The organism is Rugamonas rivuli (assembly GCF_009380165.1).
Classification (GTDB): domain Bacteria; phylum Pseudomonadota; class Gammaproteobacteria; order Burkholderiales; family Burkholderiaceae_D; genus Rugamonas; species Rugamonas rivuli.
In genome coordinates this window covers 567,687-623,322 of the sequence record NZ_WHUF01000003.1, presented here as the reverse complement: position 1 = coordinate 623,322, position 55,636 = coordinate 567,687, and the positions used below count along the sequence as shown (strand labels likewise).

The window sequence follows — 55,636 nt, the reverse complement described above, 5'->3', positions numbered from 1 at the left end:
GACGGCACCAGCGAGGAAGTCCGCTCCTGTATCACCGGTGCGCATTTCTTCGACGGTAAAAAAGTGCGCACGGTGGAAGGGCACGCCAAGTTGAACGACAAGGGCGAAGTGGTGGCGCTGTCGCCGGTGCAGCAGAAGTTCCTCGAACATTTCAGCTTCCAGTGTGGCTACTGCACGCCGGGCTTCGTGAACGCGGCCACGGTGCTGCTGGAGCGCCTGAAGCGCACACCCGTTAGCCGCGACCAGATTGATGAGACGATCATGGAAAGCCTGAATGCCCACATCTGCCGATGTACCGGTTATGTGCGCTACTTCGAAGCGGTCAAGGATGTCGTGTTGAACACGCCCGGACTGGTGAAGGAGGGGAAATGATGAGCCGCCATCTTGCTCTTCTCGCCGCAGCGCTGGTAGCGGCGACACATTCGGTCGCCGCCGAGAATGACGTGGTCAGTCGCGGGCGCTATCTGGTCAAGGCGGCCGATTGCGCCGCCTGTCACACTTCGGCCACCGGTGCGCCGTTTGCCGGCGGAGTGGAACTGAAATCGGACTTCGGGACTTTTTACGGCACCAACATCACGCCGGACAAGGAGCACGGCATCGGCAAATGGAGCGCCGACGAGTTCTATGCGGCCTTGCGCGACGGTGTGGCGCCGGACCGTCATCTGTATCCGGCCATGCCCTACACGTCCTACCGTTCGATGAGCCGCGCCGACAGCGACGCCATCTTCGCTTATCTCATGCAGATCAAGCCTGCTGCGGTGCCAAGCAAGGCGGCCGATCTCAAGTTCCCGTACAACATGCGCTTCGGTATGCGCTTCTGGAACATGCTGTTCTTGAAGGACGCGCTGCCCGACGCCTCGGCCGGCCAGTCGCCGGCCTATCTGCGCGGCCGCTACATGGTCAACACGATGGGGCATTGTGCGGAATGCCATACGCCGCGCGGCGCGCTGGGGCAGATGGATGGGGCCAAACCCTTGGGCGGCAGCGCGATGGCGCGCATCGCCGCGCCGGATATCTCGCCGCCCGGCCTGTCTGCCTCGGGATGGACGGCCGCCGACCTGGCGTCGTTCCTGGGCACCGGCGTTGCGCCGCAAGGCTCGGCGTACGGCGAGATGTTCGCAGTGGTCCACCTGAGCACCCAGCATCTGACGCCGGGCGACATGTGGGCGATGACCACCTATCTGCTGGGCGACAAGCCCCTGCCTCCGCAACCTTTGAAGCCTGCACCGGCTGGCGCGGATGCGTCCATCGACGCGGGCCGCCGTACCTATATCGCCGTCTGCGCCGGTTGCCATGGAGTCGATGGCGGCGGCAAGCCGCATGTCGCGGTTGCGATGAAGGGCAATACCACGGTGCGCAGCGCCGATCCGCGCAATCTGATCGAGGTCACGCTGGACGGCATCGAGGCCCAGCGCTTTGGTAAGAAGGAAAGCATGCAGGCCATGCCGGGCTTCGCGGCCAAGTTGAGCGACAAGGAAATCGCCGGCTTGTCCAATTTCCTGCGCGTGAGCTGGGGTGGACAGGCCGGCACGGTCAGCGAATCCCAGGTGAAGGAATTGCGGACGCCTTGATCACTTGGATTGTCAGGCGTAGCTGCGCAAGAAATCCAGCAGCACATGCGCGGCGATGTCGGCATCGTCCGCCGTCATCGTCTCCAGAGGGTTGTGGCTGATGCCGCCGTTGCCGCAGCGGGTGAACAGCATGGCCACGTCGGTGATCGCGGCCATCGCCATCGCATCGTGGCCGGCGCCGGAGAGCAGGTCGAAGCGCGGCAGGCCGGCGCGCTCGATGGCGGCGCCGAACTGCTGCATCAGGCGCGGTGCGCATGGCGCGGCCGCAGCATCGACGATCTGCTGCATGCTCACTTCCACCTGACGCCGCGCGCAGATCGCCGTGATGCCGTCCAATACATCCTTCACCGCGGCGAGCCGCACGGCGTCGTCGGCGGCGCGGATGTCCAGCGACAGCTTGCATGCGCCGGGGATCACATTGACCGAACCGCCCGGCACCTGCAACTGGCCGACCGTGCCGACCAGCGACGCGCCTTGCGCGCAGCGCCGCTCGACCAGCAGCACGATCTCCGCCGCCGCTGCCGCCGCGTCCTTGCGCATGTTCATCGGCGTGGTGCCTGCATGGCTGGCCAGGCCGGTCAGCTCGACCAGGTAGCGCGAGCTGCCGGCGATCGCCGTCACCACGCCCAGCGCCAGGTCGTGCTCCAGCAGCACCGGGCCTTGTTCGATATGGACTTCTACGAAACCGAGCAGTTGCGCCGGATCGCGCGCGATGGCGGGGATGCGCGTGACGTCGTGGCCGGCGGCCAGCAGCGCGCCGCGCATGGTGATGCCGTCGGCGTCGGTCTGGTCCAGCAGCGACAGGTCGAAGCGGCCCGTCACCGCGTTACTGCCCAGGAAGGTGCTCTTGAAGCGCACGCCTTCCTCTTCGGCGAAACCGACGATCTCGAAGTGGAAGGGCAGCTTCTCGCCGCGCTGGTGCAGGTAGCGCACGATGGCGATGGGCAGCAGGATGCCGAGGCGGCCGTCGTACTTGCCGCCGTTGCGCACGGTGTCGTAGTGGGAGCCGGTCATCAGCGTCTTCGCGCCCGGCGCGTCGGAGCAGTAGACGCCGACGACGTTGCCTACGTCATCGATGCGGGTGTCCATGCCGGCTTCGCGCATCCAGTCCATCAGCTGCGCGGCGGTCTTGCGGTGCGCGGGCGTCATGTAGGCGCAGGTCAGATCGAAGTCCGCATTGGCGCTGTTGTCGGTGTCGCTCCATGCGCCTATGGTTTCGCACCACTGCATGATGGTGGGGCCGAAGTCCAGCGTTATGCCCAGAAGGTCGTTCAGGCGCAGCTCGGCGATGCGCTTAATCTGGCGCAGGCACTCTGCGATTTCGTCGGCGCGCTGGTTCTTCAGCCGGCGTGTGAAGGTGGCGATGATGGCGCGGCGCGTCAGCCCTTGTCCATCCGGGCCTTTGACGGCGAGGATGAAGGGGAAGCCGAATTTGTCGTTGTAGTCCGCGTTCAGCTTGTGCAGCGTGGCGAATTCCTCGGCACTGCACAGGTGCAGGCCGGACTTGGCTTGCTCATTGGTGGATTCCGCCGTCAGCTGGCCGGAGACGGCTGCCTTGCCCGCCAGCTCAGGATGGGCGCGGATCAGGCCCAGTTGCTCGTCCGGCGACGCGGCGCTGACCACGGCCTGCAAGGCCAGCTTGAGCGCGGTGGCGTTGGCAAAGGGGCGCTGGGCCGCTGCCCGTTCCGGTATCCACGGCGAGTGCTCGTAGATGCCGCGCAGGCGGTCGGTGAAGGTGGCGGCGTCGCAGCCGTTTAATTCGGATAGTGTCGTCATAGCCTAGTGTAATCGCAACTGAGCCGCCCAGTTATATGCGGTATCCGCTAAGGTTTATAAGGTTTGCTATTTGCCGAGCGCCTTGGCCGCAGTGGAGACCTGCTCGCGCAGCCATTTGTGTTCTGGCGCCTGGTGCACGCGCTCGTGCCACAGCTGGTAGAAGCGCATCGACGGGAACTTGACCGGCACCGTGTAGGTCTTCAGCGGCATATTGCGCTCGTAGTAGCGCACGAACTGGCGGCCGGTGGTCAGCACCAGGTCGGTCTGCGTCAGCATGTAGGGGATCAGGCCGAAGTAGGCCGATTCCACCGCCACGTTGCGCTGCAGGCCATGGCGCTCCAGGAAGTCGTCGATGACGCCGTGGTAGCCGGGCAGGATCTGCGTCGGCGCCACGTGGGGCAGGGACAGGTAGTCGGCCAGCGTCATGTCCTCGCTGCCGGTGCGCAGCGCGTAGGGGCAGTCGGAGCGCATCACGCAGATGATCGGGTCTTCGAACAGCTTGGACATGTGCAGGTGCTCGGGCGGCTCGTCCCAGTTGGCGATGACCAGGTCCATGTCGCCGTCCGACAGCAGGCGCACGTAGTCCACGCCCGGTCCCAGGCTGTGGATCTTCACGCGGCTGTTGGGCGAACCACGGCGCAGCAGCGCCACAAGGTTGGGCAGGAACTGGCTGTCCAGGTAGTCCGGCGCGGCGATGTGGAAGGTGCGCGCTTCTTCCTGCGGCACGAAGGGCGTCTTCTTCAGGAACAGGTTCTCGGTTTCGTCGAGGATGCGCTTGGCCGGTATCAGCAGGCTTTCGCCGTGCTGGGTCGGCACCATGCCGCGCGCGCCGCGCACCAGCAGCGGATCGCCCGTCAGCTCGCGCAGCTTGCGCAGCGAGGCGGAGATGGAGGGCTGCGGCTGATTCAGTTTGAGGGCGACGCGTGAGACGTTCTTCTCAACCAGCAGCAGGTAGAGGATGCGGATCAAATGCAGATCCAGGTGTTGCGGCAGGGCGGCCATGAGAGGATTTCTGTTATACGGGATTGGATATGTTTAATATACTCTAATGTTCATGTGGTCGGCGTCAAATCCGTTTATCTTCTGTAAATTAGCCACACTCTTTACCCTGAAAGCACCCATGGACTTTTTCGCCTATCTGATCCCGTATGGCCTTGAGTGGCTGAACCTGATCGTGCGCTGGCTGCATATCATCACCGGCATCGCCTGGATCGGCGCTTCGTTCTACTTCGTCTGGCTGGATAATTCGATCCGCCCGCCCGCACCCGGCTCGGAGCTGGCGAAGAAGGGCGTGTCCGGCGAACTGTGGGCCGTGCACGGCGGCGGTTTCTACAACCCGCAAAAATACCTGGTGGCGCCGGCCGAGCTGCCGAAGGATCTGCACTGGTTTAAGTGGGAGGCATATTCCACCTGGCTGTCCGGCATCGCGCTGCTGACCATCGCCTACTACTTCAACGCGCAGGCGATGATGATCGATAAGTCGGTGGCCGATATCGGCAGCTGGCAGGCGATCGGCATCGGCGTCGGCACGCTGGTCGTCGGCTGGACCGTGTACGACCTGCTGTGCCGCTCGCCGCTGGGCCAGCGCGACCTGTGGTTCGGCGTGGTGGTGTTCGCGCTGATCGTCGGCGCCGCGTATGGCCTGACGCATGTGCTGAGCGGCCGCGCCGCCTACATCCACGTCGGTGCGCTGATCGGCACCATCATGGTCGGCAATGTGCTGATGCTGATTATCCCCGGCCAGCGCAAGATGGTGGAGGCCATGTCGGCCGGTCGCTTGCCTGACCCGATCCACGGCCAGAAGGCCAAGCAGCGCAGCGTCCACAATAACTACTTCACGCTGCCGGTGCTGTTCATCATGATCAGCAACCACTATGCGATGACCTACCGGAACGACCATGCGTGGCTGGTGCTGGCCTTCATCATGGCAGCCGGCGTCTTCATCCGCCACTTCTTCAACCTGCGCCACAAAGGGCGCGTCGAGTGGCGTTATCCGGCCATCGGCGTCGCGCTGCTGATCGGCGTGGCCGTGGCGATTGCGCCACCGCGTCCTGTGGCATCGGCCGCCGCTGCCGATCCGGCGGCGCAATTCGCCAAGGTGAAAACCGTCATCGACCAGCGCTGCGTGGCCTGCCACTCGGCGCATCCGACGCAACCCGGCTTTGCCACGGCGCCCGCCGGCGTGATGCTCGACAGCGCGGAGCAGGTGCATCAGAACGCGGAAAAAATCTACAAGCAATCGGTGCAGCTGAAAGCCATGCCGCTTGCGAACCTGACCAATATGACCGATGCAGAACGGGCGCAGATCGCGGCCTGGTTCGAATCCGGCGCCAAGTGAAAGAACAACCATGACGACGAACAAAGAACAACTGGCGCAGTGGATCGACGCGCACTTCGATGAAGAAGTAGGCGTGCTGCAGCAGCTGCTGCGCGTGCCGACCGATACCCCGCCCGGCAACAACGCGCCGCACGCGGACATGGTGGCGGACCTGGTCAAGGCCTATGGCTGGATCGCCGAGAAGCACGCCGTGCCGGCCGACGTGGTGCAGGACTACGGCATGGAGACCATCACCAATCTGATCGTGCGCCGTCCATACCAGGCCGGCGGCCCGACCGTGGCGCTCAATGCCCACGGCGACGTGGTGCCGCCGGGCGACAACTGGACCTATCCGCCGTATGGCGGCGTGGTGGAAAACGGCTATATTTACGGCCGCGCCGCCGCCGTTTCCAAGTGCGACTTCGCCACCTACATCTTCGCCACCCGCGCGCTGGAAGCGCTGGGCGTGCCGTTGAAGGGCGGGCTGGAACTGCACTTCACGTACGACGAGGAATTCGGCGGCCTGCTGGGCCCCGGCTGGCTGCTGGAACAAAAGCTGACCAAGCCGGACTTCGTCATCGCGGCGGGCTTCAGCTACAACATCGTCACCGCGCACAACGCCTGTTTGCAGCTGGAGATCACGGTGCACGGCAAGTCCGGCCACGGCGCGATGCCGGAGACCGGCCACGACGCGCTGCAGGCGGCCACCCGCATCCTGAACGCGATCTACGACCAACTGCCGGAACTGAAGAAGGTCAAATCGAAAATCCCCGGCATCGATTCGCCGACCATGCTGGTGGGCCGTATCGACGGCGGCACCAACACCAACGTCGTGCCGGGCAAAGTGGTGCTGAAGATGGACCGCCGCATGATTCCGGAAGAAGACCCGGTGGCGGTGGAAGCGCAAGTGCGCGCGCTGATCGAGAAAGCGGTGGAAGGCCAGCCTGGCATTCGCATCGAGATCAAGCGCCTGCTGCTGTCGCACGCGCTGCGTGAGCAGACGGGCACGGAGAAGCTGGTGGCCAGCCTTCAGCAGAACGCGCAGACCTTCATCGGCGAGAAGATCCCGGCCCAGGGCACGCCGCTGTACGCGGATGCGCGCCTGTACGGCGAACATGGCATTCCGGCGGTGCTGTACGGCGCCGGTCCGCGCAGCGTCCCCGAGTCCAACGCCAAGAAGGCCGACGAGCGTTTGCAGCTGGAAGACCTGCGCAAGGCGACCAAGGTGGTAGCATGCACGCTATTGGATTTCCTTGGAGAGTGAGATGTTTGAAAAGAAGATGATGGCCGGCTGGGGCGATATGGATTTCAACAGCCATATGCGCAACACGGCCTTCCTGGACAAGGCGGGCGATGTGCGCATGCTGTTCCTGTCGGAGAACGGCTTCCCGATGAGCGAATTCATGCGCCTGAAAATCGGTCCGGTGGTAATGAAGGACGAAATCGCCTACTTCAAGGAAGTGATGCTGCTTGAAGAGATCACCGTCACGCTGGGCGTGGCTGGCTTGTCGACCGATGGCAGCCGCTGGTCGCTCAGCACCGACATCATCCGCGCCGACGGCAAGCTGGCCGCGCGCGTCACCAGCACCGGCGGCTGGCTCGATCTGGCGGCCCGCAAGCTGATTGCGCCACCGGCCAATCTGCTGGCCACCTGGCAGTCGCTGGGCAAGACCGCCGACTTCCAGGAACTGAACACCAGCATCAAGTAAGCGCCGCCTCGAAGCTATCTGCCTTCGTAGAATTTGCGGTGCAGCTGCGCCGGAACGCCGCGCGCCGCCAGGCGCCTGGCGGCTTCGGACAGCGATAGCGCCAGCGCCTTGTTGTCCTTCCCGAGATAGATGTACAGCGGCAGGTCTTCCACAGATACGCTGCTGTGTCCCTGCGCCAGCAACGGCTTTGCCTCGCTGCTGATGCCGCCGTCGTCGAACACGCAGGCGTCGTCGCGCGCGGCCAGCACCATCTGCAAACAAGCCGCTTCGCTTTGCACGTCATGCGGCTGGATCGCCGGCTGCAGCGCCTCCAGCCTTTGCTGGTACAGGTAGATGCCGCGCTTGTAGCTGACCGTCTTGACCTTCTTTGCCAGCGATTCCCAGCTGGTGATGTCCTTGTCGCTGCGGGTGAAGATGCGAGTGCGCGAGATGATGAAGGGTTCGTCGAGACGAACATAGTCAGGATGCTTCTGGATATAGCCTTTGACGCGGCCTACCTCACCGACGATGGTGCCGGCGGCGAGCATCGCTTCGGAGCGCCGTCCGGGCAGGTTTTGCAGCGTGCAGCGCTGCTTGCTTTCGTCGCACAGTTGCTGGAGATAGGCGCTGGCGTACAGGAACAGCGGCGAGTTCTCGTCGTGCGTGGTGCCGAACACCAGTTCCTTCCCGGCCTGCGCATGCGCGCAGCCCGCAACGGCAAGCGTTGCGGCGATCAGGAGTGTCAACTGGCGGCGTGGCATAGATACCTTTTCAAACTTCAAAATCTTCGCTCATCATAACGGATGCGGACTGCTACGTGCATCTGCAGGATTATCGTATGATATGGTCATTATTGTCCAAACGGCCAGCCAGTGTATCGATACGATTTGATCAGCTGTCACGATTGCGGCGCGCTTCACAAGCGGCGCCCCGTGCTGCCGCGCGAGAAGGCGCGCTGCGTGCGCTGCCGTTCCATCCTCTATCGCGGCATCCATTCCGACGTCAACCGCATGGCGGCCATCACGCTGGCCGCCATCTTCACCTTCCTGATCGCCCAGCTTTGCCCCATCGTCGAACTGGATGTCGGCGGCTACACCTCCAGCGCCACCTTGCTCGGCGCCATACGCGTGCTGTGGATGGAGCAGATGCAGGTGGTGGCGGCGATCGTGTTCCTGTTCACGGTGCTGCTGCCGGCGGTGGAGCTGGGCGCGCTGCTGTACGTGACGCTGGCCTTGCGCAGCGGTGTGCGGCCGCGCGGCTTCGACCACCTGCTGCGCGCCGTCGGCGCGGCGCGGCGCTGGGGCATGACGGAAGTGCTGATGATCGGCATTCTGATCACCATCGTCAAGATGACCAGCCTGGCGCAGGTGGTGGTGCAACCGGGCCTGTTCGCCTTTGGCGCGCTAACGCTGATGCTGGCCATCGTGGTGTCTTTCGATCCGCAGATGCTGTGGAATATCGGCGAGCACCTGCCCGGACCGCGCAGGCCGGCGCAGGCCGAGTACCGCTACACGCCGCATACGCGCCTGGCGGCCTGCCACAGCTGCGGCCTGGTGGCGCAGGATCAACCGGCCGCGCATCAGCGCTGCGCGCGCTGCGGCACCGTGCTGCACCGCCGTCGTCCAGACAGCGTGGGGCGGACCTGGGCCTTCCTGCTGGCCGCGACCATCCTCTATATTCCCGCCAACCTGCTGCCGGTGATGTACACGCACTCGCTGTTCGGCAAGGAGGACGACACCATCATCAGCGGCGTGGTCTACTTCTGGACCAGCGGCTCGCCGGCGCTGGCGGCGATCATCTTCATCGCCAGCATCGTGGTGCCGGTGCTGAAGCTGGCGGCGCTGTCGCTGCTGGCGCTGACGGCGCAGCGGCGCTCGCGCTGGCGCCCGTTGCAGCGCACGATACTGTACCGGATCGTGGAGTTCGTCGGCCGCTGGTCGATGCTCGACATCTTTGTTATTACGCTGACGGTGGCGCTGGTGCGCTTCCAGTCGCTGGCAGTGATTACTGCCGGTCCCGGCGCGCTGGCGTTTTGCGCAGTGGTGGTGCTGACGATGCTGGCGTCGATGCAGTTCGACCCGCGCCTGATCTGGGATCCGATAGATTCGAATGGAGAGAACCATGCCTGAAAACGACAGCGGCGCGCCGCCGCTACCCGAGCCCCGCGTGGAGAAGGCCAATCGCTGGCTGCCTTCGCTGGTGTGGCTGATTCCGCTGCTGGCGGCGCTGATAGGTTTGGCGCTGGTGGCGAAGTCGGTGATGGACCAGGGGCCGACGGTCACGGTGAGCTTCCGCAGCGCGGACGGGCTGGAACCCGGGAAGACCAAAGTCAAATTCAAGGACGTGGATATCGGCCTGGTACGTTCGATTACGCTGTCGCGCGATTTGTCCAAGGTGCTGGTGACGATCGACATGAGCAAGGAGGCGGAGCGCTTCACCGTTGCCGATACGCGCTTCTGGGTGGTGCGTCCACGGGTGGGTGCGAGCGGCGTGTCCGGCCTGAGCACCTTGCTGTCTGGCGCCTACATCGGCGTCGATGCCGGCAAGGCCGAAGAGACCAAGCACGAATTCGTCGGACTGGAGAAGCCGCCGCAAGTGGTGGGCGACGACAAAGGCACCAAGTACACGCTGCACGGCGAGAGCCTGGGTTCGATCGATGTCGGCTCGCCGATCTTCTATCGCCGCATCCAGGTAGGGCAGGTGGTCGGCTTCGATCTGGACGAAAAAGGGCATGGCGTGAAGATGACAGTGTTCGTCAATGCGCCCTATGACCAGTACGTGGGCAAGAACACGCGCTGGTGGCATGCCAGCGGCGTCGATGTGCGGCTCGATTCGAATGGCTTCAAGGTCAACACCCAGTCGCTGGCGGCGCTGCTGGTCGGCGGCATCGCGTTCGAGACCATGAGCGGCCAGAAGCCGGACCAGTCGGCGTCGCCCGGCAGCGATTTTCCGCTGGCCTCCGACCAGGCCAGCGCGCTGCGCGAACCGGACGGCGTGCCGATTACGACGGTGCTGTATTTCGACCAGTCGCTGCGCGGCCTGTCGCCCGGTGCGCCGGTTGACTTCCGTGGCATCGTGCTGGGCGAGGTGCGCTCGGTCGGCGTGGAGTTCGATCCGGTGAAGAAGAACTTCCGCATGCCGGTGACGGTGGACATGTACCCGGCGCGGCTGGGCCGCAGCTTCCAGCAGACCGTCTCCAGCGAGCAGGATCGCAACGCCGGCCCGGTAGTGCTGGAGCGCCTGGTGGCGCGTGGCCTGCGCGGCCAGCTGCGCACGGGGAACCTGCTGACCGGCCAGCTGTATGTGGCGCTGGACTTCTTCCCGAATGCGCCGCAGGCCAAGCTGGATGTGGCGCAGTATCCGCTGGAGGTGCCGACGGTGCCGAACAGCCTGGACGAACTGCAGACGCAGATCTCCAGCATCGCGCGCAAGCTGGATCAGGTGCCGTTCGGCGAGATCGGCAACAACCTGCGCGATACGCTGAAGAGCGCCAATGTGCTGTTCAAGCAGCTCGACGCGCAGGTGGTGCCGGAGATGAAGGATACGCTGGGCGCGGCGCGCAAGACCTTCGGCGAGGCAAATCAGCTGCTGCAGAAGGATTCGCCGGTGCAGTCGGATCTGCGCGAGGCCTTGCAGCAGCTGACGCAAACGCTGCAATCGCTGAACGCATTGTCGGATTATCTGGAGCGTCATCCCGAGTCGCTGATACGCGGGAAGACCAGCAAGCAGGACACCAAGGGAGAGCCGAAATGATGCAGCATAAAACTGTGCAGGCCATGCTGGCCATGGCGGCCGCGCTGCTGCTGGCCGGCTGCGCCGCCACGCCGCCCGAGCATTTCTACAGCCTGAGTAACGGCATGGGCGTGCCCGTGCCGGCCGCCGCGCCGGCCGGCTACTACATCGAGCTGCCGGCGGTGGCGGTGCCGCAGCAGGTGGCGCGCTATCAGATGGTGGTCAGCACGGAGGCGGGGCGCATCGATCTGCTGGAGCATGAACGCTGGTCGGCGATGCCGGCGTCGGAGATCGGCCAGGCGCTGTCGCTGGCGATCACCGGCGAGCTGGGAACGGTGGACGTGTTCCGCACGCCGACCACGGACGGCGCGCCGGTCTACCGCATCAGCACCAACGTGCAGCGCTTCGAATCTGCGCCGGGCCGGTATGCGTTGATCGACGCGGTGTGGAGCGTGCGGCTGGTCGGCAGCAGCAAGGTGCTGACTTGCCGCAGCGTCGCCAACGAACCTGTCAGCGGCGGCTACGACGCGCTGGTAGCCGGCCACCGCCGCGCCGTCACCCGCATCGCCGCCGATATCTCCAAGGCCGTCCGTGGCTTGGCGTCGGGCTCCAACGCCGGCTGCTAGTCCGCAGCCTGCATGGCTTGCTTGATCTGATCCCGCAGCCACACACTGGCCGCATCGTTGTCGACGTTGGCGTGCCAGTACAGGTAGATGTCCAGCGATGGCATCTGCAGCGGGAAGGGCAGGATCTGGTTGCCGAACTGCTGGTTCACCACGCGCGCCAGCCGCTCCGGCATCGTCAGCGCCAGGTCGGTCTGGCTGACGGCGCGGCAGGCGGCGAAGTAGTGCTGGCAGCGCAGCCTTACACGCCGCTGCAATCCCAGACGGCTCAGTTCAAAATCCTCCAGCCCCGGTCCGCGCCGGCGTGAGCTGGTTTGGATATGCTCCAGCTTCAGGTAGCCATCCAGATCCAGCGTGCCGTGCACCAGCGGATGATCGCGCCGCACCAGCACCACCGTCTGGTCGGTCGCCAGCAGCGTTCGGCGGATGTCATTCGACAGCGGCAGCAGGATGTCGATCGCCGCGTCCAGCGTGCCGGCCGCCAGTTCGCTTTCCAGTTCGCGCCGGCCTACCTGCAAGGTGTTCAGGCCCACCGACGGCGCGTCCTGCGCCACGCGCGCCATCAGCGGCGGCAGCACGCTCGCTTCCAGCACGTCGCGCAAGGCCAGCGAGAAGGCGCGTTCGCTGGTGGCGGCGTCGAAGCGCTCGGCGCCGTTCAGCGTCACTTCAAAGCCGCGCAGCGATTGCCGCACCGGGTCGATGATGGAGCGGGCCAGTGGTGTCGGCACCATCACGTGGCCCTGGCGCTCGAACAGCGGATCGTCGAACAACTGCCGCAGGCGGTTCAGCGCGTGGCTGATGGCGGGCTGCGTCAGGTTCATCTTCAGGCTGGCGCGCGTGATGCTGCCTTCGGCGTAGATTGCTTCGAAGACGATGAACAGATTGAGATCGACCTTGGATATATGCATGAGATTTATGCGGCTAAATTAAAACTATTCATTTGATGAATTATAGGCCGGGCGTTAAGCTGGTGCCTGTTTTGATCTGGAGCTGGAAGCAAATGGGACAAATTTATCTGGTGCGCCACGGGCAGGCCTCGTTCGGCAGCGCCAATTACGACCAGCTGTCGACGCTGGGCTACGAGCAGGCGCGTTTGCTAGGGCAGTGGTACGCCAACAGCCGCCAGTCCTTCCAGCGCGTGGTGGTGGGCGGCATGGCGCGACATCGCCAGACCGCCGACACCTGCCTGGCCGAGCTGCCCAAGCCGCAGCTGGCCGACGCCGAATGGATCACCGACGAAGGCTTCGCCGAATTCGATCATCACGAAGTGCTGCGGCGCCATTGTCCGGAGGCGGTCGATGCCGCGGCCTTCCAGCAGCTGCTGGCGCGCCACGAGGAGCCGCAACGCGCATTGGAGCACCTGTTCCGCGCCGCCATGCAGCGATGGATGAGCGGCTGGCACGACGACGAGTACACCGAGACCTGGCCGGACTTCCGCCGCCGCTGCGTGGCCGCGCTGGAGCGGCTCGACACCGACAGCAGCAAGCAGGCCACCATCGTCTTCACGTCGGGCGGCGTGATCGCCACGCTGATGCAGCACCTGCTTGGCCTTCAGGACTATCAAGTGATGGAGTTGAGCTGGTCGCTGGCCAATTGCGCCGTCACCAAGCTGCTGCAACGCCCCGGCCAGTTCACGCTCAGCTACTTGAACAACTACGCGCATCTGGAATGGCTGGGACAACCCGGCGCCGTCACCTACCGATAAAGGACCGCATCATGGATTTCGACTACAGCCCGAAAGTAAAGCAGCTCCAGGCCAGGCTGACGGCCTTTATGGACGAGCATATCTACCCGAACGAGGCGCGCTTCCATGCCGAGATCGACGCCAACCGCGCGGCCGGCGATGCCTGGGTGCCGACCAAGGTGATGGAAGAGCTCAAGCTCAAGGCGCGCGAGGCGGGGCTGTGGAATCTGTTCCTGCCCGATTCGCAGCACGGCGCCGGCTTGACCAACCTGGAATACGCGCCGCTGTGCGAGATCATGGGCCGCGCCGTGTGGGCGCCGGAAGTATTCAACTGCTCGGCGCCGGACACCGGCAATATGGAAGTGCTGACCCGCTACGGCACCGAGGCGCAGCAGCGCGAGTGGCTGGAGCCGCTGCTCGATGGCCGCATCCGTTCCTGCTTCGGCATGACCGAGCCGGACGTGGCCTCGTCGGACGCCACCAACATCGCCAGCTCCATCGTGCGCGATGGCGACGAGTATGTGATCAATGGCCGCAAGTGGTGGTCCTCCGGCGGCAACGACCCGCGCTGCAAGGTCTTCATCTTCATGGGCAAGAGCGATCCCGATAATCCCAATCGCCACCTGCAGCAGTCGATGATACTGGTGCCGCGCGATACGCCCGGCGTGAAGGTGCTGCGCCACCTGCCGGTGTTCGGCTTCGACGACGCGCCGCACGGCCACGCCGAAATCGTGTTCGACAATGTGCGCGTGCCGGCCTCCAACCTGCTGCTGGGCGAGGGCCGTGGTTTCGAAATCGCCCAGGGCCGCCTCGGGCCGGGCCGCATCCACCACTGCATGCGTTTGATCGGCCTGGCCGAGCGCGCGCTGGAGCAGATGTGCAAGCGCAGCTTGAGCCGCGTCGCTTTCGGCAAGCCGGTGGCGGAGCAGGGCGTGACGCTGGAACGCATCGCCGAGTCGCGCATCATGATCGACCAGGCCCGCCTGCTGGTGCTGAACGCGGCCTACATGATGGACACGGTCGGCAACAAGGTCGCGGCCAAGGAGATCGCGATGATCAAGGTGGCCGCGCCGACGATGGCCTGCAAGGTGATCGACTGGGCGATCCAGGTGCAGGGCGGCGGCGGCATGGCCGATCCCTTCCTGGCTTCGGCCTATGCCGGTGCGCGTTCGCTGCGGCTGGCCGATGGTCCGGACGAAGTGCACCGCAGCCAGATCGGCAAGATGGAGCTGGCGCGCTACAAGGCGCCGCGCAGCCACTGATCCCGGTGTTAGAATCGCCGCATGGATGACACCCCGGATCACAACGCAGAGCCGCCAGTAGCGGCCCCTCCACGCCGCAGCCGCCGCAAAAGCGGCGGCACCACATTGCGCGACGTCGCCAAGCTGGCGGGCGTGGCGCCGATCACCGCATCGCGTGCGCTCAACACGCCGAACGCGGTGTCGGATGCGATACTGGAGCGGGTGCGCGCTGCCGTCGAGCAGACCGGCTACGTGCCGAATATGCTGGCCGGCGGCCTGGCCTCGCGCAAGAGCAGACTGGTGGCGGCGGTGATTCCCACCATCTCCGGCAATGTGTTCCTGGAGATGGTGCAGTCGCTGACGGCGTCGCTGGCGGCGTCGGGCTATCAGCTGATGCTGGGCCAGTCCGGCTACGAAGACTCTCGCGAGGATGAACTGCTGGAGGCCATCATCGGCCGCCGTCCCGACGGCGTGGTGCTGACCGGGATCATGCGTTCGCCGCAGGGCCGCCAGCGCCTGCTCACCAGCGGCATCCCCGTGGTGGAAACCTGGGACTTGACGCCCGACCCCATCGACATGCTGATCGGCTTCTCGCACGAAAAAGTGGGGGAGGAAGTGGCGCGCTATCTGCACGCGCGCGGCAAGCGCCGCGTCGCCACGCTGAGCGCGAACGACCAGCGCGCCATGCGCCGCATGAAGGCCTTCTCCGAGACCGCGATTGAACTGGGCATGGCGCGGCCCGGCGAGACCGAAGTGCCGGGCTGGGTGGTGCCGGCGCCGACCAACGTCGGCCTGGGCCGCTCCGGCCTGCGCGAGCTGCTGGCCCGCCATCCCGACATCGACGCGCTGTTCTGCAGCTCGGACATGGTGGCGCTGGGCGTGCTGACCGAGGCGCAGGCGCAGGGTATCGCGGTGCCGGACCAGCTGGCCGTGGTCGGCCTGGGCGACCTCAGCTTCGCCCGCGACCTGCAGCCGGCGCTGACCACGGTGCGCATCGACGGCGCCACGATAGGCAGCACAGCCGCCCGTTTCATCGTCGACCGCTCGCAGGAGCGCGAGGTGCGCGACGGCATCATCGACATCGGTTTCTCCATCATCGAGCGCGACAGCGCCTGACCAAGCCGCCCCGGCTGGCTGCTTGCACAGCCTTTCTGAAAATTATTGACATCTCCAACTGCACGGATTAACCTGAGTCATCGTACAACTGGTACCGGTACCATGGATGTGGTGCAAGTGGCAGTTTCCGGGGCAAGACCGCGTTTAGCCTCAAAAAATGGTGCGGCGCGGGAGTTGGTCGGTGTGGTTTAGTTGTTGTTAAACGCCTACACATCGTATAACTAAGCAGAGGTACGTAGCGGTTCTTATCTGTCAATTAGGGGACAACAGTGTTTAACAACAATTACAAGCAGCAAACGACCATCAAGATGACGCCGATGGCCTCGGCCCTGGCGCTGGCCCTGTTCGCCATGACGGCGCAGGCGCAGGAAGCTTCGACCGCCAAACCCGGCCAACTGGAAACCGTGGTGGTGACGGCCAACAAGCGCGTGGAAAAACTGGAAAGCGTGCCGATGGCCATCTCGGTCATGAGCGAGCAGGAAATCCTGCGCACCAACGTGCGCGAATTCGAAGACGTGGTCAACATGATGCCGTCGCTGACGCTCAACTCCGGCACCACCGCCGCCAACAACGCCATCTTCATGCGCGGCATCGGCACCGTGTCGGTCGGCATCGGCGTCGAGTCGGACGTGGCCGTCATCATCGACGACATCCCCATCGCCACCCAGTTCCAGGCCTTCAAGGATCTGGCCGACGTGTCGCGCATCGAGGTGCTGAAGGGACCGCAGAGCACGCTGTTCGGCAAGTCGGCCGTGGCCGGCGCCGTCAACATCGTCACCAAGCCGCTGGCCGGCCCGATGACCTATCGCGGCAGCACCTACCTCAGCAGCGACCACGAATGGCGCGTCAACGCATCGATGGGCGGCACCATCAACGAGCACTTCGCGATGCGCATCGCCGCCAGCAACACGCGGCTGCCGGGCACCTTCCACAACCTGACCGACGGCCGCGATGTCAACGGCTCGGGCGGCAAGACCTTCCTGGCCAAGCTGCAGTGGACGCCGCTCGACAATCTGTCTATCGACCTGTCGCCGCACTACAATTATTCGGAGAACACGCGCGGCGTCACCGCCATCAACGGCTTCTTCCTGCGCACCGGTTCTGCGGCGGCGGGCAACCTGGTGTCGACGCCGGTGGGCCTGGACGGCGTCTACTTCAACGGCAACCCGCTGCTGCCGGCGACGTCGGTGCTGGCCGGTATCAACGTCAACGATCCAAACAACCGCAATGTGCGCCGCGACTTCCCGACCGGCCTGATTTCCAGCGACCGTGGCACCGGCCTCAAGCTGACCTACACGCTGCCGAACGATGCCCAGCTGATGGCGATCAGCTCGGTGGACAAATACCTGGCCAACGACTTCCGCGACCAGGATTTCACCGACGTGCCGACCATCGCCGAAGCGGGCAAGACCGCGCTGACGCAGGGGAACAACCAGTACGGCACCTACGACATCCGCACCAAGACGCAGGAAATCCGCTACGTTTCGCCGGACCGTGGCAACTTCAAGTACGTGGCCGGTTTGTGGGCGGCGCATAACGAGATCTACCGCCACTTCATTCGCGGTTACTGCGTGTCGCCGACCCTGTGCAACGGCAACTCCAACTCCAGCCCGACCAACTACTACACCGACATCTACAACACCAACAAGGCCATCTTCGGCCAGGCCTCGTGGGAATTCGTACCGACCTGGACGCTGGAAGCCGGCCTGCGCGACAACCTGGAAACCTCGGGCTTCCACTACGCGCGCAACTACTACACCAACCAGGTCGACCGCGCCAGCTTCGTGCCGGGCCCCCCGGGCGTGGACCAGTTCCAGAGCACCGGCAACGCCGACCGCGCCTACACCGGCAAGGTCAGCCTGCAGAAGCAGGTCACGCCGGAGTTGATGGTGTATGTGATGGGCGCGACCGGCTACAAGGGCAAGGCGTATGACGTCACGTCCGGCCTGAAGGCGGTGGCGGCGTTCCCGGTGCGTCCGGAAACCAGCCAGACGATGGAGATCGGCGCCAAGGCCAACCTGTTCGACAACCGCTTGTCGGTGGCGGCCACGGTGTACAACTCGGAGTTCTTCAACTACCAGCAGAACGTCACCTACGTGCAGCCGAATGATCCGACCATCTACAGCCAGCTGAATTCGATTCCGCGCATCCGCACGCACGGCTTCGAGATCGACAGCCATCTGCTGGCGGCCAAGGACTTGACCATCAACGCGGCACTAGCCTTCACGCTGCCGACCATCGAGAAGTGGGCCAATGGTCCGTGCTTCGCCGACACCACCAACGTCGCCGTCGGCAACACCAAGCTGGCGGCCAATGGTTCGCTGGCCGGCCAGAACCCGAGCTGCTTCCCGATCACGCCGGGCTCGACCACGGGTGTGCAGAACCTGGACAACAGCATCTTCCCGGGCACGCCGAAGATCAAGCTGAACATCGGCGCCAACTACGAGTTCCCGGTGCCCCAGTTACCGGTCAATGGTTTCGTCAACGTCAACGTGCGTTACCAGAACGAGTACAACACCAACATCAACAACGATCCGCGCTCGGTCAATGCCGGCTACAGCATTACCGACCTGGGCTTTGGCGTGCGTGACCAGAAGGGGCGCTACGGCATCAGCTTCCGGGTGAACAATCTGTTCGACCGCTTCTACATCCCGAACGCCAACGCCAGCGGCCCATCGTTCCGCGCCGGCCCGACAGCCACCTCGCCGGCCCTGACGGTCAACAGCTGGGTGCCACCGCGTGATGTGTTCCGCTACTTCAGTGTCAAGCTCGATGTGAAGTACTAAGCATCCGCGTCGCTTTTAAAGTCGCATGCCGCTGTCTTGGGCATGCGTTTTTTTTTGCGGCGACGTTTGTGACGGCGCAATGATGTCCCAGTCTGTTCGGAGCAAAGTCCAGTTCTTGTATGGGAGGACCTGGACATGACTATCAATATAGAGAAGTTCGTGGAGCAGTTGAAGAAGAACGCAGGGAAGATAAGCCAGAGACGTTGTGCAAAGTATGTACGCCTGGCGTTGGAGGCTGGCGGGGCCAGGACTACCGGCCATCCGCACGATGCCAAGGCCTGGGGGCCTACTCTGTTGCGTAACGGATTTCATGTGGTTGCCTCTGACGATCCTGCGCAATTCTCCGCGGAGAAAGGGGACGTCGTTGTGATGCAGCCACCGGCCGCATCGGGCGCGGGGCATATCCAGGCATATGACGGAAAAAACTGGGTATCCGATTTCGTACAAACCGGGTTTTGGCCGGGACCAGCGTATCGAAAAGAGAGGCCAGGCTATGTCGTCTACCGTCCTTAGTCGTCTTCTTGTGCTGCTGGCCCTTCTTGCAGAAAACGCGCAAAGCGCCGCGCCTACAGCGCTGCATGAACCGGTTTTTGGATTGCGCTACGAGTTGGCCAAGACGCATTTCAATGTGCTGCCCGACGATGAGATCCGCAAGTGCCCGACGCTGGCTGATGACGAACGCATGCAGAGCCGGACATGGATCTATGCCGCCGCGCTGGATGGGAACCGGCAGTATTACGTCATCGGTGGCTATTCGATCCGCTCGGCGCCCAGGCCGCCCAACTTTCCAAAGTACGAGATCAACCGATACGGCACGGTGATTGAAATTGACGGCAGTGAATGCATCGTCTTTGGCCCGGCTCGCGAAGTGTTCGACGCCAGGTTTTTTGACGAAATTCCCCAGCCGGTGCTGGAAGCCCTGGCGGATAATTTGTCGGCCACGCTGACGCAGGCGTTTGGCGGACGGGACCGCTTGCAGCGAGAATTTCGCCGACAGAAAATCCCGTTGATGCACCTCAGCCCCGAGCTGGGCAAGGCCTTCGCAGGCGATAAATAGGTCCTTGCGTCGCCCGCTGGTAAGCTGTATGCACATACAGTATAATTCTGTCATGACGCATACTGCCCAAAACGGCTTTATCCTGACTCGCCACTGGCGAGACGCGGCCAATGGGACGGAGATCGAGTTCTGGCTGGCGACCGACGACGGCCCGAAAAAGATCCGTCTGACCGCGCAAACTTCGGTGGCTTTCGCCGAGGCGAAGCAGCGCGCGGCCATCGAGGCGCTGATCGGCGGGCAGCCCGGCTTCGAGCTGCGCGATCTCGAACTGAAAACCTTCGAGCAGGAACCGGTGGTCGGCATTTATGCCTCCCGCTACAAGCAGCTCACGGCGCTGGAGCGGACCTTGCGCGAACACGGCATCAAGATGCTGGAAGCCGATATCCGTCCGCCCGAGCGCTATCTGATGGAGCGCTTCATCACCGCCGCCGTGCAGTTCGAAGGCGGCCAGACGCAGGGCGCCACCGTCATCCACAACTGCAAGCTCAAGCCCGCTCCCGAGTACCGCCCCAAGCTGAAGATGGTTTCGCTCGATATCGAAACCAGCGCCTTCGAGGATCTGTATTCGATCGCGCTGGAGGGCTGCGGCCAGCGCCAGGTCTACATGCTGGGCGAAGCGCCGGCCGAGTCGTCGCAGCAGATCGACTTCGACCTGGAATACTGCGCCACCCCACGCCAGCTGATCGAGAAGCTCAACGCCTGGTTCGTGCGCCACGATCCCGATGTGCTGGTCGGCTGGAATGTGGTGCAGTTCGACCTGCGCGTACTGCAAAAGAACGCCGACAAGTACAAGCTCCCGCTGGCCCTGGGCCGCGAAGGCAAGACCATCGAATGGCGCGAGCATCCCGGCCAGAAGGGCTATCTGTTCGCACCGGTGGTCGGCCGCATCGTCCTCGACGGCATCGATGCGCTGAAGGCCGCGTCGTGGACCTTCCCGTCCTTCAGCCTGGAGAACGTGTCGCAAGCCATGCTGGGCGAGGGCAAGGACATCGGCGACGTCTACGACAAGATGGCTGAAATCGAACGCCGCTTCCACGAAGACAAGCCGGCGCTGGCCCACTACAACCTGAAGGACTGCGAGCTGGTCACGCGCATTTTCGACAAGGCCAACCTGCTGGCCTTCATGATCGAGCGCGCCACCGTGACGGGCTTGCAGGCCGACCATCTGGGCGGATCGATCGCCGCCTTCGGCCATCACTACCTGCCGCGCATGCATCGCGAAGGCTATGTCGCGCCCAGCGTCGGCGATGTCTCCGGCGGCGCTTCGCCGGGGGGCTTCGTCATGGATTCCAAACCCGGCCTGTACGACTCGGTCGTGGTGCTCGATTACAAAAGCCTGTATCCGTCCATCATCCGCACCTTCCTGGTCGATCCGGTCGGCCTGATCGAAGGCGAGGTAGCAGACGATCCGGCGTCCGTGGTGGAGGGCGTCAACGGCACCGTGTTCTCGCGCACCAGGCATTGCCTGCCCGAGATCACCACGCAAATCTGGAAGCAGCGTGACGCCGCCAAGCGCGCCAAGAACGAGCCGCTGTCGCAAGCGTTGAAGCTGCTGATGAACTCCTTCTGCGGCGTGCTGGGTGCGACCGAATGCCGTTTCTTCAATCCCCGCTTGGTCTCCTCGGTTACGCTGCGCGGCCACCAGATGATGAAGCAGACCCGCGAGCTGGTCGAGGCCGAAGGCTACGACGTCATCTACGGCGACACCGATTCCATCTTCATCTGGCTGAAAAAGGAATACGGCAACGCTGAGGCGCTGGCCATCGGCGAGGGCCTGGCCGTCAAGATCAACGACTGGTGGCGCACCATGCTGAAGGAAAAGCACGGTCTGGAGTGCCATCTCGAAATCGAATTCGACACGCACTACCGCAAGTTCTTCATGCCGACCATACGCGGCACCGAGACCGGCAGCAAGAAGCGCTACGCCGGCCTGGCCGTCAACGCCAAGGGCGAAGAGGAAGTGATCTACCGCGGCCTGGAGGTGGCGCGCAGCGACTGGACGCCGCTGGCGCAGCAGTTCCAGCAGGGCCTGTTCACACGCATCTTCAAGGACGAGCCCTACCAGGATTTCGTGCGCGAGTATGCGCAGAAGACGCTGTCCGGCGACTACGACGAGCTGCTGGTGTACCGCAAGCGCCTGCGCCAGCGGCTGGACGAATACAAGGTCAACGTGCCGCCGCAAGTGCGCGCCGCGCGTCTGGCCGATGAGTACAATCAGGCGCAGCACCGCCCGCTGCGCTATCAGAACGGCGGTTGGATCAGCTATGTGATGACCACCAGCGGCCCGGAGCCTACCGAGGTGGTGCGCTCGCATATCGACTACGAGCACTACCTGACCAAGCAACTGCAGCCGATCGCAGATTCGATACTGCTGCCGATGCACGACAGTTTTACCAGCCTCACAACGGCGCAAGCCAGCCTTTTCTAAAACGGAGATAGCATGAGCGATTTCAAGAAACTGCATGATGGAAGTAAACTGCTGCACCAGCCTAACGCCTGGGACGCCGGTAGCGCTAGGTTGTTTGAAAGCCTGGGCGCACCGGCCATTGCCACCACCAGCGCCGGCGTGGCCTGGGCCGCAGGCTATGCCGACGGCGGCCAGATGCCGGCCGAGGTGGCGATCAACGTCGCCGCCAGCATCGCCCGCGTGTTGACGGTGCCGCTGTCGGTGGATATTGAAAACGGTTATTCGGATGATGCCGACGCCGTCGCGCAAACCGTGCTGCGCCTGATCGATGTCGGCGTGGCCGGCATCAACCTGGAAGACGGCGGCGATGCGCCGTCGCTGCTGGCCGCGAAAATCACTGCCATCAAGAAGCTGGCGGCGCAGTCGGGCAAGGACATCTTCATCAACACCCGCACCGACGTTTATCTGAAAGGTCTGGCGCCCGAAGACGAACGCGTGGCCGAAGTGCTGAAGCGCGCCGCGCTCTACAAGGAAGCCGGCGCCGACAGCCTGTTCGTGCCGGGCATCTGCAAGGTCGACGAGATCAAGGCGGTGGTGGCTGGCGCCGGCTTGCCGGTCAACGTGATGGATTGGCCGGGCCTGCCTTCGGCCGAGGAACTGCACCAGCTGGGTGTGCGCCGACTGAGCGCGGGTTCCGGTATTTCGCAAGCCTTGTGGGCGGTGGCCGGCGACATGGCCAAGGACTTCCTGGCCACCGGCAGCGCCGGTCCGCTGGTCGCGAAAGCCATGCCGTATGGCGATCTGCAGAAGTTGTTTATCCCAGCGCGCTGACGACGAAAAACGGCACCGCGTGCGGTGCCGTTTTTTTATGACGCTTGAGCTTATGCCGGCTGACGATTGCCAGTAACGGCGCGGCGGTTGTCGAAGCTGTAGGCGCCGGCGCCGAAGGCCACCACTTGCAGCAAGCCGCCTGCCATCGCGATGTTTTTCAGCAGGTGGATCATCTGGTTCTGGTCGCCGATCGCGTGGTGGAAAGCCAGCGCGGTGACGATGGAGAACGCGGCCAGTCCGGCAGCGACCAGACGGGTCTGGATGCCGAGTGCCAGCAGCAGGCCGCCGCCCAGTTCAACCGCGATGGCGATCGCCAGGCCGGCGGTGGCGAACGGCAGGCCGGAGGAGGCGATGTAGCCTATCGTCGCGGCCGGCGCCAGCAGTTTGCCGATGCCGCTCATGACGAAGATGGCGGCCATCAGTACGCGGCCGATTGCAGGGATGATCGAAGTGTTAGCGTTGTTCATGGTCGTTCCTTTCAATGAGTTGGATTACATCAAATTTGCCGAGCGCAATTGGGTGCCGATGCGCTCGATTTCTGTTTCGCCCTGCGCCAGCGCGGCCAGGCTGGTGTGCACCGAGTAGTAGCCCGTCACCAGTTCGTGCGGATGCTTGACCGCCGAGCCCAGCACGAATTCCGTCTCGCCTTCTGCGACGAAGTCGATGGCGCCGCCGCCTTCTTCGAACACCGCCACTTCGAGGCCGATCACCGTGTCTGCCACGCGCAGCGCACCGTCGGCCACCGCCACCCATGCAACGTCGTGGCCGGCTGGCGGCTGGTAGGTCCAGCGTTCGCCGTCACGCAGTTTCACGTGCAGGTAGTTGATCGAAGCGCGCGGCTGGATCAGGCTGGCGGCATCGCCGTAGCGGCCGATGATCACGCGTGCCGGACCGCTGCTGGTCACTTGCTCCGCCGCCAGGTACTGGCTGTGCGCCGGGCCGTTTTCGTCTTCCGGCGGCAGCGCCAGCCACAACTGGAAGCCGCGCACGCCATGGCCTTCGATGGGGCCGCCGTCGTGCCAGACGCCGTTGCCGGCGCTCATCCACTCGACGCCGCCGGCGTGCAGCACGCCTTCGCTGCCGGTGGTTTCGCGGTAGGCCGTGGCGCCGTCCATCACGACGGTGACGGTGGCGATGCCGGAGTGCGGATGCATGCCCATCTTGCCGCCGCGGTTGGCTTCCATGCGGAAGCGGTCGAGGAACACGAAGGGCTTGATCATCTGGCCGACGTCGCCGGGGCTGACCAGGCGCGTGATCGGGCCGCGGGTATTGCCTTTGGTGCGGAATGCGATGTTGCGTGTTTTCATTTGCTTGCTCCTTGTTTGCAGTGCATGGAGAGCATCTTAGGTCGGGTCTATCCATCTGAATAGCCTATATAATTGGATGGATAGTATCCAAGGAGTAGATGCATGCTTGACGCCATGTCGATGGACCAGCTGCGCACCTTTATCGCCGCAGCTGACGAAGGGAGTTTTTCCGCCGCCGGCCGCAAGCTGCGCCGGGCGCAGTCGGTGGTCAGCACCACGCTGGCCAACCTGGAGTTGCAGGTGGGTTTTGCGCTGTTCGAACGCACCGGGCGCTATCCGCAGCTGACGGAGGCGGGCAGGGCGCTGCTGGAGCAGGCGCGCGCCGCCGTCGGTGGCATGGATGCGTTCAAGGCCAAGGCGCGCACGCTGGCCGAGGGGCTGGAGCCGGAGCTGGCGGTGGCGGTCGATGTGATGTTCCCGATCGCCACGCTGACGGCGGCGGTGCAGGCGTTCAAGGCGGCGTTTCCGACCACGCCGCTCAGGCTGTACGTGGAGGCGCTGGGCGCGGTGGTGCAGCCGCTGGTGGCGGGCCAGTGCAGGGTGGCGATCATCGGCTCGCTGCCGGAGATACCGCCCGGTTGCGCGTCCGAATTCCTGCTCAGCGTGACGGCGGTGTGCGTGGCCGCGCCCGGCCATCCCTTGACGGAGGTGAGGGGCGCGATCCCGCAGGCGCAGGCCGCGCAGCATGTGCAGCTGGTGTTGACGGATCGTTCGGATTTGACAGCCGGGCGCAATTTCGGCGTGGTCGCGGCGCAGACCTGGCGGCTGGCCGATCTCGGCGCCAAGCACGCTTTCCTGCGCGCCGGATTGGGCTGGGGATACATGCCGCTGCACATGGTGGAGGACGATCTGCGCACCGGCAAGCTGGTGCGCATCACGCTGGAGGCGCACGCGCCGCTGGGGCCGGGCTTTTCGATGCACGCCATCCATCTGCGCGACCATCCGCCCGGCCCGGCCGGACGCTGGTTCGTCAACCAGCTGAAGCTAGGGTAGTTCGGCGTACTCTTTGAGCAGGTTGGCATACTCCCGTATGCCCGGGGAGGCCAGCCAGGACCACATTTTTTCCACCTGGGCCGGGTGCGCGGCATAGTAGCTTTCGCTGGCCGCCAGCCAGATGTGGTCGGTGAACAGCGGCTGCGGCAGCCGGACGACGGCGCCCCTGTATTTCTGGGCGATGTAGCTGTCCATATCGTTGGGGAAGGTGACGGAGACTGCAAAACCATCGATGCGGTAGAGCCGCAGCTTCTCCAGGTTGCGCGCGATATCGACGGCGCCGCTGTCGACTTTCAGCCCGAGATTCTGCATGCGCAGCTTGTAGCTGGCGCCCAGGGTGATGCCCAGCAGGCGGTCCTGGAAATACTTGGCCGGATCGGTGGCGCGCGGTATCTGGTCGGCGCTGCGGACGAACACGACGATGTTGAGCGGCAGTGCGCGCGCGATGTCGGGCTGGTGGTTTTTATCGCGGGGGAAGACGATGCCGGCCGTGTCCCTGGCGCTGGAATCCATGGGGGCGAAGTCCAGTTCGCCGGAGATCAGCGCTGGCTTGATGCGCATGACCGGCAAGCGTTTCAAGTTCGCTTCGCAACCGGCACTGGCGGCGAAGCGCTGAACCAGTTCCGCCGATGCGCCCGGCTTGGCCGGCACCTCGGTGCCCGTGCCTAGCCAGTAGGGCGGCCGTTCCTGGTCCAGGTAGCCGATTCGTATCGGTTCGCAAGCGGCAGCGCCACCGCCATTGCCGATGGCAATGGCGAGCGCAAATGCGAAAATGCCGAATCTCATGAATCGTCCAGGCCCCATTAACAAAGAACACCCTATTATGACAGGGGGCGCCATCCATGACCGCACTACCGGCATCGGCATTTGTGGAAAATAACGTGGTTTATTGATGACTAACGCAATGAATAAAGTACTTGAAAATACTTAGCGCGCTAAGTATAGTTCTATTCAAGCGATGACCAAGACCAGAAGGCGGCATATAGGTAGTTCGCTACTTAATAGTTGGCAATATTTATCTTGATCACGTCTTTGACTCTTCAATCCACTTTAAAGGAAATCATCATGAATGCATTAGCTCTCTCCATCGTTCTGGTACACGGCGGTTTTGTCGACGGCTCCGGCTGGGAGGATGTCAACAACATCCTGAAGCAGGATGGCTACAAGGTCAGCATCGTGCAGAACCCGACCACCACACTGGCGGACGATGTCGCGTTCACCAAGCGCGTCATCAATGCGCAGCAAGGCCCCGTATTGCTGGTGGGGCATTCCTATGGCGGCGCTGTCATCACCGAGGCCGGCAATGATCCCAAGGTCAAGGGACTGGTCTATGTAGCAGCGTTTGCGCCGGAAAAGGGCGAATCGGTCGAGACCCTGATCAAGAACCCGGCCCCCGGCGCTCCCGTGCCGCCTATCCTGCCGCCCGTCGATGGTTTCCTGTTGTTGGATCAAGCCAAGTTCGCGGCGTCGTTTGCCGCCGATGTCGATCCTAAAAAAGCCAGCTTCATGGCGAACTCGCAAGTGCCATGGGGCCTGGGCGCCTTGAGTGGCGCGGTGAGCGAAGCATCGTGGAAGGTCAAGCCGAGCTACTACCTCGTGGCCAAGGACGACAAGATGATACCGCCTGCGGCCCAGCGTTTCATGGCCCAGCGCATCAAAGCCGAAACCATCGAAGTTACTGGCAGCCATGCCGTGTATGTATCGCAGCCCAGGGCAGTGGCGGCACTGATTGAAAAAGCCGCCAAGGCTCTCGATGAGAAGCAGTAAAAGCCGCACGGCGGAGGCTCTCCATCCCCCGTCCGCGCCGCCGGCGGTTTTGTTAGCGCGCTAATTATTCGACTATAATGGTCGTCACAAGCAGCTTTTAATTTTACTTTCCGGCCATTGTTTATGAACGCCAAATCCGACAATCCGCCCACGATAGCCCAGCACCTTTGCTTCAAGCTGTACTCCGCGTCGCTGCTGATGACGCAGCTTTACAAGCCGATACTCTCCGCGCTGAACCTGACTTATCCGCAATACCTGGTGATGGTCATACTGTGGGACGAGGAAGGCCTGGGGCTCAAGGAGCTGGCCGACCGGCTGGGCCAGGATTCCGGTTCGCTCACGCCCGTCGTGAAACGGCTGGAGGAGGTTGGCTATCTTGTCAGGAAGCGTCATCCCGACGATGTGCGTAGTCTGATGCTCTTGCTGACCGACGCCGGCAAGGCGTTGCGCAAGGAGGGCCTGCAAGTCAGCCGGCAGATCGTCCAGCAATGCGGCATCAATGCCGGGGATGCGGGAAATCTGATGGCGGGGCTGGACGCGCTGATCGGCAATCTGCGCCATGAAGTCACGCCTTCCTTGTAGCAAAAAACAAACGTTTTCCTAATGGACGCAAAATGCTCCGGACGAGGCTGTTTTGCTTGTCCGAACGGTCAAATTTGCTTGATGCTTAAAATATATCGTCATAGGGGAATTGCCGTTTGGCCGCGTTCCTCTTACTTTTAGTTACAAGTTTCCGTTGGGAATAGCGGTTGGTCATTGAGAAACTTGGTTACATTTTCCTTACAATTTAGTTGTGTGTGCTCTTTGACAGACGGGTTCGCCGATCACAGAATCGGCCTCACACGGGCTTAAGAAAACGATAATTTTTCCGTGTTTTCAGTCGCGTGGTGGTAGCGGTATCCCTCTAACCTGTCTGTAAAGGAAAACCCATGACTTTGAATAAAGCAATGATGGTGTTGGCGCTGTCCCTGGCTGGCGGTGCTGCCATGGCCGTGCCGCATTCGGCAACGGTTGATTTCTCCAAGGGGCAAGAAGGCTGGTGGGCCATGCAGCCCCTGAACGGTGTTGGCGGTTCCGGTATCGATCCCAATATGGGCGTCGGCGCACCGGCCCTGCGCACCGTGATCGATAACTTCGGCGTGAGCTGGGGGACCCACAGCAACCAGGCCTTCCTCGGCGACTATACCAAGCTCGCGGGCGTCACCATCGGCCTGGATATCTCGGCGCAGCAGATCGATTTCTTTGGCCAGGAGGTCTCGCGCGACCTCGTCGTCGAGCTGCGCGACTACGACAACAAGCCGGCCAACCTGCCGTACACCAGCGTGTTCTACAGCCTCGGCAGTATCGATGCGACCAAGGGTTGGCAACATCTGTCGGTGACTATCGGTGACACCAGTTCGCTGGCGCTGCCTGCCGGCTGGGGCGGCTACGGCGGTCCCGATGGGCAGGGGCCGACCTTGCCGTCCGGCCGCACCTTCGCCAGCGTGCTGGCCAGTGTGGATGAGATCGTGTTCACGACGCTGAAGCCGGGTTATGTCTTCGACTACGCCAGGTACGATGTCGCGATCGACAACCTGTCGATCACGGCCGTGCCGGAACCGTCCACCTACGGCATGCTGATCGGCGGCCTGGGACTGGTCGGCTGGATGGCACGCCGCAAATCGCGCGCTGCGGCGTAAGCCTGTTGCGTTGACCTCGGAGAGTGGGGCCCCGCCCTCCGATGCATGTGGTCCTGTCAGTCGATGGACCAGACATAGGTCAGCGTGGCCCAGGTCGGCTCGGCCTGGCTGTCGCTGCTGGCCGGTTTGAAGCGGCACTGCGACAGCGCCTTGCGCGCAGCCTTGTCCAGGTCGGAAGAGCCGCTCGACTTCTGAACTTTCGATTCGAGGACGCGGCCGTCGTTACCCACCAGCAGTGCCAGCAGTACCGAGCCGCTCTCGCCGTTGCGGTAGGCATTGATCGGGTAGGCCGGTGTGGGGCAGGCGCGCGCGTCGACAAATACGGCGGGACGCAGCCCCTGGCTGGCGGAGCTGGCGCTGATGCTGGCGACCGGCGGCGCGCTCGCCCGGCTGGTTTCAGCCACGGACTTCGCTTCGCTGCGCGCAGGAGCCGGATCTGCCGGCCGTTCCACTTCCTCGCGCGCACGGCTCGCCTCGGGCGCGGCGGCCGACTTGGCGGCCTGGACCGGAGGCGCCGGCGCCGGAGTCGGCTTGGCGGCTTCGGCAGGCTTGGCTGGCGGGGGCGGCTGTTTGGCATTGGATGCCAGGGTCGGCAAGTCCAGCTTGTGCAGGCCCAGGCCCATGCTTTTCAACATGGCGGTCAGGCGTTCATATTCCGTGGCCTTGGCTGCGGCACTTGGCGCTTTCGACGCTGCGGAAGGTTTCGCCAGTTCCGCCGCGACTGCGCCTATGCCGGACGGGGCCGCTGCTTGGGCGGCGCCGGTACTGGACGCCTTGCCTTTGGCTGCGCTGCTCGCCGCCGGCGCCTCGGTCTGCGCCTGTCCTTCGGCGGCTGGGGGGGCGGCGCTGTCGGCGGAATAAACAACCGCCTGCTCAAGGCGCAGCATCGATTGATTGTCCCGCCAGACATACCAGAGCACGGCCATGATCGCGATCGCCAGCATACCGAGCACCGCTGCGATGATGCGGGCATGCCGGCCTTTCGCATAGTGGTGGATGCCGCGGAGCAAGGCATCCGCTTTTTTCCTGACGGCAGGGCGCTGCTCGCCGAGGATCTGCAAATCGTAGAGTTCCCGCTGATCCAAATCGGACAGTACGCTGTACGCGGTGTTCAACCGCGCCATCATCTGCACTGCGGACTCGTCGCCTACGTTCTTATCTGGGTGATGTTTCTGCGATAGCGAACGATAGGCCGCGCGTATCACTTCGGGTGGCGCGTCGCGGGTGACGTTGAGGCATTCGTAATGGCTGGGAAATTTTGTCATCGGATAGAGCGAGTGTTATTGACCGCGACCTGGGCATGGAACTTGTCGACAGTGCAAGATACTATATTGAAATCAAGCCGCACGAACGCATTCTCAGCAGTTGCCGGGAAAGAATGACCAAAAAACAACAAGTGTGTTGTGCCGGCGCCGCAGGCCGATCTGGAGGACGAGGGAGAGTAGGTTTTGGTCGGGGTGAGAGGATTCGAACCTCCGGCCTCTGCGTCCCGAACGCAGCGCTCTACCAGGCTGAGCCACACCCCGATTACGTAATAATTACACCAGATTTCATCGCTGTTTTCAATCGGGCGCAAACTCCAGGCGGCCAGGCGATGTCCAGGCCGTTCGCGCCCAGAACCCGCCAATTTGTGACCAGATTCCAACGTTCAGCCCGCTAATGGCAAGTTTCTTGCTTTGCAAAAAGATCAAGATGGTTAATATGATTAATTATCTAAATATGCATCTTTTTGGGGCGTCGCCCTTACTGACATGGGAAGGTCTGGCATGAAGATACGGCAAACGATTATGTGCAGTTCCGTCGCTGCGGCGATGGCGGTGTTGTCCGCTCCGGCTTGGGCGCAGGTCAAGCCGTCCGACGAGATCGAAGTGGTCAAGGTCACGGCGCAGAAGCGCAAGGAAGATCCGGCCAAGGTGGCGATGAGCATCACCGCCGTCACCGGCGCCCAGCTCCAGGCCGAACACGTCAACGACTTCACCGACCTCACGCGGGTGGTGCCCAACATCTCCTTCACCGCCGCCAGCGGCAACGGCGGCGCCGGACCCGGCACCGAGAACATCGAGATCCGCGGCATCAGCTCGACGGCCGGCGCGGCCACGGTCGGCATTTACCTGGGTGACGTCTCCATCACGGTCGGCAACGTCTACACCATGGGCACGGTGGAGCCGAAGTTCTTCGACATCGACCGCGTCGAAGTGCTGCGCGGTCCGCAGGCCACCTTGTACGGCGCCAGTTCCATGGGCGGCACCATCAAGTTCGTGCCGAACGAGCCGGACCTGAAGGAGCGCGAATTCAGCACCTACGGCGAGCTGTCCAACACCAAGGGCGGCAGCGGCAACTACGCGGCCAATATGGTCGCCAACTTCCCGCTGATCCCGGACGAGCTGGCGCTGCGCATCGGCGTGCAGGCCCAGCACACGGGCGGCTACATCAACCAGGTCGACGGCGACGGCAAGAACCTGGCCAGCAATATCAACAAGCTCAGCGACCAGGAAATGCGCGTGGCGCTGAAGTGGAAGCCGATCCGCTCGGTGACGATCACGCCGTCGGTCTACTACCAGAAGGTCGATGCCAAGGATATCGCCGCCTTCAACCTGGACCGCCCCAACTACCAGGCGCAGAAGCAGGTGCGCGAACCGTCCAAGGATACGCTGCTGACACCCAGCGTCACCGTCAACTGGGACCTGGGCGCGATGGATCTGACCTCGGCCACCAGCTACTTCGAGCGCAAGTTCGACCGCACGCAGAACGGCTCGGCCTACAACAGCTATTCGCTGTCGACTTTCCTGACCTCGACCGACGATGGCGGCAAGGCGCCGCCGGAGTTGATCGCGGCGATCGCCGGCCTGCCGTCGGCGGTCTACCTGAACAACCAGGTGCGCCAGGTGTCGCAGGAATTCCGCCTGGCGTCGCGGCCTTACGACGCGGCGGTGTCGCCGTGGACCTGGCTGGCAGGTACTTACTTCTCCAACCAGCACACCAATATCATCGAGAACGACCCGATCTTCGGCGTCACCGATACCTTCAAGAGCTTCGGCTTCGACATCGCCGATCCGGACCTGCTGCCCGGCGCGCGGCCCGGCCAGTTCCCGAACGATAACTCGTTCGCCGGCGCCTTCCATTTCCGCGAGAAGCAGAGCTCGGTCTTCGGCGAGGTCAACTACTACTTCACGCCGACTGTGCACGCCACCGTGGGCGCACGCTACCTGAAGGCCGACTCCACGCTGGACCAGCGCAACGGCAACTACCTGGCCGGCGCCGGCAACAACAGCAGCGCCGCTTCGTCGTCGAAGGCGTTCACGCCGAAGTATGCGCTGACGTGGGAAGTCAACCCGGCCAACACCGTCTACACCAGCGTGGCCAAGGGCTTCCGCCTGGGCGGCAACAACATCTACGTGCCGCCGACCACCTGTTCGCAAGACCTGGCGGCGAACGGCCTGACCAAGGGACCGGATTCGTATTCGGCCGACAGCCTGTGGAGCTACGAGGTGGGCAGCAAGTCGCGCTTCCTCAACAACCGCCTGACGGTCAACGCCGACGTGTTCTACGTGAAGTGGAAGAATATCCAGCAGGGCGTCTACCTGCCGACCTGCGCCTACACCTACAACGCCAACGCCGGCGACGCCACCAGCAAGGGCTTCGAGTTCGACATCAAGGCCAAGCCGTTGCCGGGCCTGACGCTGACGGCCTCGGCCGGCTACGTCAAGGCCGAGCTGTCGAACGACGAGGGTTCGCGCAACGGCGTGGTGGGTGCGGTGGCCGGTGCGCAGGTGCAGGGCGTGCCGAAATATAACGCCGCCTTTAACGCCACCTACAACTTCGCGGTGTTCGGCGACAAGAGCGCGTTTGTGATGGGCGGCATGCAGTGGGTGGGTGCCAGCAAGGGCTCGCTCAATCCGGCGCAGACCGACTACCAGCGGCCGGCCTATCACACCGCCGACTTCAGCGCCGGCATGGCCTTCGACCGTTACAACGTCAGCGTGTTCGTCAAGAACGCCTTCGACAATGACACGGTGATCCAGCATCCGCAGGTGGCGTCCATCGTGCAGGGCTACCGGCTGGCGCCGCGCAGCATAGGCGTGAGCGTGGCGGCGAAGTTTTAAGCGATAATGCTGCCTTTGAATTCCACGCAAGGGCAGCATCATGAGCATCACGATTTATCACAACAACGCCTGCGGTACTTCGCGCAAGACGCTGGAGGCGATACGCGCCACCGGCGTCGAGCCGGAGATCGTCGACTACGTCAAGAACCCGCCGTCGCGCGAGGCGCTGAAGGCCATGATCGCCAAGGCCGGCTTGAGCGCGCGCGCGGCGATGCGCGACAAGGGCGATCTGTACGAACAGCTGGGCCTGGCCGACGCCTCGCTGTCGGACGACGCGCTGCTGGACGCCATGATGGCCCATCCCATCCTGATCAACCGCCCCTTCGTGGTGACGGACAAGGGCGTGCGCCTGTGCCGGCCATCCGAGCTGGTGCTGGAACTGCTGTAACGATGAAGACGCTGCGCCGGCTATGCCGCTTGATACTCGCCGCCATGATGGTGCTGGCGCCGGCCGCGCATGCGGTGCCGGTGCCGGAAGGCTGGGATCTGACGTTCAAGGCGCAGCGGGCCGAGGCGCCGCCGATCCGGCGCGGATGGAACGATACCTTCAATCTCTATCAGCAGATCGACAAGCGCGCTTGGCAGATCCGTTATCTGCTGCAGCAGGTGCCGCTGGACAAACTGGATGCCGCCGTGTTCGTGCAGGGGGAGCTGCGTCGCCAGGGGCTGTTCGTCCAGGGCGAGCGCGCGTATCTGATGCTTGAACGCGGCTACTCGTCGTTCGATGTCCGCCCGGTCAACGCGGACGATGCGCGCCGCCTGATCCGGCAATACGCGCGGCACGACGGGCCGACGACCAGGACCAACCTGGCCTCGGAAGACGCCATCCATTGCACCACCAAGGTGGCCAGCTCGGTGGTCAGCCTGGTCCTCGACGGCAAGGCCAGGCAGTATTGGCTGTCCGGCGCGGACTATTGCGAGATGCAGGTTGATCTGCTGGGGCCGCTCAAGGAAATCATGTGTGGCGGGCACTGCCACACGAGCAAGACGGTCGACCGCTGGGCCGGGGCGTTGGAGAAGGAAATTAAGAACCTGCCGGCCACCGGCCCGGTGACGGGCGCCGCGCCGGGCGATGCGCGCACCGGCCTGACGTCGCGTGGGCCGGTGCTGCGGGATGCGACCACCGTAATGCGCGAAGGCGGCACGGCCGAGGCCATGTGCTATGAGCTCAACGAGTTGCTGGACTTGCCGTCGCCCACGCAGAAGGGGCGCGGGCGCGACTACAAGGATGGCGACGATGCGGAGATCAACGCCGCCATGCTGGCGCTGCTGGGCCGGCTCGACCCAAGCTGCACCTACAAGATCGGATCGCCGTTGCTGCACACGCTGGTCCGGCGCAGTTCGCCGGCAGTGATCGAGCTGGCGTTGCAGCGCGGCTTTCCGGTGAATCAGATCGATTACCACACGCCGCTTGACGAAGCGATTTTCGAAAAGCGCGAGGACATCCAGCAAATCCTCAGACGCGCCGGCGGCGTGCAGCACACCACGGCCGGCAAGTAAGCGCGGCCACAAATAAAAACGGCGCCTGAGGCGCCGTTGTCGTTTAGTGCGTGCGGTGGACCGAGAAGTGGGCCAGTTGCAGCAGCGATTCCTTGTAGACGCTGTCGGGCAGGTCGGCAATCGCGGCGGCGGCGCGTTCGGCCGCCGTCACCGCCTGCTGGCGCGTGTAGTCCAGCGCGCCGCTGGTGGTGATCGCCGCCAGGATGGTGTCGAAGTGCTGCTCGTCGCCTTGCTCGATGCAGCTGCGCACCAGCTCGCGCTGCTCCGGCGTACCGTTTTCCATCAGGTAGATCAGCGGCAGCGTCGGCTTGCCTTCGCGCAGATCGTCGCCGACGTTCTTGCCGATTTCATTGGCGTCGCCCGCATAGTCCAGCACGTCGTCGATCAGCTGGAAGGCCGTGCCCAGCGAGCGGCCGTATTCGCCGGCCGCTTCGATTTGCTGGTCGTTGCAGCCGGAAATCAGCGCGCCCAGCTCGGCCGCCGCTTCGAACAGCTTGGCGGTCTTGGAGCGGATCACCTGCAGATAGCGTTCCTGGCTGACGTCCGGGTCGTGCATGTTCAGCAGCTGCAGCACTTCGCCTTCGGCGATGACGTTGGTGGCGTCCGACAGGATCTGCATCACGCGCATATTGTTCAGGCCGACCATCATCTGGAAGGCGCGCGAGTACAGGAAGTCGCCCACCAGCACCGAGGCGGCATTGCCGAACAGGGCGTTGGCGGTGGCGCGGCCGCGGCGCAGCGACGATTCGTCGACCACGTCGTCATGCAGCAGCGTCGCGGTATGGATGAACTCGACCACCGCCGCCAGCTCGTGGTGCGCGGTGCCCTTGTAGGAATAGGCGTTGGCCACCAGCAGCACCAGCACCGGGCGGATGCGTTTGCCGCCCGCGCTGATGATGTACTCAGCAATCTGGTTGACGAGGCTGACCTCGGAATGCAGTTTCTGGCGGATCACCGTGTTGACCGCGTCCATGTCGGCGGCGATCGTGTGGGCGATATTGTTTTGGGTGGCGTTTTGGGTAGCGGCAGACAAGGCGAACCTGTGCGGTAGACTATTGGTGCCGAGATTATACGTCATGCCCCCGTCTACAGGGGCTGCCTGCCCCATCCGAAGCAACATGTTTGCCAAATATGTAAGATGAAGGCGACAGCAAGATAGCCGACATACCACGCCCGCCGGCATTTGTGAATAGTTTTTGACGCGAAATCCCATCCCATGTATAATCAGCGGTTCCCCGGTTTCCATGCCTGCCTCTCAAGGGCGTTGCAAGGACATCGGACGAAATTTTCTTAAACATTTGATGAGGTTTCAAATCATGTACGCGGTCATAAAAACCGGTGGCAAACAATACAAAGTTGTCGCTGGCGAAAAACTTAAAGTAGAACAGATACCGGCAGACATTGGTTCCGAACTCACCATCGATCAGGTCCTCGCCGTTGGCGAAGGCGAGAGCATCAAATTTGGTGCTCCTCTGGTTGAGGGTGCAAAGGTACTGGTTACTGTTGTGGCACACGGTCGTCACGATAAAGTGAAGATTTTCAAGATGCGTCGTCGTAAGCACTACCAGAAGCATCAAGGCCATCGCCAAAATTACACCGAAATCCAAATCGTATCGATCAACGGCTAATCGCCGTTTGCCCGAGAATTAGTATCCAAGGAGTCTTAAATGGCACACAAAAAAGGCGGCGGCACAACGCGAAATGGTCGTGACTCAGAATCAAAACGCCTGGGCGTTAAGGTTTACGGCGGTCAATCGATCAATGCTGGTGGCATCATCATTCGTCAACGCGGCACGCCAGTGCGCGCCGGCGAAGGTGTTGGCATGGGCAAAGACCACACCCTGTTCGCTCTGGTGGACGGCAAGGTCAAGTTCGTAGTCAAGGGCGAAGGTTCGAAGCAATTCGTTACCGTTGTTCCAGCGTAAATAACGCTACCCGGCCCGGTGCGCTAGCCGCACGGGTCGTTTTGTAAGGCGCAAGCCTTCAATCGAAAGGCTCTGCCCACGGTAGGGCCTTTTTAGTTTTATGGCGGTACATCATGAAGTTTATCGACGAAGCAAAAATTGAAGTGATCGGTGGTGACGGCGGCAATGGTTGCGCCTCGTTTTGCCGTGAAAAATTCCGCCCGTTCGGCGGCCCTGACGGCGGCGACGGCGGCAAGGGTGGCTCGATCTGGGCTGTAGCGGACCGTAACATCAATACCTTGGTCGATTTCCGCTTCTCCAAGGTGCACCGCGGTAAAGACGGCGAATCCGGCCGCGGCGCCGATTGCTACGGCAAGGGCGCTGACGACATCCATCTGCGCATGCCGGTCGGCACGCTGATCATCGACGATCTGTCCGGCGAAATCCTGGCCGATCTGACCGAACACGGCCAGATGGAACTGCTGGCCAAGGGCGGCGAGGGCGGCTGGGGCAACATCCACTTCAAGACCTCGACCAACCGCGCCCCGCGTCAAAAGACCGAAGGCAAGGAAGGCGAACGCCGCGACATCCGTCTGGAACTGAAGGTGCTGGCCGACGTCGGCCTGCTGGGCATGCCGAACGCCGGCAAGTCGACCTTTATTTCGGCCGTGTCGAATGCGCGTCCCAAGATTGCCGACTACCCGTTCACGACGCTGCACCCTAACCTGGGCGTGGTCCGCGTGTCGCACGAGAAGAGCTTTGTGATCGCCGATATTCCCGGCTTGATCGAAGGCGCTTCCGAAGGCGCCGGCCTGGGCCACCAGTTCCTGCGTCACCTGCAGCGTACCGGTCTGCTGCTGCACATCGTCGACCTGGCGCCGTTCGAGACGGACGTCGATCCGGTCAAGGAAGCCAAGGCCTTGGTCAACGAACTGAAAAAGTACGACGAGGCATTGGTCGACAAGCCGCGCTGGCTGGTGTTGAACAAGCTGGACATGGTACCGGAAGCCGAGCGCGTCAAGCGTGTCAAGGACTTCATCAAGAAGTTCGGCTTCAAGGGCCCGGTGTTCGAGATCTCCGCGCTGAGCCATGACGGCACGCAGGAGCTGGTCAACGCCATCCAGAAGCACCTGGAAGAGAAGCGCCACACCGAGCAGCGCTCGGAAGAAACCCAGATGACGGAAGAGGCGCGCGGCATCTCGTCCATCGATCCGGACGATCCGCGTTTCAAAATCCTCGACTAATCCTCTGCATCACCGGCATAATCAGTTATCAGCTGATTATGCCTTTCCATCTCGGCGCCCGTCCTGCCACAGCAGGGCCGGCGACTGTTAGCGGCAAAGCAGGGCAATCCGCCCGCCAAATCACAGCACTGAATCCCTTCATCCGCTTGTTTGGAGAATTGTCGTACCTATGAATTCCGTCATACAAAAAGCTACGCGCATCATCATCAAGGTCGGTTCCTCGCTCGTCACCAACGACGGCCGCGGCCTGGACCACGCCGCCATCGCGCGCTGGGCGTCGCAGATCGCCGGCCTGCGGGCCCTGGGCAAGGAAGTCGTGCTGGTATCGTCCGGCGCCATCGCCGAGGGCATGCTGCGCCTGGGCTTCGAACAGCGCCCGACCGACATCCACGAACTGCAGGCCTGCGCCGCCGTCGGCCAGATGGGCCTGGCGCAGATCTACGAGACCAGCTTCCGCGCCCACCAGCTGGGCACGGCGCAAGTGCTGCTGACCCACGCCGACCTGGCCGACCGCGAACGCTACCTGAACGCGCGCTCGACGCTGACCACCTTGCTGCGGCTGGGCGTCGTGCCCATCATCAACGAGAACGACACCGTCGTCACCGATGAAATCAAGTTCGGCGACAACGACACGCTGGGCGCGCTGGTGGCCAACCTGATCGAGGCCGACGCGCTGATCATCCTGACCGATCAGCAAGGCCTGTACAGCGCCGATCCGCGCAAGGATCCGTCGGCGACGCTGATCCAGCAAGGCCGCGCCGGCGATCTGGCGCTGGAGGCGATGGCCGGCGGCGCGGGCAGCAGCCTGGGGCGCGGCGGCATGCTGACCAAGATCCTGGCCGCCAAGCGTGCCGCCAAGTCGGGCGCGCACACCGTGATCGCCTACGGCCGCGAGAACAATGTGCTGGAGCGCCTGGCCGGTGGCGAATCGATCGGCACCGAGCTGGCGGCGCAGACCGGCCACCTGACGGCGCGTAAGCAGTGGATGGCCGACCACCTGCACACGGCAGGCCAGGTGGTGCTGGACGCCGGCGCGGTGCAGAAGCTGAGCAAGGAAGGCAAGTCGCTGCTGCCGATCGGCGTGGTCGACGTCAAGGGCGAGTTCGGACGCGGCGCCGTCATCACCTGCGTCAGCGCCGACGGCGTGCCGGTGGCGCGCGGGCTGTCCAACTACACCAGCGCCGAAACGCGCCGCATCATGCGCAAGCCGTCCAGCGAGATCGAGGCCATCCTCGGTTTCGTCGAAGGCCAGGAGCTGATCCATCGCGACAACCTGGTGCTGGTCTAGACCCGGAGCTTGAGCGCGGTTGATGGTGCATTGCATATCTGCTACCATGCGCAACCGATATGTAAGACCCAGTCAAAAAAGTACCCCGCCTTATGAGTTCTTCGCCTCTTGCGCAGACCGCCGCCGCAGCGGTCGCGCGCCCAGCGCGGCCGCGCCGGCTGCGGCCGTTCCGCGTGCTGTTCGTGCTGCTGATCTTCGCCGTCAGCCTGATCCCCGCCATCGCCACCATCGACAATGGCGCCAAAAGCGCGCCCGACCTGGTGGAAATGCGCCCGCTGGCGCCGCTGCCGACCCACTGGGAAGGCCGCTGGTACGACTTCGACAAGAACTACCGCAATTTCGAAAAAGGCTATTCGGACCACCTGGGCTTGCGCAGCCTGATGATACGCACCAAGAACGAGCTGGACCTGCGCCTGTTCCACACGTCGCGCCGCGTCTATTTCGGCAAGCAGGGCGAGATGTACGGCCGCAGCATTTCCGACATCGAGCTGCCGGCCACTGAAACCCTGCTGGCGGTGCCGACCAACGCCGAGCTGGTGTACCAGGGCATGGCGAAGGTGGCGGCGCAGCTGAAGGCGCAGGGCACGACGATGATACTGATGACGCCGATGAGCAAGCAGTATTTCACGCAGGACCGTATTCCGTTCTTCCTGCCGCGCATCCAGCAGCCGTCGCACTTCATGCAGCTGTATCGCCGCTTCGAGCAGACGCCGGAATTCCACTTCGTCGACGTCTACGGCATCCTGGCCGCGTCGCAGGGCAAGTTCCCGATTTTCTACCGCCAGGATTTCCACTGGACCGACCTGACGGCGCTGAAGGTGGCGGAACAGGCCACCAACCGCATCGCCAGCCTGGAAGGGCGGGGGCCGGCCTGGAGCCACCCGCTGGCCTACCACACCGAAGCCTTCGACGGTTCGGAAGCGCGCTTTGCCGCCGTGCTCAGCAACGGCGTGCAGATGGAGCCGCAGCTGACCAAGACCTGGCAGGACGTGCACCAGGTGCAGACCATGGATGCCCGCAAGACCGGCTTCGAATCCATCACCGACACCGTCGGCGGGCGCGGCCTGCTGCCGGCCACCTGCCTGTTCGGCAACAGCTTCAGCGACGGCATGATGCGCGCCGGCCTGGCCGACCACTTCGAGCAGTTCATCCGCCTCGACCGCGCCATGATGCTCAAGGACACGCCGCCGCTGATACGCGGCCGTTGCAAATACATGATTGTGCAAGTGCTGGACAACTCGGCAGGCGCCTGGCTCTCGCTGGCTGAATAATCGCTTAACACTGGATACCCCATGGTCTTTTCGTCGCCAGGATTCTTATTCCTGTTCTTCCCCTGTTTCTTCGCGCTGTACTGCCTGCTGCCCAGGTTGTGGCGCAACGGCTTCATCCTGCTGGCCAGCATGGCCTTCTACCTGCTGGGCGCGGGTGCGCTGACCGTCGTCGCGCTGGTGCTGCTGATGGCCAACTGGCTGCTGGCGGGCCTGATCGGCCGCTTGCGCCGCGACGATGCGCGGCTGCCGCAGGCGCGGCTGGCCATGGCGCTGGCGCTGGTGCTCAACCTGACGCCGCTGATCGCCTACAAATACCTGGGCTTCCTGGCGCAACTGCTGGCCGACGCCGGCGGCGCCCGGCTGCTGGACGATGTCGCCCGTCTGGGCCTGGTGCTGCCGCTGGGGATTTCGTTCTACGTGTTTCACTTCCTGTCCTACCAGGCCGACGTCTACGCGCGCCGCATCCAGCCTGAGCGCAGCCTGCACAAGTTCGCGATCTACATCTTCCTGTTCCCGCACCTGATCGCGGGACCGGTGGTGCGCTTTGCCGAAGTCAAGGAACAGCTCGACGTCAAGCGCCGCGCGCTGGTCGGCAGCGATGTGTTCTGGGGCTTGAACCTGTTTATCATCGGCCTGTCGAAGAAGCTGCTGATCGCCGACCCGCTGGGCGCGGTGGTCGACCTGATGCACCGGCCCGACGTGGCGCTGAGCACCTACTCGGCCTGGCTGGGGGCGTTCTGCTACGCGTTCCAGATCTACTTCGACTTCTCCGGCTACACCGACATGGCGATCGGCATGGCGCGCATGATGGGCTTCCGCTTCCCGCGCAACTTCAACCGTCCGTACGCGGCCACCAGCGTCACCGAATTCTGGCAGCGCTGGCACATGACGCTGTCGCGCTTCTTCCGCGACTACGTCTACATCCCGCTGGGCGGCAACCGCACCAGCACCTTCAAGACTTACCGCAATCTGTTCATCGTGTTCGGCCTGTGCGCGCTGTGGCACGGCGCCGCCTACACCTTCCTGGTGTGGGGCATAGGGCATGGCGTGCTGATCGCGCTGGAGCGCGCGGGCGTGCTGAACACGGCCAAGTGGCGCCTGGGCAGCCTGCCGGTGTTCCTGTGCGCGACGGTGCTGTGGGTGCCGTTCCGCGCCGACAGCATGGCGCAGAGCAGCAAGCTGCTGCGCGTGATGTTTGGCCAGGAGCCGTCGGTGCCGCTGTGGACCAGCGCGAATGTGATGCTGGCCGATCCCAAGGTGATTTTCCTGCTGGCGCTGTCGGCCGTGATCTGCCTGGCGGGCGACAAGCTGTTCTACCGCTTGCGCAATATGAGCTTCCGCCGTCCGAGCCTGGTCGGCGTCTACAGCGTGGTGCTGTACCTGCTGTCCTGCCTGTCGGTGGTGGAGGGCGGCTTCAATCCCTTCATCTACTTCCAGTTCTAGAGGTTGTCCGGGGCCGGGGTCTTGCTGCGGTAGTCGCACAGGTCGAGCTGCATGCAGTTCCAGCACTCCGGCTTGCGCGCCTTGCAGGTGTAGCGGCCGTGCAGGATCAGCCAGTGGTGGGCGTCCTGCAGAAACTCCTTCGGCACGAATTTCAACAGTTTCTGTTCGACGATGTCGACGTTCTTGCCCGGCGCCAGGCCGGTGCGGTTGGAGACGCGGAAGATGTGCGTATCCACCGCCATCGTCGGTTCGCCGAAGGCCGTGTTCATCACCACGTTGGCGGTCTTGCGGCCCACGCCCGGCAACGCTTCCAGCGATTCGCGGTCGCGCGGCACTTCGCCGCCGTGCAGCTCCACCAGCATCCGGCACGTCGAGATGACGTTCTTGGCCTTGGTCTTGTACAGGCCAATGGTCTGGATGTAGGTCTTCAGTTCCTCTTCACCCAAATCCAGTATGGCTTGCGGCGTGTTTGCCACCGGGTACAGCTTGCGCGTGGCCTTGTTGACGCCGACGTCGGTGGCTTGCGCCGACAGCAGCACGGCGATCAGCAGTTCGAATGGCGACGTGTATTCAAGTTCGGTTTCTGGCTTGGGATTGGCGGCGCGGAAGCGCTCGAACATTTCTTGGCGTTTGGCTGGATTCATTGCTTGGTTTCAGATTCTTTTTTCAGGCGGGCGCGCTCCATCGCGGCGGCGATGATGGCGCGCTTGCGTTCCTTCTCGGCTTCGCCGGCAGCGTCGGCCGGATCGAGCGCGTGCACCGCGGCCATCTTGGCCTGGGCCTTGGCGGCCAGGCGGGCGTCGTTTTCCTGCTGGTCGCGGCGCAGGCGCATGGTGCGGAAGTCGTGGCGTTCGCGCGCGGCGTCGGCGTCGGCCTGGCGCCAGGCGTCCCAGCCGGTGGTCTCGGTGACGGGATACATGACGATGCAGTCGACCGGGCAGGGCGCGACGCACAGGTCGCAGCCGGTGCACAGCGCCGGCGCCACGGTGTGCATCAGCTTGGCCGCGCCGATGATGGCGTCCACCGGGCAGGCCTGGATGCACAGCGTGCAGCCTATGCACAGCGACTCGTCGATGTAGGCGACCGCGCGCGGGCGCTCCAGGCCGTTGACCGGGTTCAGCGCGATGACCGGGTAGCCGGTCACCGATGACAGCCTGGCGATGCCTTCCGCGCCGCCTGGCGGGCATTGGTTGATCTGGGCGGCGCCGGCGGCGATCGCTTCGGCATACGGCCGGCAGCCGTCATAGCCGCACTTGGTGCATTGCGTTTGCGGCAGGACGTCTTCGATGCGGTCGGCGAGTGAGGGGGGAGTCGGCACGGCGGATGTGATGGCGATAAAGCGCCATTATCCAATAAAAAAGCCCGTGTGGCTTGGCGGCGTTGTCGAACGTCGCCAGCGCACACGGGCGTCTGGTGGAGGGCGGGGCCCGCTCAGCCGTGTTTTTTGATGAACTCGGTGATTTTCGGGCACACCATCTCGCGCCAGCGGCGGCCGGAGAAGATGCCGTAGTGGCCGGCGCCGGGCGCGACGTAGTCTTGCTGCATGTCGGCCGGGATGCCGGTGCACAGGTCGTGCGCGGCCTGGGTCTGGCCGGCGCCGGAGATGTCGTCCAGCTCGCCTTCGACGGTGAACAGCGCCACCGAGGTGATGTCCTGCGGACGCACCAGATTGCCGCCGACCTTCCACGTGCCCTTGGGCAGCGCGAAGTCCTGGAACACGGTCTTGATCGTGTCGAGGTAGTACTCGGCCGGCATGTCCAGCACGGCGTTGTATTCGTCGTAGAACTTGCGGTGGCTGTCGGCCGGCTCGTCGTCGCCTTCGACCAGGTGCATGTAGAACTCGCGGTGGCTCTGCGCATGGCGGCCCGGGTTCATGGCGATGAAGCCGGCGTGCTGCAGGAAGCCCGGGTAGACCTTGCGGCCGAAGCCAGGGTAGTTCGGCGGCACCGCGTAGATCACGGTGTTTTCAAACCACGAGAATTTCTTTTCGGTGGCCAGGTTGTTGACCTGCGTCGGCGAGCGGCGCGGGTCGATCGGGCCGCCCATCATGGTCATGGTCTTCGGCAGCGCCGGATCCTTGGCGCTGGCCATCAGCGAAATCGCCGCCAGCACCGGCACGGTAGGCTGGCACACGGAGATCACGTGCACGTTCGGGCCCAACTGGCGGATGAAGTCCTGCACGTAGTAGATGTAGTCGTCCAGGTGGAACGCACCTTCGGACAGCGGCACCATGCGCGCATCGGTCCAGTCGGTGATGTAGACGTCGTGGTCCAGCAACAGTCCGCGCACGGTGTCGCGCAGCAGCGTCGAATGGTGACCGGACAGCGGCGCCACCAGCAGCACGGTAGGCTGCTTGAGGGCCTTGATCTTCTTGTCGTCCAGGTCTTTCTTGAAGTGGATCAGGCGGCAGAAGGCCTTGTTGGTGACGACCTGTTCGATGATGCCGACGCTCTCGCCCTTGAGCTCGATGCTGTCGATTTCAAACGCCGGTTTTTCGTAATCCTTGCCCAGCCGGTACATCAGCTCGTATCCGGCCGCGATCCGCTGCGAAAACGGCGTGTGCGCCAGCGGCGACACCGGATTGCTGAACATCTTGGACGAGGCGTCGGCCCATTGCATCAGGGGCGTCAGGAACGAGCGTTGCATTTCGTGCAGTTGGTAGAGCATATGTATTCCTGGGATCGAGAGCTTGGTGCGATGCACCAATACCATACATCATAAGCCAGATTATAGAATAATTGTTCGTGACGTAAAGCATTCCAAAATACTGCGGGGCAAGCCTACGTATTATCCACAATGCGGCCGTGGTCAAATAATAATACTGCCGAACCAATAAAAAAAGCAGCGTTTCCGCTGCTTTTGTGTAGGACAGTTGCTTACCGCACTTAATCGAAGACCGGAGTCTCGACGCCGAGCACCTTGTGCAGCTTCGGCGAAGTGGTGGTGTACTGCATGTGGATCTTCTTGTCCGGGAAGATGTAAGGCGCGGCGCCGAAGGCGGCCAGCGCGGCTTCGTGGAAGCCCGACAGGATCAGCTTTTTCTTGCCCGGATAGGTGTTGATGTCGCCCACGGCGAAGATGCCCGGCACGTTGGTCTCGAACTTTTCCGTGTTCTGCACCTTCAGCTGGCGGCGCTCGATGTCCAGGCCCCATTCGGCGATCGGGCCCAGCTTCGGCGACAGGCCGAAGAACACCAGCAGCATGTCCAGCGGCACGCGGCGGGTGACGCCGTCGGCGCCGGTCACTTTCAGCTGCGACAGCTTGCCGTCGGCATCGACTTCATGGCCGGTGGCCTGGCCGATGATCAGCTGCATCTCGTATTCATCGCACAAGGCTTTCATCTTGGCGACCGAAGCCGGCGCGGCGCGGAAGTCTTCGCGGCGGTGCAGCAGCACGACCGATTCAGCCTTGCCGACGAAGTTCAGCGCCCAGTCCAGCGCGGAGTCGCCGCCGCCGCAGATGACCAGGTTCTTGCCTTCGAACAGGGCAGGGTCCTTGACCTTGTAGTGCAGTTGCGAGCCTTCGAACACTTCGATGCCGTCGACCTTCAGCGTGCGCGCCTGGAAGGAGCCGACGCCGGCCGCGATGAAGATGGTCTTGGTGATGAAGCGGGTGCCGGTGCTGGTTTCGACGTCGAAACGGCCGTCGTCGCGGCGCTCGACACGGGTCACTTCCTGGCCCAGGTGGAAAGTCGGCTCGAACGGTTCGATCTGCTTGAGCAGGTTGTCGGTCAATTCCTGGCCGGTGCACGACGGCACGGCCGGGATGTCGTAGATCGGCTTGTCCGGATACAGTTCCACGCACTGTCCGCCCACCGCGCCCAGCGAATCGATCACGTGGGCTTTGATTTCCAGCAGGCCGAGTTCGAAGACCTGGAACAGGCCGACCGGGCCGGCGCCGATGATGACGGCATCGGCTTCGATGACGCCAGGAGGAGTGACAGTGCTATTCATACGTGGGTTCCTGTTATTTCAGTAATGGTTAGGCAACACGAGGCTGCGCGCCGGCTGTCGCCAGCGGACGCGGAAGGCGCTGCCCCTTTGCTGCCTCGCCAGACGGTGTCTTAGCGTACCAGCAGGTGCAGTTTTTCTTTGACGTCCTTGAACTGATCCGCTTCCGCCAGCGGAGGGATAGTCTTGGTGATCGAAGGCCAGTTGCGGGCGAGGTCGACGTTGATCTTGATGAATTGCTGCTGGTCGCCCGGCACATCTTCTTCGGCGAAAATCGCGTTGACCGGGCACTCGGCCACGCAGACGGCGCAGTCGATGCACTCGTCGGGATCGATGGCGAGGAAGTTCGGGCCTTGGCGGAAACAATCTACCGGGCAAACATCGACGCAGTCCGTGTAGCGGCAGCTGATGCAAGATTCGGTGACAACGTGGGTCATAACAGTCCTATCAATGTTGGTGTGCAGCGGCGTCGGCGGCGGTGGGATGGCCCGGCTAACCTCAGCAAAGCACTGTATTTTAAGGTAATTCGCTATTTCTCACAAATTGCGCTTATATACAATACATATAAGCAAATTCGTTCCGGTGCTGGGCGGGAGGCCGCCGGGCTCCGGCGCGGCCGGGCTGGCGCAGCCGCGGCGCAACTGGCATCATGGCGCTTTTTTGATTACCGAGGATGCCGGATGGCAGATATCAACATCGCCCAGGCCCACCACCTGGCGCCGGAAGCGGCCCGCGCGGCCGCGCAGCAAGTGGCCGACAAGCTGGCCGAGCAATTTGATTTGGAATGTGTCTGGGACGGCGATGTGCTGCGTTTCGAGCGCAGCGGCGTCAGTGGGTCGCTGAGTTTGCTTCCGGAAGAGGCCCGGTTGCATATCGAACTGGGCTTCCTGTTCGGCGCGTTTGCCTCGCAGATCGAGGCCAAGGTGGCCGATAAAATGCGCCGCGTGTTCACGGGCGCATAAGGGGCGAAGCTTACTTCAGGCCTTCGATCAGGTCGATGTACTGCTGCTTGGCTTCGTCCAGCGAGGTGCCTTGCAGGGCGGCCCAGGCGTCGAACTTGGCGCGGCCGACGAAGTCGGTCATGCCGGGACGGTCGCCGGTGGCGTCGCCCGCCGAGCCTTGCTTGAACAGCGCATAGATCTTCAGCAGCGTCATGTTGTCCGGACGCTCAGGCAGATTCTTGGAATCGAGCTGGGCTTGCGCGAATTGCTCTTCTAAACTCATCACTTCTCCTCGTGTGTGGAATGGGGTACGCGTCATCATACCCGCAGCCACCGCAAAAACGGCTAGAGGGACTCCTCAAAAACAGAACGGCGGGCATGCCAGTCCGAGGACATGGCATGCACCGCCGTTTCCGGTGCCCTCGCGGGCACTGACACTGCGGCGCGAACGCCGCGTGCTGGCCTGCTTACTTCTTCTTGGTCGGGTTGACGGCCGATTTCAGGGTGGCGCCAGCCGAGAATTTAGGAGTTTTCGACGCGGCGATCTTGATCGCTTCGCCGGTTGCAGGATTGCGGCCTTTACGGGCAGCGCGTTTCGCCACGGAGAAGGTGCCGAAGCCGGTGATGCCTACCGTGTCGCCTTTTTTCAGACGCTCGGTGATGATGGCGATCAGAGTATTCACTGCACCGTTGGCGGCAGCAGCGGACACTTCAGTGCGTTTCGCAAATTCTGCAATCAATTCGCCTTTTTTCATTACTACCTCCTTGGTTATTAGAGCGCGCAGATTAGCATAAATATTGTCAAATGTAATGGTTTCTGTACGAAGTAGCCCTTACAGTAGCTGCCGCGCCACGCTGCACTGCAATAAAACCCCCGTGTTTACTGGTGTTATGCGGTGCGCGCGATGCCGCCACGCGCCGTAAAAAGGTTTATGATGGAACGACCACGGACGGGAATTATGACCTTTTCAGACGAGACACTGATTGCATACGCCGACGGCGATCTGGACGACGCCACCCGTCGTTCCGTCGAGTCCGCCATGCGCCGCGACAGCAGCATCGGCCGCCGCGTCGAGCGGCTGCGCGCCGCGCGCGACGAGCGCTATGCCGGGCACGCGCAGCCCGGTCTGGAGCTGGGCGGCCATCCGCGCCAGGGCGCCAACGTGGTGCAGCTGGCCGCCGTGCGGGCGCAGCGCGCCGCGCAGCAGCAGGCCGCGCGCAAGGCCGCCAAGCGGCAATGGGGCTGGCTGGAATGGAGCGCGCTGATGCTGGTGATGGTGCTGGGTCTGGCGGCCGGCAAGTTCGGCCTGGGACGCTGGCAGCCGGGCTGGTTCGGCGATGCGCCCGTCGCGCCGACCACGGTGGCCAGCCGCAACGGCATGCTGATCGCACAGGGCCGGCTGGATGGCGCGCTGAGCCAGCAGATGGGCGGCGCCGCGCCGTCGGAGGGCGAGGTGCGGGTGGGCTTGAGTTTTCTGTCGAACGAGGGCGGCTATTGCCGCAGCTTCACGCTGGTCGGCCTGAGCCAGGATCTGGTGGGAATAGCTTGCCGCGTGGGCGATGAATGGCGGATACCGGTGCTGGTGCAGAACGCGCGGCCGGTGCCGACGATGGGCGCCTACCGGATGGCCGGCACCGAAATGCCGACGGCGCTGCTGGAAGCGATAGACCAGCGCATCGTCGGCGGCATGCTCGACACGCGAACGGAGCTGGAAGCTTTGCGCCGCAACTGGCAGCGCTGACCGCCGTCATTCCCGCGCAAGCGGGAATCCATACTCGGCATAGATTCCCGCCTGCGCGGGAATGACGGTGGCGGTGGGGCTTAAACGCCCAGCAGTTCGACGTCGAAGATCAGCGTGGCGTTCGGCGGGATCACGCCGCCGGCGCCGCGCGAGCCGTAGCCCAGGTCGGCAGGGATGATCAACTGGCGCGCGCCGCCGACCTTCATGCCTTGTACGCCTTCATCCCAGCCGCGGATCACCATGCCGGCGCCCAGGGCGAATTCGAAAGGATCGTTGCGGTCTTTGCTGGAGTCGAACTTCGGACCCTTGGTGCCGTCGTCGTTGCGCAGCCAGCCGGTGTAGTGCACGGTGACGTTCTGGCCGGCTTTGGCTTCGGCGCCTTCGCCCACGGTCAGTTCGATGTATTGCAGACCGGATTCGGTGGTGATGGTGGACATGATTTTCCTTCTATGGATACGTTAAAGACAGCCTCGAATTGTAGCAGGGCGCCCGGGCGAAGGAATAATTACGGCATTTGTCTCGTCCCGGCGCAGTTTGCACGTAAAATAAACGTTTTGCTCTTTCAAGCGATTTTTTCATGCTCTGTAGTTTCCGCCGTATCGTGCTTTCCTGTGTCTGCGCCGTCACTGCCATCGGCAGCGCGCAGGCGAACGTAGTGGTTGTGCTCAACTCGCGCGACGCCACCGTGCAGCTGCTGGACCAGGATACTTACAAAGACCTGTCCACCATCCCGGTCGGCAAAGAGCCGCACCACCTGATGTCGACCCCGGATAACAAATCCCTGATCGTCGCCAGCTCGGTGGGCAATGAGCTGATCTTCCTGGATCCGAAGACCGGCCAGGTTCAGCGCACCATCAAGGACATCCTCGACCCGTACCAGATCGGCTTCTCGCCGGACCAGAAGTGGTTCGTGTCGAACTCGCTGCGCCTGGACCGCGTCGATCTGTACAAGTACGACGGCGCCAGCCTGACGCTGGCCAAGCGCATCCCGCTGGCCAAGCTGCCCAGCCACATGGCCTTCAACGCCGCCAGCAATATGGTGTTCATCACCCAGCAGGGCAGCGACCAGGTCAGCGCCATCGACCTGAGCACGCAAACGCTGAAGTGGACCATGTCGGTCGGCAAACTGCCGGCGGGTATCGCCATGACGCCGGACGACAAGTACCTGCTGGTCGGCATCATGGGCAGCGACTACGTCGAAGTGATCGACTGGAAAACCCAGAAAACCGTCAAGCGCATCAAGACCGGCCAGGGCGCGCACAACTTCCGCGCCGCCGGCGATGGCCGCTACACCTATGTGTCGAACCGGGTGTCGAACTCGATTAACATCATCGACCAGAAGACGCTGGAAAACGTCGGCCAGATCAATGTTCCGGGCGGCCCGGATTGCATGGAAGTGACCGCCGACGGCAAAACCATGTGGGTAACTCTGCGCTGGATCAAGAAGGTGGCCGTGATCGACCTGGCCACCCGCAAGGTGACCAAGCTGATACCGGTGGGGCGCTCGCCGCACGGGGTGTTCTTCTTCAACTCCGCCCAGCGCATGTAATGAAGGCCGCCGCCGCCCTGACCGTGCTGGCGCTGGCGGCTTCGCCGGCGATGTCGGCTGCCGGCCAGGCCGGCGCCAACGACGGCGCGCGCGAGCTCAACGACGCCGCCCGCGCCGCCAACGCCCACGCCCGCAGCCTGAACGGCCCGGCGCGACGCGCGGCCGAAGCCAAGGCCGCCGGCATCGCCGCAGCTGCGGCGGCCGCAGCACCTGCGGCGTCGGCGGCAGCGTCCGCAACGGCGGCAGTTGCAGCGCCGCCAGCATCTGCTGCTGCGGTGGTAGCATCGGCAACCGCAGCCGCGACGGCCGGCGCCAAGCCGCAGCCGGCCTTGCTGCACCACAGCGCCTGCAAGGGCACCATCTACCTGACCTTCGACACCGGCAGCCAATCCCAGGCCGGCCTGATCGCCGACACGCTGAACCGCCACAAGATCAAGGCCACCTTCTTCCTGGCCAACGAGAAAACCGTCAACGGCGATTATTCGCTGGATCCGTCCTGGTCGGCCTACTGGAAGGCCCGCGTGGCCGAAGGTCATGCGGTCGGCTCCCACACCTTCGACCACGACGTGCTGGCCAAGGACGGCGCCAATGGTACGATCCTGGTCAAGCCAGGTTTCGGCGCACACGCCGGCAAAATCATTTCCCTGACCCCCGCGCAGTATTGCGAAGAGATCAAGCGGGTCGACCAGCGCTTCGTCGAGCTGACCGGCAAGCACCTCGATCCGATCTGGCGCGCGCCGGCCGGCCGCACCACGCCGCGCACGCTGGCGGCGGCGCAGGCCTGCGGCTACGCCCACGTGGGCTGGGCGCCGGCCGGTTTCTCCGGCGACGAGCTCTCCAGCACTGCCTACCCGAATGCGGTATTGTTACAAAAGTCGCTGCGTGACCTGCGCGATGGCGACATCTTCGTCGCCCACATGGGCATCTGGTCGCGCAAGGAGGCGTGGGCGCCGGCCAACCTGGAGCCGCTGATCAGCGGCCTGGAGCAGAAGGGCTATTGCTTCGCCACGCTGCGCGAGCACCCCGACTATCTTTCACAGTTCAAGCCGAGTTCGAAACACCCATGATGCAATTAATTTCCGACTGGCTGGGCGCGGCCCAAGGCTGGTTGTTCGAGACAGTGATACAGCCGCTGGTGTTCCAGCTCGGCTGCGGCGAATTCATCGAGGAAGCCTTCGAAGGCACCGAATGGCTGCTGATCGGCATGCTGGAGCTGACGCTGCTGTTCCTGGTGCTGCGCCCGCTGGAGGCGATGATCCCGGTGCACAAGATCACCGACCCGCGCGCCCGCTGGAACGACTTCATCTACACCGTGCTGCACCGCATCGGCCTGTTCTCGGTGCTGATCTTCTTCACGCTCGATCCGCTGATGGACAGCGTGGCCGCCATGCTGCGCTTTGAAAGCTTCCACCCGCTCAACCTCGAAACCCTGATGCCGGGCATTAGTCCGCTGGGCAGCTTCATGGTCTACTTCGTGGTGCTGGACTTCTTCGATTACTGGTACCACCGCGCCTCGCACCAGTTCAACTGGTGGTGGGGGCTGCACGGCCTGCACCACAGCCAGCAGAATATGAACCTGTGGAGCGACAACCGCAACCACCTGCTCGACGACCTGCTGCGCGACGTCTACATGGGCGTGATCGCGCTGTGCATCGGCGTCGAGCCGGCTCAGTACGTGATGCTGGTGTCGGTCTCGCGCATCCTGCAAAGCCTGCAGCACGCCAATGTCCGCATCCACTTCGGCCGCGTCGGCGAATGGCTGCTGGTGTCGCCGCGCTACCACCGCATGCATCACGCGATCGGCGTCGGCCACGAGTCGCACGGCAAGGGCACGCTGGGCGGCTGCAATTTCGCCGTGCTGCTGCCGATTTGGGACATCATTTTCCGCACCGCCAATTTCACGCCGCAGTTCGTCGCCACCGGCATCCGCGACCAGCTGCCGCAGACCGATGAGCGCGGCGTGGTCACGCCGGGCCGCGAGTACGGCCGGGGCTTCTGGGCGCAGCAGTGGCTGGGCCTGAAGCGCATGGTGGAATACGCACGCAAGGATGTGGTCTGATGAATCAGGTGATACGCTCCTGGGGCCGGGCCTTCCTGTCTCAATGGCATGGCAAGATGCTGGCGATGAGCCTGGCTCCCTTCCTGCTGGCGGTCGGCGTGTGGGCCGTGGCGCTGTATTTCTGGCTGCAACCGCTGATCGACTACGTGCACGCGCAGTTCGCCGAGCACAATCTGTTCACGCCGGCCGGCAATCTGCTGGCGTCGCTGGGGCTGGCCTTCCTGAAGACCGTGATGCCGCCGCTGATCGCGATGCTGCTGTTCCTGCCACTGATGATCTTGACCGCGCTGATCTTCATCGGCGTGATCGCAATGCCGCTGATCGGCCGCCACGTCGGCCTGCGCCACTATCCGCAGCTGGAGCAGCGCAAGGGCGGCAGCCTGCTGGGCAGCGCCGTGACCGCGCTGGGCGGCATGGCGATCTTCATCGGCCTGTGGATCGTGACGCTGCCGCTGTACTTCTTCCCGCCGCTGGCGGTCATCGTGCAGGCGCTGCTGTGGGGCTGGCTGACCTGCCGCGTGATGGTCTACGATGCGCTGGCCGATTACGCCAGCGCCGAGGAGCGCCGCCAGATCCTGGCCGAGCACCGCTGGCGCCTGCTGGCGATCGGCGTGATCTCCGGCGCGGCCGGCGCCGTGCCGGGCGCGATCTGGCTGGGCGGCACCGTGATGGCGGTGGTGCTGTTCCCCTTCCTGGCGGCGGCGTCGATCTGGCTGTATGTGCTGATTTTTATCTTCACCGGCTTGTGGTTTGCGTATTATTGTCTCGATGCGCTGGCGCGCTTGCGCGCCGCGGCCGTTGTTGTCACCACCATTGAAGAAAGCGGGCAATCATGACGATCGGTCTCATCATCATCGGCGACGAAATCCTGTCCGGCAGGCGCGTCGACCAGCACTTCCCCAAAGTCGTGCAGCTGCTGGCGGCACGCGGCCTGCAACTGAACTGGGCCGAAGTCCTGGCCGACGATCCCGAGCGCATCACCGCCACGCTCAAGCGCACCTTCGCCAGCGACGACATCGTGTTCTGCTGCGGCGGCATCGGCGCCACGCCGGACGACCACACGCGCCTGGCCGCCGCCAACGCGCTGGGCCTGCCCCTGGTGATGCACGAACAGGGCAAGATCAACATCCAGCAGCGCATCCTGCAAATGGGCCGGGATGCCGGCCAGGAAGTCGACCTGAATTCGGCCGAGAACCTGCACCGCCTGAAGATGGCCGAATTCGCCCAGGGCGCGGCGCTGATTCCTAACCCGTACAACAACATTGCCGGTTTCTCGCTGCACAAGCATTACTTCGTGCCAGGCTTCCCGGTGATGGCCTGGCCGATGATCGAGTGGGTGCTCGACCACAACTACGCCGACCTGTTCAACCGCGAGCCGCGCCTGGAGCAGTCTGTGCTGGTGTACGAGACCGCCGAATCGGCGCTGACGCCGTTGATGGTGGAGCTGGAAGCACAGTTCCCGCGCGTGAAGGTATTCAGCCTGCCGAGCGTGGGCGATGCCAACACGCGCCGCCACATCGAACTCGGTGTCAAAGGCGAAGCGGTCCAGACAGCCACTGCGTTTATCCAATTGTGCGCTGAGCTCAAGAAGCTCCGTGTAGAGTTCAGCAACACTTAGTGCCACACTGTTATCAAACGCTGTGAAACGGCGTTCTTCCCTGCGGAAGAGCGCCGTTGTTTTTTTGCGAAAAACAAACGGCGCGGTAAAATTATTCTGCCTCCGCGCCGGTTCGCACCTCGCCGATGTGGTGCAATGGAAGCTAGCAATGTAGTGCATACATTCGAGTAAGTTTTACTGAAACAGCTGACCGGTTTGAATCATATGTTAAGCAATCGTCGTTTCCGCCGGCCCCGTATTGTTGTTCGCGCAGTGCGCAAATTGCGCGCAGGCGCCGCAGCATTTGGCTATCGTCGCACCCGGCACTTGCGTGTCGTGCCGCCGCCCACTCCCGAGCAAACCGAAGCGCATCTGGCCCAGGCCCAGATGGACCCGCCTCCGCCTGCGTTGCCGCCGAAGAGCAAGCGCTCGCGCAATGCTTTCCTGCTGGTGCTGCTGGTCGGCCTGTCGTTCGCGGTCTACTGGGGCGTGCAGGAAACCCGCACCTCCAGCATGCAGGCGCGCATCTTCACCGACCTGGTCGGCAAGATGACCTACAAGATGGAGCCGGGCGCCAGCAAGGCTATCCGCTTCCCGAAAGACAGCCCGTACGACGAGCGGCTCGGCTACGCCGGCCTGCCGGACTATCTGGGCAAGCTGAGCGCGCGCGACTATCAGGTCAGCGCCCAGGTGCGCATCTCGCCGAAGATGGCCGAGCTGGCCGACATGGGCGTGTTCGCCACCTACCGCGAGAAGACCAAGACCGGTTTGACGATCTACGATTGCCGCGCGCAGCAACTGTTTGCCGCCAGCTATCCCGAGCGTATCTACAACAAGTTCGAGCAAGCGCCGATGGCCTTGATTAACAGCCTGCTGTTCATCGAAAACCGCGAGCTGCTCGACACCAAGTACCCGACCCGCAATCCCGCCGTCGAATGGGACCGGCTGGGCAAGGCCGTGATTGAAAAGAGCGTCAACTCGGTTGCCGGCGGTGGCCATCGCGCGGCGGGCGGCAGCACGCTGGCCACGCAGATCGAGAAATACCGCCATTCGCCGGAAGGCCGCACCGGTTCGATGAAGGACAAGCTGCAGCAGATGGTGTCGGCCAGCCTGCGTTCCTACCAGGACGGCCCGGACACCACCAAGGCCCGCCGCCGCATCGTGCTCGACTACCTGAACACGGTGCCGCTGTCGGCCAAGCCCGGCTACGGCGAGGTCAACGGCATCGGCGACGGCATGTGGGTGTGGTATGGCCGCAGCTTCGCCGACTTCAACCGCCTGCTGGGCGGCAAGCTCGACAACCCGGATGCGGAAACCGCGCTGACCTACAAGGAAGCGCTGAGCCTGATGATTGCGCAACGCCGTCCGAGCTATTACCTGGGCAACGGCGCGGCCGACCTGGAAGTGCTGGCCAACAGCCATCTGCGCATCCTGGCGCAGGACGGCGTCATCACGCCGGCCATGCGCGACATGGCTTTGCAGCAGAAGCTGCATCCGGCCACCGGCAATGGCCTGGAGTCGGCGCCGGCGATGACCTTCGTCACGCGCAAGGCGTCCAACGCGATCCGCAACCACCTGGCCAACCTGCTGGGCGACAACCGCATGTACAACCTGGACCGGCTCGACCTGAGCGTGGTCAGCACGCTGGACGCGCAAGCCCAGACCGCGGTCACGCAAGTGCTGCGCGACCTGCGCGATCCCGAGAAGGCCAAGGCCGCCGGCCTGACCGGCAAAGGCATGCTGGGCAACGGCGATCCGGCCAATGTGGTGTACAGCTTCACCTTGCTGGAGAAGGGCGAGCAGAACAATCTGCTGCGTCTGCAGACCGATAACTTCGACCAGCCGCTGGACATCAACGAAGGCGCCAAGCTGGACCTGGGCTCGACCGCCAAGCTGCGCACGCTGGTGACTTACCTGGACATCGTCGACCAGCTGCACCGCAAGTACGGCGGCATGGACGCGGCGGCGCTGGGCAATGTGCGCGTCGACCCGCAGGACAAGCTGTCGCAATGGGCGCTGGACTACTTCAAGGCGCTGCCCTTGGATAAAGGCGGGCGCGAGCTGACGCCGATGTTGAACGCGGCCATGGAGCGCAAGTATTCGGGCAATCCGGGCGAGGGCTTCTTCACCGGCGGCGGGCTGCACCACTTCGGCAACTTCTCGAAGGAAGACAACGGCAAGATCCTGACCGTGACCGAGGCGCTGCGCCACTCGACCAACCTGGTGTTCGTGCGCTTGATGCGCGACGTCGCCAAGTACTACATGTTCCAGTCGCCGGGATCGTCGGCGTCGCTGCTGGCCGATGCGGACGATCCGCGCCGCGCGCAATACCTGGCGCGCTTCGCCGACAAGGAAGGCAAGGAGTTCCTGGCGCGCTTCTACGTCAAGTACAAGGGCAAGCAGGCGTCCGAGCTGGACAAGGTGCTGCTGGCGAACATCCGCAGCACGCCGGTGCGGCTGGCGGTGATCC

54 protein-coding genes and 1 tRNA gene (2 of these 55 only partly in view) are annotated in these 55,636 nt (G+C 63.4%); 37 read left to right on the top strand and 18 right to left on the bottom strand.

What is annotated here, in order from left to right:
* Together GEV01_RS13155 and GEV01_RS13150 are read left to right on the top strand one after the other, a co-directional pair.
* Positions 1-372: the 3' portion of a (2Fe-2S)-binding protein gene (locus GEV01_RS13155; RefSeq protein ID WP_152804928.1), read on the top strand. It extends 180 nt beyond the left edge of the window; 372 of the gene's 552 nt are visible here — the last part of the coding sequence; its start codon lies off the left edge, out of view; its stop codon occupies positions 370-372.
* Positions 369-1,571, top strand: coding sequence for a c-type cytochrome (locus GEV01_RS13150; RefSeq protein ID WP_152804926.1), 1,203 nt, complete (start codon positions 369-371; stop codon positions 1,569-1,571). The genes GEV01_RS13155 and GEV01_RS13150 overlap by 4 nt, the downstream gene beginning before the upstream one ends.
* Positions 1,572-1,583: 12 nt before the next feature.
* On the opposite strand, the gene GEV01_RS13145 is transcribed toward GEV01_RS13150, so the two are convergent.
* Together GEV01_RS13145 and GEV01_RS13140 are read right to left on the bottom strand one after the other, a co-directional pair.
* Positions 1,584-3,347, bottom strand: a complete 1,764-nt coding sequence (locus GEV01_RS13145; protein ID WP_152804924.1) for an allantoate amidohydrolase — start codon at positions 3,345-3,347, stop codon at positions 1,584-1,586.
* A gap of 66 nt (positions 3,348-3,413) precedes the next feature.
* Positions 3,414-4,349, bottom strand: coding sequence for a LysR substrate-binding domain-containing protein (locus GEV01_RS13140; protein WP_152804922.1), 936 nt, complete (start codon positions 4,347-4,349; stop codon positions 3,414-3,416).
* 118 nt (positions 4,350-4,467) lie between these two features.
* Between GEV01_RS13140 and GEV01_RS13135 the strand changes: the two genes are divergently transcribed.
* The 3 genes from GEV01_RS13135 to GEV01_RS13125 are packed head-to-tail and all read left to right on the top strand — an operon-like array spanning position 4,468 to position 7,373.
* Positions 4,468-5,685 (top strand): urate hydroxylase PuuD, encoded by a 1,218-nt coding sequence (locus GEV01_RS13135; protein WP_152804920.1) that lies wholly within the window; start codon positions 4,468-4,470, stop codon positions 5,683-5,685.
* Between the two features lie 10 nt (positions 5,686-5,695).
* Positions 5,696-6,928, top strand: a complete 1,233-nt coding sequence (locus GEV01_RS13130; RefSeq protein ID WP_152804918.1) for a M20/M25/M40 family metallo-hydrolase — start codon at positions 5,696-5,698, stop codon at positions 6,926-6,928.
* 1 nt (position 6,929) lies between these two features.
* Positions 6,930-7,373 carry a thioesterase family protein gene (locus tag GEV01_RS13125; RefSeq protein WP_152804916.1) on the top strand — a complete coding sequence of 148 codons (444 nt, stop codon included), beginning with the start codon at positions 6,930-6,932 and terminating at the stop codon, positions 7,371-7,373.
* 14 nt (positions 7,374-7,387) lie between these two features.
* Here the strand turns inward: GEV01_RS13125 and GEV01_RS13120 are convergent, their stop codons facing one another.
* On the bottom strand, positions 7,388-8,113 hold the full coding sequence (locus GEV01_RS13120) for a substrate-binding periplasmic protein (RefSeq protein ID WP_152804914.1): 726 nt from the start codon (positions 8,111-8,113) through the stop codon (positions 7,388-7,390).
* 111 nt (positions 8,114-8,224) lie between these two features.
* On the opposite strand from GEV01_RS13120, the gene GEV01_RS13115 reads away from it, so the two are divergent.
* The 3 genes from GEV01_RS13115 to GEV01_RS13105 are packed head-to-tail and all read left to right on the top strand — an operon-like array spanning position 8,225 to position 11,710.
* Positions 8,225-9,481: a paraquat-inducible protein A gene (locus GEV01_RS13115; protein ID WP_328595509.1), complete on the top strand. Its 1,257-nt coding sequence runs from the start codon at positions 8,225-8,227 to the stop codon at positions 9,479-9,481.
* On the top strand, positions 9,474-11,105 hold the full coding sequence (locus GEV01_RS13110) for a PqiB family protein (RefSeq protein WP_152804911.1): 1,632 nt from the start codon (positions 9,474-9,476) through the stop codon (positions 11,103-11,105). The genes GEV01_RS13115 and GEV01_RS13110 overlap by 8 nt, the downstream gene beginning before the upstream one ends.
* Positions 11,102-11,710 (top strand): PqiC family protein, encoded by a 609-nt coding sequence (locus tag GEV01_RS13105; RefSeq protein ID WP_152804909.1) that lies wholly within the window; start codon positions 11,102-11,104, stop codon positions 11,708-11,710. Before GEV01_RS13110 ends, GEV01_RS13105 begins: the two co-directional genes overlap by 4 nt.
* Here GEV01_RS13105 and GEV01_RS13100 read toward each other — a convergent pair.
* Positions 11,707-12,615, bottom strand: a complete 909-nt coding sequence (locus GEV01_RS13100) for a LysR family transcriptional regulator (protein WP_152804907.1) — start codon at positions 12,613-12,615, stop codon at positions 11,707-11,709. The two genes, GEV01_RS13105 and GEV01_RS13100, sit on opposite strands and share 4 nt — an antisense overlap.
* A 92-nt stretch (positions 12,616-12,707) precedes the next feature.
* On the opposite strand from GEV01_RS13100, the gene GEV01_RS13095 reads away from it, so the two are divergent.
* The 8 genes from GEV01_RS13095 to GEV01_RS13060 all read left to right on the top strand — a co-directional run bounded on the left by GEV01_RS13095 (position 12,708) and on the right by GEV01_RS13060 (position 22,829).
* The gene (locus GEV01_RS13095) at positions 12,708-13,412 is read left to right on the top strand and encodes a histidine phosphatase family protein (RefSeq protein WP_152804905.1); all 705 of its coding nucleotides are present in this window, start codon (positions 12,708-12,710) and stop codon (positions 13,410-13,412) included.
* A gap of 11 nt (positions 13,413-13,423) precedes the next feature.
* Complete coding sequence (locus GEV01_RS13090) at positions 13,424-14,653, top strand: acyl-CoA dehydrogenase family protein (protein WP_152804903.1); 1,230 nt, start codon at positions 13,424-13,426, stop codon at positions 14,651-14,653.
* A 21-nt stretch (positions 14,654-14,674) separates the two neighbouring features.
* Entirely contained in the window at positions 14,675-15,748 is a 1,074-nt protein-coding gene (locus GEV01_RS13085; protein WP_152804901.1) for a LacI family DNA-binding transcriptional regulator, read from the top strand.
* Positions 15,749-16,017: 269 nt separating this feature from the next.
* Positions 16,018-18,534 carry a TonB-dependent receptor gene (locus GEV01_RS13080; protein ID WP_152804899.1) on the top strand — a complete coding sequence of 839 codons (2,517 nt, stop codon included), beginning with the start codon at positions 16,018-16,020 and terminating at the stop codon, positions 18,532-18,534.
* A 135-nt stretch (positions 18,535-18,669) separates the two neighbouring features.
* On the top strand, positions 18,670-19,047 hold the full coding sequence (locus tag GEV01_RS13075; RefSeq protein WP_152804897.1) for a hypothetical protein: 378 nt from the start codon (positions 18,670-18,672) through the stop codon (positions 19,045-19,047).
* On the top strand, positions 19,028-19,591 hold the full coding sequence (locus GEV01_RS13070; RefSeq protein WP_152804895.1) for a hypothetical protein: 564 nt from the start codon (positions 19,028-19,030) through the stop codon (positions 19,589-19,591). The genes GEV01_RS13075 and GEV01_RS13070 overlap by 20 nt, the downstream gene beginning before the upstream one ends.
* 52 nt (positions 19,592-19,643) lie before the next feature.
* The gene (locus GEV01_RS13065; RefSeq protein WP_152804893.1) at positions 19,644-22,019 is read left to right on the top strand and encodes a DNA polymerase II; all 2,376 of its coding nucleotides are present in this window, start codon (positions 19,644-19,646) and stop codon (positions 22,017-22,019) included.
* 12 nt (positions 22,020-22,031) lie between these two features.
* Positions 22,032-22,829, top strand: a complete 798-nt coding sequence (locus GEV01_RS13060; RefSeq protein WP_152804891.1) for an isocitrate lyase/PEP mutase family protein — start codon at positions 22,032-22,034, stop codon at positions 22,827-22,829.
* 50 nt (positions 22,830-22,879) lie between these two features.
* Here GEV01_RS13060 and GEV01_RS13055 read toward each other — a convergent pair whose 3' ends face one another.
* Both GEV01_RS13055 and GEV01_RS13050 read right to left on the bottom strand, forming a co-directional pair.
* The gene (locus GEV01_RS13055; protein WP_152804889.1) at positions 22,880-23,296 is read right to left on the bottom strand and encodes a DoxX family protein; all 417 of its coding nucleotides are present in this window, start codon (positions 23,294-23,296) and stop codon (positions 22,880-22,882) included.
* Between the two features lie 24 nt (positions 23,297-23,320).
* Positions 23,321-24,136 (bottom strand): pirin family protein, encoded by an 816-nt coding sequence (locus tag GEV01_RS13050; RefSeq protein WP_152804887.1) that lies wholly within the window; start codon positions 24,134-24,136, stop codon positions 23,321-23,323.
* A 102-nt stretch (positions 24,137-24,238) separates the two neighbouring features.
* On the opposite strand from GEV01_RS13050, the gene GEV01_RS13045 reads away from it, so the two are divergent.
* A complete protein-coding gene (locus GEV01_RS13045) occupies positions 24,239-25,129 on the top strand; it encodes a LysR family transcriptional regulator (protein WP_152804885.1) in 891 nt (296 codons plus the stop codon).
* Here GEV01_RS13045 and GEV01_RS13040 read toward each other — a convergent pair.
* Positions 25,121-25,915, bottom strand: coding sequence for a hypothetical protein (locus tag GEV01_RS13040; RefSeq protein WP_152804883.1), 795 nt, complete (start codon positions 25,913-25,915; stop codon positions 25,121-25,123). The two genes, GEV01_RS13045 and GEV01_RS13040, sit on opposite strands and share 9 nt — an antisense overlap.
* A 279-nt stretch (positions 25,916-26,194) precedes the next feature.
* Here GEV01_RS13040 and GEV01_RS13035 point away from each other — a divergent pair, with 279 nt between their 5' ends.
* The 3 genes from GEV01_RS13035 (at position 26,195) to GEV01_RS13025 (ending at position 28,575) form a co-directional block, all read left to right on the top strand.
* Complete coding sequence (locus GEV01_RS13035; protein WP_152804880.1) at positions 26,195-26,896, top strand: alpha/beta hydrolase; 702 nt, start codon at positions 26,195-26,197, stop codon at positions 26,894-26,896.
* Positions 26,897-27,019: 123 nt separating this feature from the next.
* The gene (locus GEV01_RS13030; RefSeq protein WP_152804878.1) at positions 27,020-27,478 is read left to right on the top strand and encodes a MarR family winged helix-turn-helix transcriptional regulator; all 459 of its coding nucleotides are present in this window, start codon (positions 27,020-27,022) and stop codon (positions 27,476-27,478) included.
* A gap of 347 nt (positions 27,479-27,825) precedes the next feature.
* Entirely contained in the window at positions 27,826-28,575 is a 750-nt protein-coding gene (locus GEV01_RS13025; protein WP_152804876.1) for a PEP-CTERM sorting domain-containing protein, read from the top strand.
* Positions 28,576-28,631: 56 nt separating this feature from the next.
* Here the strand turns inward: GEV01_RS13025 and GEV01_RS13020 are convergent, their stop codons facing one another.
* Positions 28,632-29,840, bottom strand: coding sequence for a TonB family protein (locus GEV01_RS13020; RefSeq protein ID WP_152804874.1), 1,209 nt, complete (start codon positions 29,838-29,840; stop codon positions 28,632-28,634).
* A 184-nt stretch (positions 29,841-30,024) separates the two neighbouring features.
* Positions 30,025-30,101, bottom strand: a tRNA-Pro gene (locus GEV01_RS13015).
* Positions 30,102-30,362: 261 nt separating this feature from the next.
* Between GEV01_RS13015 and GEV01_RS13010 the strand changes: the two genes are divergently transcribed.
* Genes GEV01_RS13010 through GEV01_RS13000 form a run of 3 tightly spaced genes read left to right on the top strand, consistent with a single transcriptional unit; the run spans position 30,363 to position 34,178 of the window.
* The gene (locus GEV01_RS13010) at positions 30,363-32,678 is read left to right on the top strand and encodes a TonB-dependent receptor (RefSeq protein ID WP_235914348.1); all 2,316 of its coding nucleotides are present in this window, start codon (positions 30,363-30,365) and stop codon (positions 32,676-32,678) included.
* 40 nt (positions 32,679-32,718) lie between these two features.
* Positions 32,719-33,066, top strand: a complete 348-nt coding sequence (arsC, locus tag GEV01_RS13005) for an arsenate reductase (glutaredoxin) (protein WP_152804870.1) — start codon at positions 32,719-32,721, stop codon at positions 33,064-33,066.
* 2 nt (positions 33,067-33,068) lie between these two features.
* Complete coding sequence (locus GEV01_RS13000) at positions 33,069-34,178, top strand: hypothetical protein (protein ID WP_152804868.1); 1,110 nt, start codon at positions 33,069-33,071, stop codon at positions 34,176-34,178.
* 43 nt (positions 34,179-34,221) lie between these two features.
* Here GEV01_RS13000 and ispB read toward each other — a convergent pair whose 3' ends face one another.
* Positions 34,222-35,211 carry an octaprenyl diphosphate synthase gene (gene ispB, locus GEV01_RS12995; protein ID WP_152804866.1) on the bottom strand — a complete coding sequence of 330 codons (990 nt, stop codon included), beginning with the start codon at positions 35,209-35,211 and terminating at the stop codon, positions 34,222-34,224.
* A 283-nt stretch (positions 35,212-35,494) separates the two neighbouring features.
* Here ispB and rplU point away from each other — a divergent pair, with 283 nt between their 5' ends.
* The 6 genes from rplU (at position 35,495) to GEV01_RS12965 (ending at position 41,328) form a co-directional block, all read left to right on the top strand.
* Positions 35,495-35,806 (top strand): 50S ribosomal protein L21, encoded by a 312-nt coding sequence (gene rplU / locus GEV01_RS12990; RefSeq protein ID WP_008445658.1) that lies wholly within the window; start codon positions 35,495-35,497, stop codon positions 35,804-35,806.
* A gap of 39 nt (positions 35,807-35,845) precedes the next feature.
* Complete coding sequence (rpmA, locus tag GEV01_RS12985) at positions 35,846-36,103, top strand: 50S ribosomal protein L27 (protein WP_008445659.1); 258 nt, start codon at positions 35,846-35,848, stop codon at positions 36,101-36,103.
* A 113-nt stretch (positions 36,104-36,216) separates the two neighbouring features.
* On the top strand, positions 36,217-37,326 hold the full coding sequence (gene obgE, locus GEV01_RS12980) for a GTPase ObgE (RefSeq protein ID WP_152804864.1): 1,110 nt from the start codon (positions 36,217-36,219) through the stop codon (positions 37,324-37,326).
* 169 nt (positions 37,327-37,495) lie between these two features.
* On the top strand, positions 37,496-38,614 hold the full coding sequence (gene proB, locus GEV01_RS12975; protein ID WP_152804861.1) for a glutamate 5-kinase: 1,119 nt from the start codon (positions 37,496-37,498) through the stop codon (positions 38,612-38,614).
* Between the two features lie 92 nt (positions 38,615-38,706).
* Positions 38,707-39,885, top strand: a complete 1,179-nt coding sequence (locus tag GEV01_RS12970) for an alginate O-acetyltransferase AlgX-related protein (RefSeq protein WP_152804859.1) — start codon at positions 38,707-38,709, stop codon at positions 39,883-39,885.
* A gap of 21 nt (positions 39,886-39,906) precedes the next feature.
* Positions 39,907-41,328 (top strand): MBOAT family O-acyltransferase, encoded by a 1,422-nt coding sequence (locus tag GEV01_RS12965; protein WP_152804857.1) that lies wholly within the window; start codon positions 39,907-39,909, stop codon positions 41,326-41,328.
* On the opposite strand, the gene nth is transcribed toward GEV01_RS12965, so the two are convergent.
* The 5 genes from nth to fdxA all read right to left on the bottom strand — a co-directional run bounded on the left by nth (position 41,325) and on the right by fdxA (position 45,715).
* Positions 41,325-41,972: an endonuclease III gene (gene nth / locus GEV01_RS12960; protein WP_152804855.1), complete on the bottom strand. Its 648-nt coding sequence runs from the start codon at positions 41,970-41,972 to the stop codon at positions 41,325-41,327. The two genes, GEV01_RS12965 and nth, sit on opposite strands and share 4 nt — an antisense overlap.
* Positions 41,969-42,646, bottom strand: a complete 678-nt coding sequence (gene rsxB, locus GEV01_RS12955) for an electron transport complex subunit RsxB (protein ID WP_328595508.1) — start codon at positions 42,644-42,646, stop codon at positions 41,969-41,971. Before rsxB ends, nth begins: the two co-directional genes overlap by 4 nt.
* Before the next feature lie 113 nt (positions 42,647-42,759).
* On the bottom strand, positions 42,760-43,995 hold the full coding sequence (locus tag GEV01_RS12950) for a polyhydroxyalkanoate depolymerase (protein ID WP_152804852.1): 1,236 nt from the start codon (positions 43,993-43,995) through the stop codon (positions 42,760-42,762).
* Between the two features lie 218 nt (positions 43,996-44,213).
* Positions 44,214-45,281, bottom strand: a complete 1,068-nt coding sequence (locus GEV01_RS12945) for an NAD(P)/FAD-dependent oxidoreductase (RefSeq protein WP_152804851.1) — start codon at positions 45,279-45,281, stop codon at positions 44,214-44,216.
* A 110-nt stretch (positions 45,282-45,391) separates the two neighbouring features.
* Positions 45,392-45,715: a ferredoxin FdxA gene (gene fdxA, locus GEV01_RS12940; RefSeq protein ID WP_152804848.1), complete on the bottom strand. Its 324-nt coding sequence runs from the start codon at positions 45,713-45,715 to the stop codon at positions 45,392-45,394.
* Positions 45,716-45,958: 243 nt separating this feature from the next.
* Here fdxA and GEV01_RS12935 point away from each other — a divergent pair, with 243 nt between their 5' ends.
* A complete protein-coding gene (locus GEV01_RS12935; RefSeq protein ID WP_008445672.1) occupies positions 45,959-46,240 on the top strand; it encodes a polyhydroxyalkanoic acid system family protein in 282 nt (93 codons plus the stop codon).
* A gap of 10 nt (positions 46,241-46,250) precedes the next feature.
* On the opposite strand, the gene GEV01_RS12930 is transcribed toward GEV01_RS12935, so the two are convergent.
* Complete coding sequence (locus GEV01_RS12930; RefSeq protein WP_008445674.1) at positions 46,251-46,502, bottom strand: acyl-CoA-binding protein; 252 nt, start codon at positions 46,500-46,502, stop codon at positions 46,251-46,253.
* A gap of 184 nt (positions 46,503-46,686) precedes the next feature.
* On the bottom strand, positions 46,687-46,992 hold the full coding sequence (locus GEV01_RS12925; RefSeq protein ID WP_328595527.1) for an HU family DNA-binding protein: 306 nt from the start codon (positions 46,990-46,992) through the stop codon (positions 46,687-46,689).
* A 186-nt stretch (positions 46,993-47,178) separates the two neighbouring features.
* On the opposite strand from GEV01_RS12925, the gene GEV01_RS12920 reads away from it, so the two are divergent.
* Positions 47,179-47,961 carry an anti-sigma factor gene (locus GEV01_RS12920; RefSeq protein ID WP_152804846.1) on the top strand — a complete coding sequence of 261 codons (783 nt, stop codon included), beginning with the start codon at positions 47,179-47,181 and terminating at the stop codon, positions 47,959-47,961.
* Positions 47,962-48,041: 80 nt separating this feature from the next.
* Here GEV01_RS12920 and GEV01_RS12915 read toward each other — a convergent pair whose 3' ends face one another.
* Entirely contained in the window at positions 48,042-48,398 is a 357-nt protein-coding gene (locus GEV01_RS12915) for an FKBP-type peptidyl-prolyl cis-trans isomerase (protein WP_008445680.1), read from the bottom strand.
* A gap of 140 nt (positions 48,399-48,538) precedes the next feature.
* Here GEV01_RS12915 and GEV01_RS12910 point away from each other — a divergent pair, with 140 nt between their 5' ends.
* From GEV01_RS12910 to GEV01_RS12885, 6 genes are all read left to right on the top strand, one after another.
* Complete coding sequence (locus GEV01_RS12910) at positions 48,539-49,510, top strand: YVTN family beta-propeller repeat protein (protein WP_152804844.1); 972 nt, start codon at positions 48,539-48,541, stop codon at positions 49,508-49,510.
* 275 nt (positions 49,511-49,785) lie between these two features.
* Positions 49,786-50,577: a polysaccharide deacetylase family protein gene (locus GEV01_RS12905; RefSeq protein WP_328595526.1), complete on the top strand. Its 792-nt coding sequence runs from the start codon at positions 49,786-49,788 to the stop codon at positions 50,575-50,577.
* Positions 50,574-51,569: a sterol desaturase family protein gene (locus GEV01_RS12900; RefSeq protein ID WP_152804840.1), complete on the top strand. Its 996-nt coding sequence runs from the start codon at positions 50,574-50,576 to the stop codon at positions 51,567-51,569. Before GEV01_RS12905 ends, GEV01_RS12900 begins: the two co-directional genes overlap by 4 nt.
* A complete protein-coding gene (locus GEV01_RS12895; protein ID WP_152804839.1) occupies positions 51,569-52,405 on the top strand; it encodes an EI24 domain-containing protein in 837 nt (278 codons plus the stop codon). Before GEV01_RS12900 ends, GEV01_RS12895 begins: the two co-directional genes overlap by 1 nt.
* Positions 52,402-53,187 carry a competence/damage-inducible protein A gene (locus tag GEV01_RS12890; protein ID WP_152804837.1) on the top strand — a complete coding sequence of 262 codons (786 nt, stop codon included), beginning with the start codon at positions 52,402-52,404 and terminating at the stop codon, positions 53,185-53,187. The genes GEV01_RS12895 and GEV01_RS12890 overlap by 4 nt, the downstream gene beginning before the upstream one ends.
* 366 nt (positions 53,188-53,553) lie before the next feature.
* On the top strand, positions 53,554-55,636 hold the 5' portion of the coding sequence (locus tag GEV01_RS12885; protein WP_152805696.1) for a transglycosylase domain-containing protein. The gene runs 1,040 nt beyond the window's last position; 2,083 of the gene's 3,123 nt are visible here — the first part of the coding sequence; it begins with the start codon at positions 53,554-53,556; its stop codon lies off the right edge, out of view.

Excerpts from the sequence above, each read along its gene's own strand:
- GEV01_RS13150 (WP_152804926.1), top strand. The coding sequence starts at position 369 with ATGATGAGCCGCCATCTTGCTCTTCTCGCCGCAGCGCTGGTAGCGGCG.
- GEV01_RS13145 (WP_152804924.1), bottom strand. The coding sequence starts at position 3,347 with ATGACGACACTATCCGAATTAAACGGCTGCGACGCCGCCACCTTCACC.
- GEV01_RS13140 (WP_152804922.1), bottom strand. The coding sequence starts at position 4,349 with ATGGCCGCCCTGCCGCAACACCTGGATCTGCATTTGATCCGCATCCTC.
- GEV01_RS13135 (WP_152804920.1), top strand. The coding sequence starts at position 4,468 with ATGGACTTTTTCGCCTATCTGATCCCGTATGGCCTTGAGTGGCTGAAC.
- GEV01_RS13130 (WP_152804918.1), top strand. The coding sequence starts at position 5,696 with ATGACGACGAACAAAGAACAACTGGCGCAGTGGATCGACGCGCACTTC.
- GEV01_RS13125 (WP_152804916.1), top strand. The coding sequence starts at position 6,930 with ATGTTTGAAAAGAAGATGATGGCCGGCTGGGGCGATATGGATTTCAAC.
- GEV01_RS13120 (WP_152804914.1), bottom strand. The coding sequence starts at position 8,113 with ATGCCACGCCGCCAGTTGACACTCCTGATCGCCGCAACGCTTGCCGTT.
- GEV01_RS13110 (WP_152804911.1), top strand. The coding sequence starts at position 9,474 with ATGCCTGAAAACGACAGCGGCGCGCCGCCGCTACCCGAGCCCCGCGTG.
- GEV01_RS13105 (WP_152804909.1), top strand. The coding sequence starts at position 11,102 with ATGATGCAGCATAAAACTGTGCAGGCCATGCTGGCCATGGCGGCCGCG.
- GEV01_RS13100 (WP_152804907.1), bottom strand. The coding sequence starts at position 12,615 with ATGCATATATCCAAGGTCGATCTCAATCTGTTCATCGTCTTCGAAGCA.
- GEV01_RS13095 (WP_152804905.1), top strand. The coding sequence starts at position 12,708 with ATGGGACAAATTTATCTGGTGCGCCACGGGCAGGCCTCGTTCGGCAGC.
- GEV01_RS13090 (WP_152804903.1), top strand. The coding sequence starts at position 13,424 with ATGGATTTCGACTACAGCCCGAAAGTAAAGCAGCTCCAGGCCAGGCTG.
- GEV01_RS13085 (WP_152804901.1), top strand. The coding sequence starts at position 14,675 with ATGGATGACACCCCGGATCACAACGCAGAGCCGCCAGTAGCGGCCCCT.
- GEV01_RS13075 (WP_152804897.1), top strand. The coding sequence starts at position 18,670 with ATGACTATCAATATAGAGAAGTTCGTGGAGCAGTTGAAGAAGAACGCA.
- GEV01_RS13070 (WP_152804895.1), top strand. The coding sequence starts at position 19,028 with ATGTCGTCTACCGTCCTTAGTCGTCTTCTTGTGCTGCTGGCCCTTCTT.
- GEV01_RS13065 (WP_152804893.1), top strand. The coding sequence starts at position 19,644 with ATGACGCATACTGCCCAAAACGGCTTTATCCTGACTCGCCACTGGCGA.
- GEV01_RS13060 (WP_152804891.1), top strand. The coding sequence starts at position 22,032 with ATGAGCGATTTCAAGAAACTGCATGATGGAAGTAAACTGCTGCACCAG.
- GEV01_RS13055 (WP_152804889.1), bottom strand. The coding sequence starts at position 23,296 with ATGAACAACGCTAACACTTCGATCATCCCTGCAATCGGCCGCGTACTG.
- GEV01_RS13050 (WP_152804887.1), bottom strand. The coding sequence starts at position 24,136 with ATGAAAACACGCAACATCGCATTCCGCACCAAAGGCAATACCCGCGGC.
- GEV01_RS13045 (WP_152804885.1), top strand. The coding sequence starts at position 24,239 with ATGCTTGACGCCATGTCGATGGACCAGCTGCGCACCTTTATCGCCGCA.
- GEV01_RS13040 (WP_152804883.1), bottom strand. The coding sequence starts at position 25,915 with ATGAGATTCGGCATTTTCGCATTTGCGCTCGCCATTGCCATCGGCAAT.
- GEV01_RS13035 (WP_152804880.1), top strand. The coding sequence starts at position 26,195 with ATGAATGCATTAGCTCTCTCCATCGTTCTGGTACACGGCGGTTTTGTC.
- GEV01_RS13030 (WP_152804878.1), top strand. The coding sequence starts at position 27,020 with ATGAACGCCAAATCCGACAATCCGCCCACGATAGCCCAGCACCTTTGC.
- GEV01_RS13025 (WP_152804876.1), top strand. The coding sequence starts at position 27,826 with ATGACTTTGAATAAAGCAATGATGGTGTTGGCGCTGTCCCTGGCTGGC.
- GEV01_RS13020 (WP_152804874.1), bottom strand. The coding sequence starts at position 29,840 with ATGACAAAATTTCCCAGCCATTACGAATGCCTCAACGTCACCCGCGAC.
- GEV01_RS13010 (WP_235914348.1), top strand. The coding sequence starts at position 30,363 with ATGTGCAGTTCCGTCGCTGCGGCGATGGCGGTGTTGTCCGCTCCGGCT.
- arsC (WP_152804870.1), top strand. The coding sequence starts at position 32,719 with ATGAGCATCACGATTTATCACAACAACGCCTGCGGTACTTCGCGCAAG.
- GEV01_RS13000 (WP_152804868.1), top strand. The coding sequence starts at position 33,069 with ATGAAGACGCTGCGCCGGCTATGCCGCTTGATACTCGCCGCCATGATG.
- rplU (WP_008445658.1), top strand. The coding sequence starts at position 35,495 with ATGTACGCGGTCATAAAAACCGGTGGCAAACAATACAAAGTTGTCGCT.
- rpmA (WP_008445659.1), top strand. The coding sequence starts at position 35,846 with ATGGCACACAAAAAAGGCGGCGGCACAACGCGAAATGGTCGTGACTCA.
- obgE (WP_152804864.1), top strand. The coding sequence starts at position 36,217 with ATGAAGTTTATCGACGAAGCAAAAATTGAAGTGATCGGTGGTGACGGC.
- proB (WP_152804861.1), top strand. The coding sequence starts at position 37,496 with ATGAATTCCGTCATACAAAAAGCTACGCGCATCATCATCAAGGTCGGT.
- GEV01_RS12970 (WP_152804859.1), top strand. The coding sequence starts at position 38,707 with ATGAGTTCTTCGCCTCTTGCGCAGACCGCCGCCGCAGCGGTCGCGCGC.
- GEV01_RS12965 (WP_152804857.1), top strand. The coding sequence starts at position 39,907 with ATGGTCTTTTCGTCGCCAGGATTCTTATTCCTGTTCTTCCCCTGTTTC.
- nth (WP_152804855.1), bottom strand. The coding sequence starts at position 41,972 with ATGAATCCAGCCAAACGCCAAGAAATGTTCGAGCGCTTCCGCGCCGCC.
- GEV01_RS12950 (WP_152804852.1), bottom strand. The coding sequence starts at position 43,995 with ATGCTCTACCAACTGCACGAAATGCAACGCTCGTTCCTGACGCCCCTG.
- GEV01_RS12945 (WP_152804851.1), bottom strand. The coding sequence starts at position 45,281 with ATGAATAGCACTGTCACTCCTCCTGGCGTCATCGAAGCCGATGCCGTC.
- fdxA (WP_152804848.1), bottom strand. The coding sequence starts at position 45,715 with ATGACCCACGTTGTCACCGAATCTTGCATCAGCTGCCGCTACACGGAC.
- GEV01_RS12935 (WP_008445672.1), top strand. The coding sequence starts at position 45,959 with ATGGCAGATATCAACATCGCCCAGGCCCACCACCTGGCGCCGGAAGCG.
- GEV01_RS12930 (WP_008445674.1), bottom strand. The coding sequence starts at position 46,502 with ATGAGTTTAGAAGAGCAATTCGCGCAAGCCCAGCTCGATTCCAAGAAT.
- GEV01_RS12920 (WP_152804846.1), top strand. The coding sequence starts at position 47,179 with ATGACCTTTTCAGACGAGACACTGATTGCATACGCCGACGGCGATCTG.
- GEV01_RS12915 (WP_008445680.1), bottom strand. The coding sequence starts at position 48,398 with ATGTCCACCATCACCACCGAATCCGGTCTGCAATACATCGAACTGACC.
- GEV01_RS12910 (WP_152804844.1), top strand. The coding sequence starts at position 48,539 with ATGCTCTGTAGTTTCCGCCGTATCGTGCTTTCCTGTGTCTGCGCCGTC.
- GEV01_RS12900 (WP_152804840.1), top strand. The coding sequence starts at position 50,574 with ATGATGCAATTAATTTCCGACTGGCTGGGCGCGGCCCAAGGCTGGTTG.
- GEV01_RS12895 (WP_152804839.1), top strand. The coding sequence starts at position 51,569 with ATGAATCAGGTGATACGCTCCTGGGGCCGGGCCTTCCTGTCTCAATGG.
- GEV01_RS12890 (WP_152804837.1), top strand. The coding sequence starts at position 52,402 with ATGACGATCGGTCTCATCATCATCGGCGACGAAATCCTGTCCGGCAGG.